The 57,671-nt window shown below is 41.2% G+C and carries 50 protein-coding genes (2 of these 50 running past the window's edge); 9 read left to right on the top strand and 41 right to left on the bottom strand.

Annotated features, from left to right (window positions below):
- From galU (ABIC15_RS04280) to ABIC15_RS04300, 5 genes are all read right to left on the bottom strand, one after another.
- Window positions 1–806, bottom strand: partial view of a UTP--glucose-1-phosphate uridylyltransferase GalU gene (gene galU, locus ABIC15_RS04280; RefSeq protein WP_354019805.1) — the 5' portion only. The gene continues 73 nt to the left of window position 1, outside the view; 806 of the gene's 879 nt are visible here — the first part of the coding sequence; its start codon is at window positions 804–806; its stop codon lies off the left edge, out of view.
- 111 nt (window positions 807–917) lie between these two features.
- The gene (locus ABIC15_RS04285) at window positions 918–1,871 is read right to left on the bottom strand and encodes an ABC transporter ATP-binding protein (RefSeq protein ID WP_012371454.1); all 954 of its coding nucleotides are present in this window, start codon (window positions 1,869–1,871) and stop codon (window positions 918–920) included.
- A 14-nt stretch (window positions 1,872–1,885) separates the two neighbouring features.
- Entirely contained in the window at window positions 1,886–2,695 is an 810-nt protein-coding gene (locus tag ABIC15_RS04290; RefSeq protein ID WP_012371455.1) for an ABC transporter permease, read from the bottom strand.
- A 2-nt stretch (window positions 2,696–2,697) separates the two neighbouring features.
- Window positions 2,698–2,835, bottom strand: a complete 138-nt coding sequence (locus ABIC15_RS04295; protein WP_354019806.1) for a hypothetical protein — start codon at window positions 2,833–2,835, stop codon at window positions 2,698–2,700.
- 96 nt (window positions 2,836–2,931) lie between these two features.
- On the bottom strand, window positions 2,932–3,147 hold the full coding sequence (locus ABIC15_RS04300; protein WP_012371456.1) for a hypothetical protein: 216 nt from the start codon (window positions 3,145–3,147) through the stop codon (window positions 2,932–2,934).
- 370 nt (window positions 3,148–3,517) lie between these two features.
- On the opposite strand from ABIC15_RS04300, the gene ABIC15_RS04305 reads away from it, so the two are divergent.
- A complete protein-coding gene (locus tag ABIC15_RS04305; RefSeq protein ID WP_354019807.1) occupies window positions 3,518–5,641 on the top strand; it encodes a 5'-nucleotidase C-terminal domain-containing protein in 2,124 nt (707 codons plus the stop codon).
- A gap of 81 nt (window positions 5,642–5,722) precedes the next feature.
- On the opposite strand, the gene ABIC15_RS04310 is transcribed toward ABIC15_RS04305, so the two are convergent.
- On the bottom strand, window positions 5,723–7,141 hold the full coding sequence (locus tag ABIC15_RS04310; protein WP_354019808.1) for an ankyrin repeat domain-containing protein: 1,419 nt from the start codon (window positions 7,139–7,141) through the stop codon (window positions 5,723–5,725).
- 378 nt (window positions 7,142–7,519) lie between these two features.
- Between ABIC15_RS04310 and ABIC15_RS04315 the strand changes: the two genes are divergently transcribed.
- Complete coding sequence (locus ABIC15_RS04315; protein ID WP_012371459.1) at window positions 7,520–7,699, top strand: hypothetical protein; 180 nt, start codon at window positions 7,520–7,522, stop codon at window positions 7,697–7,699.
- A gap of 55 nt (window positions 7,700–7,754) precedes the next feature.
- On the opposite strand, the gene ABIC15_RS04320 is transcribed toward ABIC15_RS04315, so the two are convergent.
- Both ABIC15_RS04320 and desA read right to left on the bottom strand, forming a co-directional pair.
- Window positions 7,755–8,267, bottom strand: a complete 513-nt coding sequence (locus tag ABIC15_RS04320) for a VanZ family protein (protein WP_354019809.1) — start codon at window positions 8,265–8,267, stop codon at window positions 7,755–7,757.
- A gap of 121 nt (window positions 8,268–8,388) precedes the next feature.
- On the bottom strand, window positions 8,389–9,408 hold the full coding sequence (gene desA, locus ABIC15_RS04325) for a Delta(5) desaturase DesA (protein ID WP_354019810.1): 1,020 nt from the start codon (window positions 9,406–9,408) through the stop codon (window positions 8,389–8,391).
- A 427-nt stretch (window positions 9,409–9,835) separates the two neighbouring features.
- Between desA and ABIC15_RS04330 the strand changes: the two genes are divergently transcribed.
- From ABIC15_RS04330 to ABIC15_RS04345, 4 genes are all read left to right on the top strand, one after another.
- Window positions 9,836–11,698, top strand: coding sequence for an McrB family protein (locus tag ABIC15_RS04330; protein ID WP_354019811.1), 1,863 nt, complete (start codon window positions 9,836–9,838; stop codon window positions 11,696–11,698).
- Between the two features lie 13 nt (window positions 11,699–11,711).
- Window positions 11,712–13,793, top strand: coding sequence for a nuclease domain-containing protein (locus ABIC15_RS04335; RefSeq protein ID WP_354019812.1), 2,082 nt, complete (start codon window positions 11,712–11,714; stop codon window positions 13,791–13,793).
- A gap of 79 nt (window positions 13,794–13,872) precedes the next feature.
- Window positions 13,873–14,928: a hypothetical protein gene (locus tag ABIC15_RS04340; protein ID WP_354019813.1), complete on the top strand. Its 1,056-nt coding sequence runs from the start codon at window positions 13,873–13,875 to the stop codon at window positions 14,926–14,928.
- Window positions 14,929–15,434: 506 nt separating this feature from the next.
- The gene (locus tag ABIC15_RS04345) at window positions 15,435–16,961 is read left to right on the top strand and encodes an Ig-like domain-containing protein (RefSeq protein ID WP_354019814.1); all 1,527 of its coding nucleotides are present in this window, start codon (window positions 15,435–15,437) and stop codon (window positions 16,959–16,961) included.
- A gap of 74 nt (window positions 16,962–17,035) precedes the next feature.
- Here ABIC15_RS04345 and ABIC15_RS04350 read toward each other — a convergent pair whose 3' ends face one another.
- Window positions 17,036–18,568, bottom strand: a complete 1,533-nt coding sequence (locus tag ABIC15_RS04350; RefSeq protein WP_354019815.1) for an FAD-dependent oxidoreductase — start codon at window positions 18,566–18,568, stop codon at window positions 17,036–17,038.
- A 1,023-nt stretch (window positions 18,569–19,591) separates the two neighbouring features.
- Between ABIC15_RS04350 and ABIC15_RS04355 the strand changes: the two genes are divergently transcribed.
- On the top strand, window positions 19,592–20,026 hold the full coding sequence (locus ABIC15_RS04355) for a sigma factor (protein ID WP_354019816.1): 435 nt from the start codon (window positions 19,592–19,594) through the stop codon (window positions 20,024–20,026).
- Window positions 20,023–20,859: a tyrosine-type recombinase/integrase gene (locus ABIC15_RS04360; RefSeq protein ID WP_354019817.1), complete on the top strand. Its 837-nt coding sequence runs from the start codon at window positions 20,023–20,025 to the stop codon at window positions 20,857–20,859. Before ABIC15_RS04355 ends, ABIC15_RS04360 begins: the two co-directional genes overlap by 4 nt.
- Here the strand turns inward: ABIC15_RS04360 and ABIC15_RS04365 are convergent.
- The 21 genes from ABIC15_RS04365 to ABIC15_RS04465 form a co-directional block, all read right to left on the bottom strand.
- Window positions 20,840–21,658, bottom strand: a complete 819-nt coding sequence (locus tag ABIC15_RS04365; protein ID WP_354019818.1) for a tyrosine-type recombinase/integrase — start codon at window positions 21,656–21,658, stop codon at window positions 20,840–20,842. The genes ABIC15_RS04360 and ABIC15_RS04365 overlap by 20 nt on opposite strands.
- A gap of 134 nt (window positions 21,659–21,792) precedes the next feature.
- Window positions 21,793–23,016 carry an acyltransferase family protein gene (locus ABIC15_RS04370; protein ID WP_354019819.1) on the bottom strand — a complete coding sequence of 408 codons (1,224 nt, stop codon included), beginning with the start codon at window positions 23,014–23,016 and terminating at the stop codon, window positions 21,793–21,795.
- Between the two features lie 108 nt (window positions 23,017–23,124).
- Window positions 23,125–24,291 (bottom strand): nucleotide sugar dehydrogenase, encoded by a 1,167-nt coding sequence (locus ABIC15_RS04375; protein WP_354019820.1) that lies wholly within the window; start codon window positions 24,289–24,291, stop codon window positions 23,125–23,127.
- A gap of 17 nt (window positions 24,292–24,308) precedes the next feature.
- Complete coding sequence (locus tag ABIC15_RS04380) at window positions 24,309–25,334, bottom strand: NAD-dependent epimerase (protein ID WP_354019821.1); 1,026 nt, start codon at window positions 25,332–25,334, stop codon at window positions 24,309–24,311.
- A gap of 5 nt (window positions 25,335–25,339) precedes the next feature.
- Window positions 25,340–26,203 carry a dTDP-4-dehydrorhamnose reductase gene (gene rfbD, locus ABIC15_RS04385; RefSeq protein WP_354019822.1) on the bottom strand — a complete coding sequence of 288 codons (864 nt, stop codon included), beginning with the start codon at window positions 26,201–26,203 and terminating at the stop codon, window positions 25,340–25,342.
- Window positions 26,200–27,186: a dTDP-glucose 4,6-dehydratase gene (gene rfbB / locus ABIC15_RS04390; protein WP_354019823.1), complete on the bottom strand. Its 987-nt coding sequence runs from the start codon at window positions 27,184–27,186 to the stop codon at window positions 26,200–26,202. The genes rfbD and rfbB overlap by 4 nt, the downstream gene beginning before the upstream one ends.
- On the bottom strand, window positions 27,186–27,746 hold the full coding sequence (rfbC, locus tag ABIC15_RS04395) for a dTDP-4-dehydrorhamnose 3,5-epimerase (protein WP_354019824.1): 561 nt from the start codon (window positions 27,744–27,746) through the stop codon (window positions 27,186–27,188). Before rfbC ends, rfbB begins: the two co-directional genes overlap by 1 nt.
- Complete coding sequence (rfbA, locus tag ABIC15_RS04400; protein ID WP_354019825.1) at window positions 27,743–28,648, bottom strand: glucose-1-phosphate thymidylyltransferase RfbA; 906 nt, start codon at window positions 28,646–28,648, stop codon at window positions 27,743–27,745. Before rfbA ends, rfbC begins: the two co-directional genes overlap by 4 nt.
- 3 nt (window positions 28,649–28,651) lie before the next feature.
- Window positions 28,652–30,058, bottom strand: coding sequence for an MATE family efflux transporter (locus ABIC15_RS04405; RefSeq protein WP_354019826.1), 1,407 nt, complete (start codon window positions 30,056–30,058; stop codon window positions 28,652–28,654).
- On the bottom strand, window positions 30,055–31,374 hold the full coding sequence (locus ABIC15_RS04410) for an O-antigen polymerase (protein WP_354019827.1): 1,320 nt from the start codon (window positions 31,372–31,374) through the stop codon (window positions 30,055–30,057). The genes ABIC15_RS04405 and ABIC15_RS04410 overlap by 4 nt, the downstream gene beginning before the upstream one ends.
- 1 nt (window position 31,375) lies before the next feature.
- Window positions 31,376–32,239 carry a glycosyltransferase family 2 protein gene (locus ABIC15_RS04415; RefSeq protein ID WP_354019828.1) on the bottom strand — a complete coding sequence of 288 codons (864 nt, stop codon included), beginning with the start codon at window positions 32,237–32,239 and terminating at the stop codon, window positions 31,376–31,378.
- Between the two features lie 19 nt (window positions 32,240–32,258).
- Window positions 32,259–33,188 (bottom strand): glycosyltransferase, encoded by a 930-nt coding sequence (locus ABIC15_RS04420; RefSeq protein WP_354019829.1) that lies wholly within the window; start codon window positions 33,186–33,188, stop codon window positions 32,259–32,261.
- 4 nt (window positions 33,189–33,192) lie between these two features.
- Window positions 33,193–34,092, bottom strand: coding sequence for an ATP-grasp fold amidoligase family protein (locus ABIC15_RS04425; protein WP_354019830.1), 900 nt, complete (start codon window positions 34,090–34,092; stop codon window positions 33,193–33,195).
- Between the two features lie 29 nt (window positions 34,093–34,121).
- On the bottom strand, window positions 34,122–35,237 hold the full coding sequence (locus ABIC15_RS04430) for a glycosyltransferase family 4 protein (protein WP_354019831.1): 1,116 nt from the start codon (window positions 35,235–35,237) through the stop codon (window positions 34,122–34,124).
- Between the two features lie 16 nt (window positions 35,238–35,253).
- Window positions 35,254–36,120, bottom strand: coding sequence for an NAD-dependent epimerase/dehydratase family protein (locus tag ABIC15_RS04435; protein WP_354019832.1), 867 nt, complete (start codon window positions 36,118–36,120; stop codon window positions 35,254–35,256).
- 6 nt (window positions 36,121–36,126) lie between these two features.
- On the bottom strand, window positions 36,127–36,753 hold the full coding sequence (locus tag ABIC15_RS04440; RefSeq protein ID WP_354019833.1) for a sugar transferase: 627 nt from the start codon (window positions 36,751–36,753) through the stop codon (window positions 36,127–36,129).
- Between the two features lie 30 nt (window positions 36,754–36,783).
- Complete coding sequence (locus tag ABIC15_RS04445; protein WP_354019834.1) at window positions 36,784–38,634, bottom strand: polysaccharide biosynthesis protein; 1,851 nt, start codon at window positions 38,632–38,634, stop codon at window positions 36,784–36,786.
- A 39-nt stretch (window positions 38,635–38,673) separates the two neighbouring features.
- Entirely contained in the window at window positions 38,674–39,567 is an 894-nt protein-coding gene (gene galU / locus ABIC15_RS04450) for a UTP--glucose-1-phosphate uridylyltransferase GalU (RefSeq protein ID WP_354019835.1), read from the bottom strand.
- A 188-nt stretch (window positions 39,568–39,755) separates the two neighbouring features.
- Window positions 39,756–40,520: a tyrosine-protein phosphatase gene (locus tag ABIC15_RS04455; RefSeq protein WP_354019836.1), complete on the bottom strand. Its 765-nt coding sequence runs from the start codon at window positions 40,518–40,520 to the stop codon at window positions 39,756–39,758.
- An 11-nt stretch (window positions 40,521–40,531) separates the two neighbouring features.
- Complete coding sequence (locus tag ABIC15_RS04460) at window positions 40,532–41,227, bottom strand: CpsD/CapB family tyrosine-protein kinase (protein WP_131972133.1); 696 nt, start codon at window positions 41,225–41,227, stop codon at window positions 40,532–40,534.
- Entirely contained in the window at window positions 41,220–41,951 is a 732-nt protein-coding gene (locus tag ABIC15_RS04465; protein WP_354019837.1) for a YveK family protein, read from the bottom strand. The genes ABIC15_RS04460 and ABIC15_RS04465 overlap by 8 nt, the downstream gene beginning before the upstream one ends.
- A 198-nt stretch (window positions 41,952–42,149) precedes the next feature.
- On the opposite strand from ABIC15_RS04465, the gene ABIC15_RS04470 reads away from it, so the two are divergent.
- The gene (locus ABIC15_RS04470; RefSeq protein ID WP_354019838.1) at window positions 42,150–43,307 is read left to right on the top strand and encodes a hypothetical protein; all 1,158 of its coding nucleotides are present in this window, start codon (window positions 42,150–42,152) and stop codon (window positions 43,305–43,307) included.
- Window positions 43,308–43,348: 41 nt separating this feature from the next.
- Here ABIC15_RS04470 and ABIC15_RS04475 read toward each other — a convergent pair whose 3' ends face one another.
- The 11 genes from ABIC15_RS04475 to ABIC15_RS04525 form a co-directional block, all read right to left on the bottom strand.
- On the bottom strand, window positions 43,349–44,278 hold the full coding sequence (locus ABIC15_RS04475) for an LCP family glycopolymer transferase (protein ID WP_354019839.1): 930 nt from the start codon (window positions 44,276–44,278) through the stop codon (window positions 43,349–43,351).
- A gap of 181 nt (window positions 44,279–44,459) precedes the next feature.
- On the bottom strand, window positions 44,460–45,149 hold the full coding sequence (locus tag ABIC15_RS04480; protein ID WP_354019840.1) for a hypothetical protein: 690 nt from the start codon (window positions 45,147–45,149) through the stop codon (window positions 44,460–44,462).
- Between the two features lie 27 nt (window positions 45,150–45,176).
- Window positions 45,177–45,881: a hypothetical protein gene (locus ABIC15_RS04485; protein ID WP_354019841.1), complete on the bottom strand. Its 705-nt coding sequence runs from the start codon at window positions 45,879–45,881 to the stop codon at window positions 45,177–45,179.
- Window positions 45,882–45,897: 16 nt separating this feature from the next.
- Complete coding sequence (locus tag ABIC15_RS04490) at window positions 45,898–46,290, bottom strand: hypothetical protein (protein ID WP_354019842.1); 393 nt, start codon at window positions 46,288–46,290, stop codon at window positions 45,898–45,900.
- Between the two features lie 60 nt (window positions 46,291–46,350).
- Window positions 46,351–46,599 carry a hypothetical protein gene (locus ABIC15_RS04495; protein ID WP_354019843.1) on the bottom strand — a complete coding sequence of 83 codons (249 nt, stop codon included), beginning with the start codon at window positions 46,597–46,599 and terminating at the stop codon, window positions 46,351–46,353.
- A gap of 16 nt (window positions 46,600–46,615) precedes the next feature.
- Window positions 46,616–48,184, bottom strand: coding sequence for a S8 family peptidase (locus tag ABIC15_RS04500; protein ID WP_354019844.1), 1,569 nt, complete (start codon window positions 48,182–48,184; stop codon window positions 46,616–46,618).
- A gap of 156 nt (window positions 48,185–48,340) precedes the next feature.
- Window positions 48,341–49,951 (bottom strand): S8 family peptidase, encoded by a 1,611-nt coding sequence (locus ABIC15_RS04505; RefSeq protein ID WP_354019845.1) that lies wholly within the window; start codon window positions 49,949–49,951, stop codon window positions 48,341–48,343.
- Window positions 49,952–50,094: 143 nt separating this feature from the next.
- On the bottom strand, window positions 50,095–52,773 hold the full coding sequence (locus tag ABIC15_RS04510; RefSeq protein ID WP_354019846.1) for a glycoside hydrolase family 70 protein: 2,679 nt from the start codon (window positions 52,771–52,773) through the stop codon (window positions 50,095–50,097).
- A gap of 212 nt (window positions 52,774–52,985) precedes the next feature.
- Window positions 52,986–56,285: a hypothetical protein gene (locus tag ABIC15_RS04515; protein ID WP_354019847.1), complete on the bottom strand. Its 3,300-nt coding sequence runs from the start codon at window positions 56,283–56,285 to the stop codon at window positions 52,986–52,988.
- A 534-nt stretch (window positions 56,286–56,819) separates the two neighbouring features.
- Complete coding sequence (locus tag ABIC15_RS04520) at window positions 56,820–57,233, bottom strand: hypothetical protein (protein ID WP_354019848.1); 414 nt, start codon at window positions 57,231–57,233, stop codon at window positions 56,820–56,822.
- A 63-nt stretch (window positions 57,234–57,296) separates the two neighbouring features.
- Window positions 57,297–57,671: the 3' end of a UDP-glucose dehydrogenase family protein gene (locus tag ABIC15_RS04525; protein WP_354019849.1), read on the bottom strand. 867 nt of this gene lie beyond the right edge of the window; only the last 375 of its 1,242 coding nucleotides appear in the window; its start codon lies off the right edge, out of view; its stop codon occupies window positions 57,297–57,299.

Raw genomic sequence — 57,671 nt, forward strand, 5'->3', positions numbered from 1 at the left:
GCAAAGGCTAATGTCGTCTCGACGTACCCCATCTTCTCCCCGACATCAAATCGTTTCCCTTCGAGCTCATATCCGTAGACGTCTTCTTGTCCGTTCAGCCGTTCGATGGCATCCGTCAACTGAATCTCTCCGCCTGCCCCCGCCTCCTGCGTCGCCAAGTATTCAAAAATCGCCGGCGTCAGGATATACCGTCCGATGATCGCCATATTCGACGGTGCCGTTCCCTGAACCGGTTTTTCGACAAACTGCCGGACCTGGTAACGGCGTCCCGTCTGGTTCAACGGATCAATGATCCCGTACCGGTGCGTATCTTCCGTCGGGACCTGCCGGACACCGACGACCGACGCATCGAGTTCTTCGTACTGATCCATCAATTGTTTCAGACCTGGTTCTTCCGAGACGATAATATCGTCCCCGAGCAGAACGGCAAACGGTTCGTCACCGATGAAATGCCGGGCACTCCAAATCGCATGTCCCAGTCCTTTCGGTTCCTTTTGACGGATATAATGTATCTCCGCCATCGTCGTCGAAGCATCGACCTCTTTCAACAGATCAAGTTTTCCTTTTTGCCGCAGGATATTCTCGAGTTCCGGTGCGTGGTCAAAATGATCTTCGATTGCCCGTTTGCTCCGCCCAGAGACGATGATGATCTGTTCGATTCCGGACGCCACCGCCTCTTCAACGATGTACTGGATGGTCGGTTTCGTTAAAATCGGCAACATTTCTTTTGGCATCGCTTTGGTCGCCGGTAAAAACCGGGTCCCGAGACCGGCTGCCGGAATGATGGCTTTTCTGACTTTCGACACGTCTATTCCTCCTCCGCACTGGATCGGTTATAGATAAACATTCGCTTTCTAATCTCTTGTTCCCTGTTTGAGCCAAAAAAAGACCAGAGACATCTGTCCCTGGTCTGTCACTCAGAATAATTTGGTTAAGGCTTCCGTGAATGTCGCAAATGACGGTGTCTCATCGATGACCATCAGACTGCCGGCTGCAAGTACGAGTAAGCTGATCCCTGACAAGATCCATCCCGGATGTTTGACCGTATCTTCGGCATCCATGTTTTTCTTGCCCGGTTTCGCCTGGGCACCCTGTTCCTTCAGACGATCCCGCCGGTACTGGTGCTGTTCTTCTTTCGTCAGCTTCTTGTATTCGGTCAGGAACTTCTTGTATTCCGGTACGACTTCCTTCGTCGTCCCGTCGAGCTTGACCTGTCCGTATTCGAGCCAGATGACCCGCTCACAGAAACTCCGGATCTGGTTCAACGAGTGACTGACGAAGATGATCGTCTTGCCTTCGTTCTTGAACTCGTTCATCTTATCGATACATCGGTTGTAAAACGTCTGGTCACCGACCGACAACGCTTCATCGACGATCAGGATGTCGGCATCGACATTGACGGCGATCGCAAAGCCGAGTCGTGACTTCATCCCGCTTGAATATTTTTTGATCGGTTGATCGATGAAATCTCCGATGTCCGCGAAATCGATGATTCCCGGCATCCGGCGTTCGATTTCCGCATCGTCCATCCCGAGCATCAGACATTTCAGGTGGATGTTCTCACGACCGGTCAAGACGTTTTTCAATCCTTGGGACACGGCGATGATCGCCACTTCCCCGTTGATTTCGACGTCACCTTCGTTCGCGTAGATGATGCCGGAGATCAAGTTCGATAACGTCGATTTCCCGGAACCGTTGATTCCGACAAGACCAACGACTTCACCGGATCCGATTTCGAGTGAGACATCCCGGAGCGCCGTGAACGTCTTGACGTTTTTACTTTGATTCTTAAACAGTAACTTAAATTTTTCTTTTGTCGTCGTGACCATATCAAACCGTTTCGTGACATGGTCGAGTTTTATCATAGACATGGCGATTTCCTTCCTTAAACGAGCTCGGTGAATGATTTACGGAACTTGATGTGTAAAAACGTTCCGGCTGTGAACAAGAGCAATGTCACGCTCCAGAAATAAAGTCCCGTCGGCCACTCTTGCCAGACCCAGGCACCGCCAAGCAGACTGGCACGGTATCCTTCAACAAGGTAAAAGACCGGGTTCAGACGAAGCACACCATGTAAGACGTCCGGGAACCGTTCGATGTTCCACAGAATCGGTGTCAGATAAAAGAGCATCCGCATCATTGACTGCAGGAACAATTGAATGTCTTTGACGAGCGTAATCAATGTCGAGAAACAAAGTGAGAACGCATAGACGAAAATATAAGTCGCCGCCATATAATACGGGAGCTGGAGTAACTTCCATGTAATCGGAATACCATTTAGGATGATGACGATAAAGACAATCAGAAGCATCGCGAAGTGCTGATACATCCGGGATAAGATGACGTACGAAGGAATCGCACTCATCGGGAACCGCATTTTCGTCACCATCGCCAGGCGGCTGTTGATCGAGTTCGATCCACGCAACAAGGCATCATTGATGAAGAACCAGACGACGATCCCGCACAGGAGCCAGACGATGAACGGCGTATCGCCTTCGACGTTTCTGTTCCCTTTCAGACCGACACCAAAGACGAACCAATAAATAAAGATCTGTAAGCCGGGATTGAGCAGCTCCCATAACAGTCCAAGCCGTTGTTCCGCGTGCGCCGATTTAATCTCATACCGGGCGAGACGGCGAATCAGAGGAAAATTCTCCACTTGTTCGCGGATGATACTTTTCATTTCTTTCCACATAATTAATTTCCTTCCGATCTGTAAAGGTACATGTATTTTAGTTCCGTTGCATCCACATCAAAATAAAAAACGGACTCCGTTCGCGATTCTTCAAACGAACGACCGACCGCGGACAGGCAGACGCCTGCACGTTTGTCCATTCCTCCCTTCCCTTTTCAAAACACTCTTCTCCTATTGAAAAAGCAGGCACCGGGTGCCATACACTTAATCAATTCTAGCTATCGTTAAAATTCATGTCAATCGATTGGGCAAACCGACACCAAACTGTAGCTTTCTGACCGGCAAAAAAACCAGTCGGCAGCGGTATGAAGGACGTCGCTGCTGACTGGTTCCGAATGGGACAGAAGTGGAAATTCAATTGTCGTCGGCGGGGATGACAATCCCCAAATTAATAAAATACTCATCACACATAAAATCACCAGTACCATCGTGCCTTGAATCGTCTCTTTCATCTTCTCGTTGCTCTCCTCCCGCAGTTTCCTCATTTCTCCATCATACAGAATTCATGCACTGAACTCCACCAACAGATTATCAATTAATGGAAATGTTTGACGAATTGATGTATGTTTCCGTTTCTTTTTTCATTCAGACAGATTATAATGAAAGCGTTATCATTTTGTGTGTTTAGGTCAAATTAACCAGAAAAACGGACTGAAACGGACGTCTCCTGTTAGTTGTCATGTCGTCCGACCTAAGAATTTACGAATTTTACAAAAGTTTTATCGCATCATCTGCTCGGAACAACTTATAGTAGAAGAAGAGGTCAACGATCGCATTTCGACCTTGTATTCATACACCCACTTTGAAGGAGGATTTTTACGTATGTATAAATCAAAACCGCTTTACGCGGCAGCCGTCGCTGTCGCCCTGACGACATCGGCAATCGTGCCGGTTGCACAGACTACTGTATCCGCAGCAACGCATGTCAAAGTCAAAACGGTCAAACTCAAGTCACTCGTCTTCACAAAAGGTGCCCCGATCAAGTTACCTGCTACATACAAGGGCGAGAAAATCACGTGGAAAAATTATGATCGTCACATCTTTAACCGCTATCAGACGGTCAAAGGAACGTATGGCAAGAAGAAATCACCGATCGAAGTGAAAATCCTCATTCAAAACTATGCCGTCAAGTTCGTTGAAAGTGTCAAAGAACTGACAATCTATGTCGGTGAAAAACCGGAACTTCCGAAAACATTGGCTGTCCTCTATGCGACAGGCCGTGTCTACGACAAGCCGGTTCGCTGGTCGAAAGTCGATACGAGCGAAGCCGGCGTGAAATATGCCGTCGCGAGTTACACACGTCTCGGAAAAACAATCACACTCAAAGCAAAAATCAACGTCCTCGATATCAATAAAGATGATTTCTCAATCGGTTTGATGCACACGAACGATACGCACGCAAACCTTGATAAAGCACCAAAACGCGCAACCGTCATTAAAGAACTCCGCGCTGCCTATAAAGCAGACGGTACACCATCCCTATTACTTGATGCTGGAGATGTCTTCTCAGGGTCCCTTTACTTTAACAAGTTCAAAGGACAAGCCGATCTCGAGCTCATGAACTATATGAAATACGACATGATGACGTTCGGTAACCACGAGTTCGATCTTGGGGATGCGGACAACCATCTTGCCTTACAGGAATTCGTCAAGAAAGCGAAATTCCCGTTCATTACAGCGAACGTCGATTTCAGCAAAAACGAATTACTCGGTGGTCTGCAATCGAAAACGATCACAGCCGGTCCTGAAAAAGGTAAAATCTATCAAGGCATCATCAAAGAATACAAAGGTCAAAAAATCGGTTTCTTCGGTTTGACGACGGAAGAAACAGCTGACATCTCGAGCCCGGGATCTGTTGCCTTCGCCAACTACATCGACAGCGCGAAAGCGGCCGTCAAGAAACTCCAGGACCGTGGTGTTAACAAAATCGTCGCGTTGACGCACATCGGTTTTGATGACAACCCGGCTGTCGACAACGATCAGTTGCTTGCACGTAACGTCGACGGTATCGACGTCATCGTCGGTGGTCACTCGCATACGAAACTCGAAAAATTCGATGTTAAGAACGGAACAGTCGTCGATGATACGGTCGTACCGGGTAAAACAGAACCGACAATCATCGCCCAAGCCTACCAATACGGGGATTTCCTCGGGAACCTCAACCTGACTTTTGATTACAAAGGGAAATTGACAGAGTATAAAGGATCATTGATCGACGTTTCAAAAGCAGCAGAAGATGCAACGGCCGCAACGATCCTTAAACCATACGCGGATCAAATCACAGAACTGAAAAACGAAGAAGTTGGCGCGAACATCGTCAACGAACTCGCGAACCCACGAGCCGGTGATGGTTTCGCTATCAATGTCCGCAACAGCGAAACGGCACTCGGAAACCTGATCACGGACGGCATGCTCCAAAAAGCAAAAGAATACAACAAAGATACAGTCATCGCGATGCAAAACGGTGGTGGTATCCGTGCTGCAATTAACGCCGGACCACTCACAGTCGGTGAAGTCTTAACGACACTTCCGTTCGGTAACACACTTGCAACAGCGAAATTGACAGGTCAGGAAATCAAAGACCTGCTTGAAATCAGTGTTGGCGTCGCTCCAATCGAAAACGGCGGATTCCTCCACGTTTCTGGTATGAAGTTCGAGTACAGCAGCAAACTCGCAAAAGGCGACCGTGTCACGAAAGTCGAAGTCAAAAACGGCGACACGTTTGAAGCACTTGATTTAACGAAAACGTACGTCATCGCAACAAACGCCTTTACTGCTAAAGGCGGCGACGGTCTTACACCGTTCGAAGTGGCATACAAAGACGGCCGCGTGACGGATCTTGGTCTTTCAGACTGGGAAAACCTCCGCGACTTCACGAAATCACTTGGTCAAGTCAACTACTCGATCGAAGGCCGGATCGTCGATACAAAAGCAGAAACAAAATAAGTCATCAAAAAAAGACCAGGCTTACCAGCCGGTCTTTTTTGCGTCTTCAGGAGGCGAATGAGATTCCCTCCTGTTTTGTGTTCATAACGTCTGCGTCTGATTTTGTTTCAGTAAGACGATGATTTCATCCAGTTCATATTCTTCCGCCAGCATCAACGGCGTATAACCGTCACTATTCTTGAGCGAACGGTCGGCTCCCTTTTCAATCAACAGCTTGACGGTCTGCTTGCCCTCACCTTCAACGGCATGATGGAGCGGTGTATACGCTTCGTCGTCCTGTTGGTTGATATCCTCGCCCCGTTTTAAGTACAGCTCGACCAGTTCATCGTTATTGCTGTAGACCGCGGTGATGAACGGGCGTTCGCCGAAATCATTGACGGCGTCGACGTCACTTCCGGCCGCCAGCAACGCTTTAAAGACTTCTTCCAATCCCTTACTCGACTTGCGGTATCCGAGATAATGCAGGGCTGTATCTCCGTCCGCGTCAACCGCCGTCATGTCGCTTTTTGGAATCAGCATCTTGATTTCCTCGAGCGTCCCTTTCTGAATCGCCGCCATCAGCTTCGTTTCGCCTAAGTCTTCTTCTGCACCGAGCTGTTGTTCAACACCGTCGGACCAGTCCGTCAGCCATTGCGGCCATTCAGCTTGTGTCACAAAAAATAAGAAGCCGGCAAGCGCCAGACTGCTCAGGCTGACCAAAAGCCCTCGGACGATTCGTCCACGATGACGGGGAACCGTTTCCAATCCGGCAAACGTCAACCGACGGGAAGCGGACGATTGATGCCGGAACAGCTCGCTGATCGTTGCTGCAACGGACACCGGCTGCCGCTTCTGTTCGACGTAAGCCGTCATGTTCAATCGCGACCATGACAGTGGACCGACAATCATTCTTACGAGTGACGGAACACGTTCCTCTTCCGGAAGACAGGCCAGGGCGGCACGGTCCGCCGTCTCCTCACATGCCCGAATGTAAGCACTTCGCAAAAACGGTATCCAGCTTCCGAGTACCAGCAACAGCTGTTTCTCTTTATGATTTTGTTTTAAATGGACGAGCTCGCGGATCAATTCGAAACGTGTTGTTCCATCCATCGGATTATCCGCCGGCAAAACGACGAAATATTTTTGAAACACACCGATCGTCCGGGGACGTTTGATGGTTCTGTGGTTTGTCACGAAGACTTCCGGCACTTTCCAAAACCCTAATCGTTCCGCGTCCTGTCGCAAGTGTGCATAGACAACCGACTGTTGCTGTTCGCTCAGCAGAATTCCGTCTGCCCGAATCGTCATTACCCGGACGAGCTGCCACGTCCAAAGAATGCCGAGCAGAACGAGAACTGCCAGCAACAGGACAAGACCGATGATCCCGAGCGTAAACAACGCCACAATGAGTCCGCACACCGTCACTACGGTACTGATCAATAACAGCGTAAAGAGAACACGCTCCCGTCTTCCTATACGCATGTGGATGGATTGTCTTTCCTGATTTATTTCCTCACTCATCGGTTCACCTCTTTTTCCTCACTGCTCTTATCATACCGATAATTCCATAAGAGTTCCAAGGCAATTCTTGTTAATGAATAAAAACATTATTCCAGAATATATTTTAGAGATGAAAATGAATCTTTTTAAGGGATGTCTAAAGACCTATCTCTAATATAACTTACACGTAGAAATATTATATTTTTCTGATTTTTATCGTGTTATACCAACAACTCTTGTAACATTTGAAATATTAAAGCCATCCTTCTTTTGAACCATATTCCTTTTTGTCACAGGTAAGACGAAAGTCATTTATTTAAATTGCATTCCACATTTCAATACCATATAATAACTAATAGAATGAAGAATATGGGAGTGAAGTTCTTGGGATTTCTCGGAATGTTTAACAAAGAATATACTGTTCAGTACCACGTCCTTGAACAGGAAGAAGTCGTCGATACCGACCGCTTAATCATTAAAGCCGGTGACCACACTGCTGCACGTAAAAAGGCAGACACGATGCTCCGCAAACAATTCGGTCGGACACAATACAAAATCGAATGGGTCCAACGGTTTTAATCGTTGAAATACCCGATCGCCTCACGCTTGCTGAGACGATCGGGTATTTTTGTGTTCAGCTCGATTGCTGGTATTCCGATTTAACGAGCCGGTCGGCTTTCAGAAAGAGCCGCAGGGCTGTATAGAGGACGATTCCGAAGACGGCGCCACTCCCGTCGATGAGGACATCCCCGACGAGCGGGGTCCGTCCGCCGGTCAGTTGCTGATGAAACTCATCGAAGACCCCGACGGTCACTGCTGTCGTCGCTGCGAAAAAGGCAGCCGGAACAGGACGGTAGCCGCGTAAACGCAAGACATGGACAATACTTGTGCCGAGAATGAAGAACAGACCGGCATGCATTCCTTTGCGGATGAAGAATTCAAGGAAGGCTGCTGGACCAAGCGTTGCAACGCTGATCGGCACCTCATAATGAAACGAGACGAACGATAAATGATACACCCATCCGAGTGGAATATGATTCGTCAGAAACGGAATCAGTGATTGTTGCTGATACGTCATCGAACTGAATCCGAACAATAATAGTAAAATGGCTCCTGCTGCAAGATAAGCTACGGGTATACGACGCATGTTTCATCTCTCCTTCAATACTTGCCATCTTACCATGACTTTTGAGACGGGACATACGTCAAAAGACGGAGGACATGACAAAAAAATGCCTTGCTCCCGTTTGGTAGCAAGGCATGTTCGATTATGAAGCCATCGTTTTCGGTTCACGCACCAGGTGCTTGATTTCACCGAACGTCACGAATGTTTTGTTTTTCGCATCGTACAACTTATAGCGAAGCGACTTCAGACTTGAGAACAAGCCGATTGTCGTTGCTTTTTGAAGCGGTGGTGTTGCCGTATGCGCTTTTTCTAAGTTGTAGTTCGGGACACGTGGACTTAAGTGGTGAACGTGGTGGAAACCGATATTCCCCGTCACCCACTGCAAGACTTTCGGCAATTCGTAATATGAGCTGCCTTCGATCGCGGCCTTGACGTAATCCCATTCGCTCTCATCTTCGAAATACGAGTCTTCAAACGTATGCTGGACGTAGAACAACCAAATCCCAAGCACGCCGGCCGTGAACATCGTTGTTCCCTGGATGATCAGGAACGCCTGCCATCCGACAAAGTAAATCAGGATACCGTATAAGACGATCAGTGACGCATTAATGACATGCGTGTTGATCCGTTCTTTTTTCCGGGCATCTTTTCGGTTAAAGCGGCTGACGACTAAAATCAACAGGAGTGGTCCGAGACCAAACATGACGAGCGGATTGCGGTAGAGACGGTATTTCAGACGCGTCCATTTTGACGCTTCGATATATTCTTCAATCGTCATGACCCAAATATCACCGACACCGCGTTTATCCAAGTTCCCGCTGGATGCGTGGTGAATCGAGTGTTCCCGTTTCCACTTTTCGTACGGGAACAGGGTCAGAATGCCTGTAATCGTTCCGACGATTGCGTTGGCCTTTTTGTTTTTGAAGAATGACCCGTGTGTACAGTCGTGGAAGATGATGAACATCCGGACGACGAAACCGGCTGCGACGATCGCAAGCGGAACAGCGAGCCAAACGGAAATCTGTAAGGCCTGATAGGCCAGGAACCAGGCGACGAGAAACGGCAGGATCGTATTGATCATTTGCCGGACGCTTGATTTGACGTCTGCCTTCTCAAAAGGCGAAACGGTCTTGCGAAGCTGGGCGATTTTTTCTTTACTCATGTGTTGCTTCCTCCTCGAATTCGTACAGCGTTCACGACGCTACAATGAAATGAACTTGATATGAAACCTGTAAACGGCGTTCGTGACGGTGAATTCGTAACATCCACATGAAGATCGACCCGACCGATATAGTTAAACGCTTGAATATTTTTATTACCAGGTAATTATAGCACATAAAAAATCGGATTGAATATTAAATTCTGATATCATTCGAATTATTTAAGGTCAGACGGTCGTAAAATTATTTTATAAACAGAAGTGATTTTTAAGATAATTGTATCAGTTAACAATTTTTTAAATTTGTTTATTATTTCGTAAGATATCGCTACTAAATTTCATTCAAAAACAAATCCCTTCTTTACCAATAATTACTGTATTATTATCATGATAAAGTAATTATTTCCCTTAATAAGAAAGGACGTTTTATATGACGATACCAACTAATTCATCAACTGATTTTTTCGAGAACTGGGTAGAAGACAATAGTAATTTTTTAAATGAGTTACACAACCCTACAACAGAGGATACAAAATCTTTTTATGAACGTTTTAAAAACTCCGGTGTGTTCGGTGAATCTTTAACTGTCTCTACAATTAAGGAAACAATGTTATCAAACGATCCCAAACGTAAGATTGTCAGAATGCTTGTAATGAAGCCAACTCCTAATGGCTACGTCCCCTGTCCACACCCAATTGATACAAATCGTTCATGGGAAATTTCAAGCATTTGTCCAAGTACGCTTGATGTTACCGACTCTATATACTACACATGTAGTTATACACATATGCGCAACACACGGACACTTAACGAGTTACTGACATTTATACCGAATTCACTTACTCCTGTTACTCTCAATCTCCCTGACAGACTTAGGTTAGTTGGTGGTAACACATTAGTACAAGCAGCAGAAGATGCCTTCGGCACGGATATTTCAACTGTCGTTGTAGAACAAGTTTTGCGCTTAAAGGAAGAAGAAATCGCGGCTTCACTCGAGAGCTTAGACACTGAACGTAAACAGCACGAATCGGAAAAAAAAGAGCTTGAATCGGAACTCCAACAGATTCAAGAAAAATTTAACGAAACTAAAAATCGCTTGAGCGAAAAAACTAAAGAACTTACTCGTGAAGAAAATCGACTCCTTGAACTTTTGACTGAAGTTCGTTTAAGCGAAGTTTTAGATGAAGAAAATGTACCATTGCTTCCATTCGAACAGGAGAACATTCTTCCAACACTACAGTCACTTTTTTATCATAATAATGAAAGTGCGCTTCTTTATCCTCTAGACAAGATCGAGTTATTTTTAAGAGCGATTCAGACCAATTTGTTACTCATTTTGAACGGTCCTTCTGGTACCGGTAAATCAAGCCTTGTCCATGCTTTCGCTAGTGCTTTCAAAGGAGCAAAAGCAACCATTGTACCAGTACAATCGAGCTGGACAGATAAACAAGATTTGCTTGGTTACTTCAGCCCAAGTGAGCGCCGCTATGTGGAAACACCTTTTTTACGAGCACTTCTTGATGCTAAAGAAACAGACGGACTTCATTTGATTTGCCTTGACGAAATGAACTTGTCTCATGTTGAATATTACTTTGCTGAATTTCTGAGTTTACGCGAACAAAAAAATCCAACCGTGCCACTTTATCCTTTCCATTACTTTAAAGAAGCGAAAGATTTTTGTCTCACATACGAAAGTATGAGTGAAACTACTTATGTAGAAGACATTCGATATCGAGATGCTTTGGCCTTAATTTCTTATCCTTCGAAACTTGCTATACCGGATAATGTTCGCTTCATCGGTACGCTAAATATGGATCATACTGTTAAACCACTTAGCCCGAAAGTCATCGATCGAAGTCTCTTACTTGAGCTTGATCATGTCGCTTTAGATGAAGAAACAATAGAACGAATTAAGTCGTTACCACTCACTGGTCGTTTGGACGCACCACTTTCTCTTCTCACGACTCCCTCTAATCAAGTCGAGGAAGTTGAAGAGTATGCTGACTTAATCATTGATCTATCAAAAGGACTTGATTCGATTCCTGATGCCAGAATCAACGCCCGCGGACGTCAACAAATGATTCGTTATCTACAATACAGTAATTTGAATGAGCAGACCCTTGATCTTTTATTACAAGCGAAACTTTTGCCGCGCCTGCATTTCTCAACAAGAAATGAAGCCGCAATGAATGCTTTTAATGCATTTTTGAGAACAATTTCAAAATATCCGGATACATTACGTCGTCTTGAACACATGAAAGATGACGGACGTTACATTAATTTCTTCAAGTGAGGTGAAAGATTAGATGAAATTATTTGAAATCATCGTGTCTCGTCCGCGCTTACGTTCACAAATGAGTCAAGTACAGATGACACAACTACCGTCCATCCACGAAATGTTTGATCAAATATTCATACCAGTTGAGCCAACCATCTCTGTTCAATCTGAACTTCAAAAAAAAGATGATATCTACCGTAGTCAAGAATATACTCGTAGAACTAATCGTCTCGTTCAAATCGGTATAGAAATAGATGCTGCTCGTATTTCTGTAAAAGGAATGCCAGAAATTTCTTTTGTTCAAGCCACAGGTCATAAAAATCTATGGTACGAAGCAAGTGACCTTTGGTACAATGATGGATTTTTAACATCACAGTCTGCTCGTTTCGGAATGAATGCGTGCGGCCGTTTCATTGTAGAAGCCTATGACACAAATGACGTGTTGATTGCTCAGCAAACTGTCATCATCTATCCACAAACTATGTCCTTCGAACAATATGAGACTATGCAGGCTGAAGTTCGTGAGTTGTTTCGAATTTTAGACACACGACCTGCCGAGTCTGAAAACGAACGTGAAGTGCTTCATTCACTCTTTCCTCTCGATGCAATCGAGCGACATGTCAGTGACCTACGTTTGGCACTGAATGAGATCATCGATGCACCTATGGAGGGATTGAAATCCAGTGAAGTGTTGCTTGCACCTGAACGTATCAAACGATGGACAAGCAAGACACTCATTGAGCATGAGAGAAGAAAAGGACAACCGAAAATAAGGGCAGATGTTTCCTCACGACATACTAATATACCGGAACATCATATGATCCGAACCATGTTAGAGTCTATTTCAGAGCTACTCAAACAAGCTGAGACAATTGAAACGAGTAAGATTTTTTCTCTTACACACGAAGAGTCAGAACGTCGTTCAAAACTAGGAGCTCTTCGCGAGGAGAACGGTGTTACAGAAGCTCTTGCAAGACGACATGAGCGTACAAGAAAAGAACTCGAACGGTTTTCGAAACGAACGGCTCGCTTGCGACAATTAATAACTCTTATGGATTCGTTTCTTTCCACTCAATTATTCGAGGTATTTCCAATGGAAATCGAAGAAACACATATTTTTATCCATGACGCCAGATATCGAGAGGTTTTCGAACTGTACGAGAACATACAAATGTTGTTGCCGCAGCTAAATCCGCGGAAACAAGCTTTTATACAGCAAATGACTAATTCTCCTTTGCTCTTCGAAGTTTGGACATTATTGCAACTATGTACCGCACTTCAGGAACTTCGCTTTAAGACAAAGGATTATTCCATCACCGACTTACTTTTTGACTACTATGAGCAACGGATGACATTAAGTGGTATTGAACTGAATTTTTATCACCCATACACACAAGACTTAATCTGGCTCGCTTATGAACGTGAGGTTTTTCTCCAAAACCACCAGAAGCGTAAACCTGACTTCTTATTGTCTTATGGCCATGCTGAAACACAAACACGTAATGTTCATGTGCTAGATGCAAAATACAAACCGTACGGATCATTCCCAGAAAGTGTACTCTTAGAAGATTTCAATCGTTCTGCCAGAAGGTATACCGATGATTTCATAAACGAAGGACTACCAATGAAAAGTGCAACACTTATTCACAGTGATGTGGTTTCCGGCGCTCACCATTGGAACGCACGCCTTGACGGCGGACTCCATACCTACTCTCACTTCCCTATTGCCCCTGGTCAAAAGGAACATCTAAACACCTATATCAAACGTCTGCTTCATCATCATAATAACCGTCATGAAGTATGTCCTTCTTGTGGTAATGTAACCGAAGGAGTTCCAACGTTAAAAACAAATTCGGATGAAGCCTATAAGTGGACCTATATTTGTACGTGTGATGAAGTTTGGGTCGATAACATTTGTAAGCACAGAAGACACCATACACCTTCTAGCTTACGCAATGTACGTCTACTGAAATACGCAACAGGCAATTACAATTGGCAGGTTGGAGAGTCCTGGGATGTTTACTGCCCAGTCTGCGATCACAGTCATAGTGGGCATCAGTATTATCCAGACTTGAGAGGACAAAGAGAAGGCGAATTTTACGCTTTTTAGATTGATGAAAGTCTCTCCCAAATGGGAGGACTTTTTTTAGATGTAATGAAATTTAATGGACTTACTTGGAGGAAACAAAATGATTAAACGTACAGTAAGACTTTTTCTCAGCACCTGCTTTTTTTGTCTGCTATGGTGTAGTAACGCAAATGCTGAAGCACACATGAATCCGGTCAAGCCAACTGATATGACCGTTACGGGAACAGCAAAAGCAAATCAAAAATTAATGTTATTCCATCGAGAAGCTTGGCTTAAAACACGAGCTGATGAAAAAGGAATATTTCGTTTTGACCTCTTATCTTCAGCCGGTCAACGGACAATGTATCTTGAAAGTGAAGAAGATGGGGACTTCGTGCACGAGGAATCGTTGATACCGGAACCGGATGAAATAGAACCCCCGCTCTATCTTGGTAAACGTGACGGAGAATGGATCTTCTATGGTAGCACGGGTGAATTGTCCGTTTTAATCGATGGAAAAGTGTACAGCAGCCATGAATTACTGCACGTACCGGTGACAGATGCAAAAGAAGCAAAAGCATATATCGAAAACAACGGGAAACGGAGCAAAATCACAATCCTTGATTTGACACGTGTTCCAATGGTTCCATTCACGCTAACTGAATCACCAGCAGACGGGCGGCGAATTACAGGAAAAACCCTTCCGTATCAATCCATCAAGATTACCTATACTGGGGTTAATATTCCAGATTACCAAGGACCGATAAACTTTGATCAAAGTATTATAGCAGATGAAGATGGGAATTTTGATTCTCCACTCACAGTCCCGTTACTTTATCGAAATGGTGTAAGCTATCAGCTTTCACTTCCAAATGTGGGAAGTGATGCCGTACTAACGAACATGAATGGTGAAAAACAGCCTTTAACAGTTCCTAAGGTCGATTCCTTGCATCCGGTAACAACTGTATCTGAAGATCATTTTTGGCTTACGAGTGACATCAAAGGGATGACCTATCCAAATCACAACATCTATTTAAAGAAAAAAGACGGAACGCTTAAATTGTGTACCAATTCTAATCATGAAGGATACTTCAGTTGTCTTTATGACTCTGACACTTTTCCGGTAGAACTGTTTGTTTTCTCTCCTGACGGTGAACTGGTCGTGACAAAAAAGTAGAAGTCGCAGCAAACGCTTATGATCGGTGGAGTATCAAAATCGACCCTATTACCAATGAGACAGAAAGTTTGACCGGTACAGCATTACCTCATTCCACGCTTACCATCAGTTACTATGGAGAAAATCCTTTTACTCTTAAAACACATGCTGATGAAGTTGGAAATTTCCAAGTCAATGTCCCGAGAAGAGCCGGTGGAACATATGTAGTGACTGGAAAATCTACGTATCGTGGTATCAGCTATAAGGCAATGTCTGAAAGCCGTTCCGTATATGATATCCGCCCAATTTCTACACCTACCTATACCTTTTTTGACGGCATGCTGGTCGTCTATGCCCAACACAAGAAGCTAACCACTTTGAGTGCTGAATTGTCCATTATCCGTACAGATGGATCATTCAAATCTCGAAGTATACCGATGTCCGGATCCTCAGGTCAACTATCCACACAACCGTTTATACTGAACGAAGGAGACCTTTTTACGATTTATTTGAAAGACAGCTCCGGCATGAATTCATCCAGTATTTCAGGGAAATACATTCCATTAGAGCAACCGGTACTTGAAGAACTGACAAATCGGTCGACCGAAATCACCGGAATCACTGCGCCTAACCTGTTGCTCTACTATGTCATGTACATCGACGAAAAAGAAAAACGCGTCACAACGACAAGTAATGATAAGGGAGAATTCCGTCTCCCAATCAATGCAAATTATTTTCCACGGCAGATATTTATCGAAACCCAAGATCATTTGTATATGGTGTCTGTAAACTTATTTTATAAAGATTTACCGCCACCCGATACGACTCCACCAACGTTAAATGTTAGACGCTTTAACCAGCATAGCACTTCATTTTCTTGGACGAATACGGATGCAACCTTCTTGACGTTCCGCTTCTATTACCGCAACGGTACAGTGGAAGAGGAAGTTCGACATGATGTGTCGCCAGAAGGCACTTGGATTCATAATAAAAACTTATTTGACATCGATCAAGTCGAGTTCACTGCAACAGATGAAGCAGGTAACACTTCAAAATCACTGTTCTTAAAACCGATTGACACGACTCCACCTTCATCCGCAAAAGTCAATCATGCTTATCCGGGTGAAACCTTCATCACCGGAACCGCAGAAATGGACTCGACCGTACAGGTGACCTATGGCGGAAAAATCTACAAAAATCAAACAAACAAAGATGGTAAGTTCTCCGTCCAAGTTCCTGTTCTCCGGACAGGAGATCTCGTATCCGTCAAGGTGCTTGATGAAGCAGGAAACCTTAGCAATAACCCGACTAAAATAAAAATCATCGGCGTAACAAAAATGATGTTGTCACCGGATCGAAAGACTTTGACGATGGAAACGAATGCAAGTTACTGGAATCAACTGCACTTCCGCGTGGAAGGTTCGGTCAAGGTCTCTAACACATCTGTTCGGGAACAGAAATGGAGCTACCAGTTAAAAAACCCGTTACCGAACCATGCCGTCGTCCGTGTCCATATCACGAATTTCGAGGGAACCGTGTTCAGCACATTCGAACATAAGTTTTCCGATACGATTAATCCGGCAGTACCAATACTATTACCTGTAACGACAAAGTCTGTTTCCATCACAGGAACAGCTGAACCGTTTTCGACAGTCATTCTGACGTTTAACGGCAAAGCCTATCAAACGCTAGTGGATGCCAAGGGACGTTTCTCACTCTCGCAAAAAGGATTCATCGCTGGAACGACCGTGTCGGCAATTACACGTGACACAGCCGGAAACGTGTCATCACGAATGAATACAAAAGTAAGCGGTATCTTATCACTCGGTACGACTAAGCTTACGAGCCGCTCGACTTCTCTTTCAAGTCAAACTACCCCTACAGCTACACTGATATTGTATAAGTCAGGAAAACAAATTCAACGTGTCACAGCAAACAAGACGGGCACTTTCAAGCTGAATTTACCTAAACAAAAAGCAGGAACAAAATTGATTTTAAAAGTAACAAAACCGAATTATACAACGCTTGTCAGAACAATCACTGTCTCAAAATAATCGAAAGAGCGCGAAGGCTGACTATAACTAAGCTCAGCTTTCGTGCTCTTTTTTTCATTCATTCAAAAAGGAAATCAATTCATTTTTTTCAACGGCTTCACAGCCGGACCTTCAAGCACGTTCCCCTCGTAATCAAATCGCGAACCGTGACACGGACAATCCCATGACCGTTCCCCGTTGTTCCATTTAACATCGCATCCCATATGCGTACACGTCGTCTTGACAAGATGGAGTTCACCGGCTGAATCCCGGTACCCGCCGACCGTCTTCCCGGCATGCCGGACGAGTCCCCCTTCATCGATGCCGAGGTCGTCTGCCGATTGACTGGCACGTGTCACTTTTCCTTTCAGCAATTCAATCGCGACATCGGCATTGTTCTTCGCGAATTGTTTCGCGTCCTGCTTATGCAGCTTCGACCGGTTCGGATCAAACAATCCGCGGAAACGATTTGGCGCTCCGGTCAATAAATCGGACAAGAGAAGGCCTGCCGCAATTCCGTTTGTCATCCCCCACTTGGCGAAGCCCGTCGCAATCAGGATGTTCGGATCGTCACTCGTCATCTGTCCGATATACGGCACTTTATCAAGTGAGATCAGATCCTGCGCCGACCAGAATTGGTCGATTTCAGCTACACCAAACTCACTCGCCGCGAAATGGGCCAACGCTTGATAGTTCGTTTTTGTATCCGTCTGATGGCCCGACAGATGGTTTTCCCCGCCGAAGAGTCCAAGCCGTTTCCCGTCTACCGTGTGCACATGACGGAGCGAGCGGCTTGGTTTATCGGCGCTCATGAACATACCGTCCGGGAAATCCTCCTGGACCAGTCCCGAAACGATATACGACCGGTCCACTTCGAGTTTCGAGAAATAGAGTCCCTTAAAATCGTTGAACGGAAAGTGTGTCGCGACGATGACCTTTTTCGCTTCAATCTGATGACCCGATTCAAGTAACACGGTCGGCGTCCGTTTCGACTCGACAGACGTCGCCCGTGTCTGTTCGTACAGCTTCCCGCCTCGTTCCGTGAAATGACGGGCAAGACCAAGTAAGTATTTGACCGGATGGAACTGGGCTTGCTGACGGATGACGAGTGCCTGCTCGACCGGATACGGCAACTTGGCTTTAACCTCGTCCGTCGCGTCCCCTCCATTAATACCAAGCCGGCTGTAGGCATCCGCTTCCTTGGTCAGTTGCTTGTGTTTTGGTCCGTTTGAAGCAACATAGAGATAGGCATCCTGTTCCTCGAGCTCACACTCAATCCCAAGACGTGTCGTCTGATCCCGCAGGAACCGAATCGCTTCTTCATTTGCTTCGTGATAGAGTTTCGCTTTCTCTTCGCCGAATGTCTGAATCAATTCGTCATAAATCAAGCCATGCTGTGATGAGACCTTCGCCGTCGTATAACCGGTCGTCCCGCTCGCAATCCGGTCAGCCTCGATCAACGTCACGTCATAGCCCCGTTCAATCAATTGAACGGCTGTGACGAGCCCTGCAATTCCGGCCCCTATGACGACGACATCACTCGTCAGGTTATCGTCTAGCTGTGGATAAGTTGAAGGTTCAATCGAAGTCCGCCAGTACGATGTTGGAAATCCATCCAGTTGCTTCATTTTGCCCGCCTCCGTAAATGTCAGTTTTTCTTTCCTTAGCTAACAGTTACAGTTACCCTTGTTCCGCTTAAACCATTCTTTTTTTATACTTTTTTATCTTATTTGAATCTATCACCCTTTACACTGTAATCATTTCCTTATCCATCAAATAAATTAGTAAAATTAAGGGAAATTTAATTTATACTATCCTTATATTGATAAAACAAAGGAGATTAATTATGTCATTTTTACTGGGAGTTTCTTTAATCGCTATCATTATTGTGATAATCAAGCATCATCATGAACTAATTCCTCAACTACGCGCGGGATCGTTAAACTTAAAGATAGGTGTATTTTCTTTAGTCGTCGGATGGATCATTCACATTTCGAGTAATATGACTGGATTCAATGAGCTGTTGATTGTTAATCAAATCAATTCTGCCTTTTTCCTCTTAGCATTTATTTGTCTTATTGTTGGAGTAACGAAATTTATTAATCGTTTACCATTGAACTTTAATCGAAGATTGATGATTTTTACACTGATTTTAGCGTTCGCTTATACCATAATTAATGAACAGTTTTCGTTTTTAAGTTACTTAATCCCAGCAACATTTAACTATAGTTGGATTTCATTCTTTCTGTATATTATTGTTGTTTGTTGCCTCATTATCGAAGTCTATCACTTCATCTTCACCGGGAAAGTATCCAACGATGTATCCGCTGAAGATAACCGATTTTAATTTGAGTCACACTTTATTTCTTAGTTTTTCAACCTGTCTCCCTTTCGGATTCAGGTTTTTTATTTTTTCCCGAACACCCTCTTGGATAAGTAGAGTTATCCTCTGTTTTCAAATCGTCTTTTTTGAATCATGCCAACGGTTTTCTAAACTTTCGAGACGCAAAATCCCTCTATTTCTCGCGTCCAAAACAAAAAACCACTTGAAAAACCACCTGTTTCCGCCACTCGCTTCAGGATAACTCTACTTATACTGAAACTACCGCGGAATACATAGATATGCATATCTCAGATTGGATTCTCTTATAATGAATGAAGCGTTAAAACAATGGATACCCCTCGTCAACTCTCTTCTCTCCCGTCTCTCGATTCATCCGAATGAACAGGATGAATGCCGCCAAGCCGCACTACTCCGACTCTGGAAGTCGATCGAAGAAGGCAAGGTCATGACCGTTACCTTCGCCCGGATTCGTGCGAAGGGAGCGATGCTCGATTACTTAGCAACCCGCAACCGGACGCTCGCCGGTGAAGTCGCCGTCGAGACGTTACCGGAACTCCCCCGTCAGCAGCAAGTCTCGTTCACCTACTTACTCGATCAACTGAAACAGGAACTGTCCCGGAAGGAATTCGCGATCCTGCAAGCTCTTCTTCACGGTAATGAGGACACCCTCGGTTACTCACCGGCCCGCCTCCGATCTCTTAAGTCGGAACTCAAACAGAAAGTCCAGGACATCCTACTATGATGACGTTTTACTTGGAGCGGTTACTGACGATCATCGAACAGTCACCGAGCTACAGTGCGCTGACGAAAAAGGCCTATCGTGCCGACGTCCGTCATTTCTGTACCCACGCCGAAACGATCGATATCCCTTCCATGCATCGCTACATCACGTTGTTAAAACAAACCTACGCCCCGACAACTGTCTCCCGGCGAATCAACGCGCTTGCAACACTATTTGACGCCTTAGTCGCTGAAAAATCTATTCCCTCGAACCCCTTATCCCGAATTAAGAAACCGACCCGTCCGTTACCGAAACACCGGACTGCCTTCAGCTACACCGATGCCCGGCGTGTCATCGAGACATTACACGACGAGACGATGTATACGTTCTACTTTCTGCTCTTACATACTGGTCTTCGCTTCAACGAAGCCCGACAATTACGTCGGACCGATCTCGACCTGACCGAACGGCAACTGTTTGTTCGTCATGGCAAGGGACAGAAAACACGCTACGTCCCGCTCCATGACGAGTTGGTCACTGTCCTGATGCGCTATCTCGATGTCCAACCCAATGATGGACCCTTATTTCAAAACACGACTGGCGGCTTGCTGGATCCGAATCAGACGCGAAAACAACTCCGGCTTGCTAGTCAACAGATCTTAAAACGTAGACTCCGACCACACGATTTACGGGTCACGTTCGCGACGACGATTTACCGGGAACATCGAGCGGATTTACTGACCGTCATGCGTCTGCTCGGACATAGTGATGCGAAGACAACGCAACAGTATATCTTACCGTCATCAGAAGTCGCCCGTTCTTCAATTAACCGTCTCATGCCGATAACGCATTGATGATGTGTTGGAGCTTCGTTTCCTCCGTCAGGATATAGCCTTCCGTTGTTCGAGAGCTGCCGTGACCGAGCAATCGTTGAATCTCAAGTAATTTACGGTTGCCTGTCTGATAGAGATAGGTCGCAAACGAGACACGTAAATCATGCGGATGTAACGGTCTCCCGCTCATAGCAAGCGACTGTTTAAGTAATGCATCACGAGCCGACTGTTCATTGATGGCTTTGCCTCGGACAGACTGAAAGACGAGTCCTGTCTTCCGTCCTTCTAAAAACGTTCGAAGCTTACTCACAAGTCCTTCTCCAAGCGGTATTGTTCTTAAGCGTCGCCCTTTCCCGTGTCGCACAAGTAACGTCGACTTCGCAAACTGAATATCCTCGATCGACAACAAACGGGCCTCCATAAAGCGGAGGCCCGTTTGACTGATTAACTCAAAGAAAACACGATAGGTCGGATGATTGATTTGGCGAATTGTTTGAATCGATTCTTCGAGTGGATGATGCTCACGTTGTTGGACGTGCTGATGAACGATTGGACGGACTTGTTTCATCGGATTTATTTTGATCCGTTTTGCTCGGACCAGTTCATTTCCCAGTGCCATCAACGCATGGTATCGTCGCATCGCCGTTGCTGGTTTATAGTGTTGAATCAATTGATCAAAATATGCTTGAAGAGACTTGACCGACCATCCCACACAAGAATTTTTCATCTGCCGTAGATCACTTCGATAAGCTTTGATTGTCGATTTACTGTAATTAGTTTCATTTCCCAAGTAATAATTCAAGTATATAAAGTGATTCATTAAGCAAACCTCCTTTAAAGAGTGTCCTATATAAATCCCCATTTTATTTTTAAGCTAATCGTTTTATTCTGACTAATTATTTAGTCATTTTTCTAAAAAAATCAAACTATTGAATATTTATTTTTTTGAAGAAACTAAGCAACTTTTCTTTGCCTATTCACTATTTTAATTATTTTTAGACCTAAATTAATTGTAGGAATCTCTAAATATTTTTGTAAAAAGTGAGCAAAAAAGATTGAGTTTAAAATTACGATTAATATTAAAAGTTCAATTTTCACAGTACCACGTAACATATTAACAAAAGCCATTAATACAATTGGATGAACTAAATATAAACTAAATGAAATTCTCCCTAGATATAGTAAAAAAGGATTTCCTAAAAAAACTTTTATATATTTTGAACTTAGTACTAAAATAAACAACAAAAAAACACTAAACGCTATAGTAAAATCAACTATAAAATTAAAAAATAAACTTGTACTAATTTCTTTACTATATTTCATTGAGCCAATTCTAGGAATAATCCATTCGTTTGTAATTCCTAAAAGTGTTACTAATCCGACAAATACTCTAAATTTTATAGTCATTTTTTCAAATACTTTTGATAAACACAACTTATATTTTGCTAACAATACTCCAAAGAGAAAAAAGATTGAATAATAAAATGTATATCCGATGTTGTTTATGAAAAATGAAAAGCTGCTAGGCGGCAAATATAAGTATAAACACACACAAAAAATCCAAATAAATATGAATATAAGAAAAGAGAATATACTAAATAAAATTGTTTTATTCAATTTTTTTCTATTAATAAAAATTATTATAAATGGTAAAATTATAGAAATTCTCATTTCATGAATTAAACTCCAAGTAACGGTATTTAAATTATGTATTCCTTGTCCTGACATAAGCAACATAGAAACAAATAATTTTAAACTAACTTCTTCTGACCACATCCAGTTAAACCAAATGCTCGTAACTTTAAAGTTATCATCCATTAGGGAAAAATTCGTGTAGACCTTATATATCAAAAAAGACAAAACTAAAATGGATACGTACGGGATATATATTCTACAAATCCGTTTTATTAAGTAATTTTTATAATGAAATGGTCTCCCATCAATCTGAGGTAATGACAATACAAAACCACTAAGTACAAAAAACAAAATAACCATCTCATGTCCCGCCCACAAAATATGCACCGGAGAATATGAAATAATATTAATTAATATATCTGAGTTATCGCGGTGAAGATGAGATGCATATATTGATGGAATTACTAGTAAACAATGGTGAATTAAAACAATTAATGAAGCAATACCTCTGATTGAATCGAGTTCTTCGTATCTCGTTTTCAATTCTACTCTCCTTTCTCCTTTTAACTTTTTTAAATACAATAAAACACTCAGTAATATTTTAATATTACTGAGTCACATTAAAAGAATTCTAAGTTTATATTTCCTAAATTAGTCACGACTATACAAATCACGTGTATATACTTTATCTTCAACATCGCTCAACTCAGGATGCATCCGATTCGAAAGAATGACATCCGATTCTTGCTTAAACGCTTCAAGATCACGAATGACACGAGAATTGTAGAATGTATCTTCCATCAATACAGGTTCGAAGACTGTCACTTCGATTCCTTTTGCCTTGATCCGTTTCATGATGCCTTGAATCGACGATGCCCGGAAATTGTCTGAATCAGTCTTCATTGTTAGACGATAAACCCCAACGACTTTTGGGTTTTGTTTGATGATTGTATCCGCAATATAGTCTTTCCGTGTCCGGTTTGCTTCAACGATTGCCCCGATGATGTTATTCGGTACTTCATCATAGTTCGCCAACAGCTGCTTCGTATCTTTCGGAAGACAATAACCACCATATCCAAACGATGGATTGTTGTAGTGGTTTCCGATTCGGCTATCAAGCCCGACACCTTCAATGATTTGCTTCGTATCAAGATTACGGACTTCTGCATACGTATCGAGTTCGTTAAAGAACGCGACACGCATCGCTAAATACGTATTGGAGAATAACTTGATGGCTTCAGCTTCTGTTGAATCTGTCAAAAGAATCGGCACATCCTTTTTAATGGCTCCTTGAAGTAAGAGATCAGCAAACTGTTGTGCCCGTTCTGATTGTTCACCGACGACGATACGTGATGGATAAAGATTGTCATGTAGTGCCTGTCCTTCACGCAAGAATTCCGGTGAAAAGATAATATTTGGTGTATCAAACTTCTCTTTTAATTCTTGTGTGTAGCCAACCGGTACCGTCGATTTGATGACCATCGTCGCATCCGGATTGATGGCAAGGACTGTCGCGATGACGCTCTCAACGGTTCGAGTGTTGAAGTAGTTCCGTGTTGGATCGTAATCCGTTGGAGTCGCAATAATAACAAATTCAGCATCTTTATATGCTTCGAAATTATCGGTAGTGGCATGGAGATTCAATTCTTTGTTTTGTAAAAAGTTTTCGATTTCAGCATCAACGATTGGTGATTTCCGATCATTGACGAGCTCGACACGTTCTTTAATGATATCGATCGATGTGACTTCATTATGCTGGGCGAGTAAAACCGCCATAGAAAGACCGACGTACCCTGTTCCTGCTACTGTAATTTTCATTTCAAGTCTCTCCTTTCTTATAATTTGACGTTGTAGTACTGTTTATACCAGTCAACGAATTTTCCAAGACCGTCTTCAATTGTTGTGCTTGGTTTAAAGTCAATATCACGCTCGAGTTCGGAGACATCTGCGTAAGTGCGAAGAACATCACCTGGCTGCATCTCCATATACTGTTTGTTCGCTTCTTTACCGATTTTTTCTTCCAACACATTAATGAACTTCATTAATGGGACGGGACTATTATTTCCAATGTTATAAACACGGTAAGGGGCGAAACTCGCACCCAGTTCGTCAATACTTTCATCCCAGTTCGGATTCTTTTCTGGTTCAAGTGGAATGAGTTTGACGATTCCTTCTACAATGTCATCGATGTAGGTGAAGTCACGCTCCATTTTTCCATGATTAAACACTTTAATTGGATTGCCCTCAAGGATATCTTTCGTAAAGGAGAAGTAAGCCATATCTGGACGTCCCCATGGACCATATACTGTAAAGAATCGAAGTCCTGTCGTTGGGATATTGTAGAGATGACTGTATGTATGTGCCATCAATTCATTCGATTTTTTAGTCGCGGCATAAAGACTGACTGGATGGTCAACATTATGATTGGTCGAGAACGGTGCAATCTTGTTTCCACCGTATACAGAACTAGACGAGGCATACAGTAAATGCTCGACTGGATAGTTCCGACAAGCCTCTAAGATATTAAGGAATCCCGTTAGATTTGAATCTAAATAGGCATAAGGATTCTCAATAGAATACCGGACTCCTGCTTGGGCTGCTAAATTAATGACTACTGCCGGTCGATGTTCTTCAAAAATTTTATTAATGCGCTCTCGATCCGTTAAATCACATTCAACAAACGTAAAATTTCTATTATCGTTTAGCTGAGCTAGTCGATCTTTTTTTAAATTTAAGTCGTAGTAAGTATTCATATTATCCAAACCTATTACGCTATAACCATGATTCGTTAACTGATTTGATAAATGCACACCAATAAAACCAGCGGCACCTGTGACTAAAATTTTCGCAGTGACATTCACTATTTTCACACCTTATTTTCTAGAGTTTTTTCTTTAAATCTTGCTAAAGAAGTTTTCCATGTTGGCACTGTATAATTCAACTTGCTTATAGAGAGTAAGCTGAGGATTGAATTTTGCGGACGCTCTGCTTTTTGTGGAAAAGCATCTGAATTACATGGATTTACTGTTGTAGTGGTGTCTGCTAGAATTTCTGTTGCAAATTCATACCATGAACATGATTCGTCATTAGAAAAGTGATAGACTCCACCTGGAATTTTAGAATCTCCAACAAGATATAACATAAATTGTGCCAAGTCTTCTGAAAACGTCGGCCGACCAAATTGATCAGCAACTACATTGAGTTCAGAGCGCGTTTCAGCTAGTTTCATCATTGTATAAACAAAGTTATTACCGTGAACTCCAAATACCCACGAAGTTCTGATAACGTACCCATCTTTATTTAAAATATTCTGTACAGCTTGTTCTCCAGCCAACTTAGCTTTGCCATACTCGTTCAATGGGTTAACTTGATCTGTCACTTCATACTCGGTTGTTTTTGTGCCATCGAATACATAATCCGTACTGACGTAAATCATTTTTGCTCCAGCTTGCTTCGCTGCTTTTGCAACATTTTCTGTACCTGTCGCATTGACGAGCCAATTCATTTCTTTTCCTTCATCTTCAGCTGCTTCGACATTTGTATAAGCAGCTGCATGTAGAATCCAGTCCGGTTTAATTCGTTGAATTGTTTCTTCAACAACTAGATAATCCGTAATATCTAAACCCTGCTTCGTAAAAGCTACAACTTCATATGATGAGGAGTCGACTAAATGAACTAAATCCGTACCTAATTGTCCATTGGCACCTGTAATTAAAATAATTTTCTTCATTTCACGAGTTCTGCTTTTTCTTTAAGTGGACGCCACCAAGCTTCGTTTGCTAAGTACCAGTCAATTGTTTCAACGATCCCTGTATCAAACGTATATTTTGGCTTCCATCCTAGTTCTGTCTCTAACTTGATTGGATCAATCGCATAACGGCGATCGTGCCCTAAACGATCTTCAACATATGTTACCAAGTCTTTCGAAACATCTAAGCGGTCAACAATTAAATCAACGATTTGATTATTTGTTCTCTCGTTATGTCCGCCTACATTATAAACTTCACCGGATTTACCTTTGTGGAAAACTAAATCAATTGCCGCACAATGATCGGTTACATGAAGCCAGTCACGAATATTTTCACCATCTCCATAAATCGGGAGATTCTTTTGATCCATTGCATTCGTAATCATTAAAGGAATTAATTTTTCCGGGAAATGATACGGTCCATAGTTATTTGAACAGCGCGTAATATTGACATCCATACCGTATGTTTCAAAATATGAACGGACTAACATATCTGCACCAGCTTTAGAAGCTGAATATGGACTATTTGGTGCAAGCGGTGTATCTTCCGTGAAGTATCCTTCAGCTCCAAGCGAACCGTACACTTCATCTGTTGAGACTTGAACATATTTCTTCAACTTGTGCTTACGAGCAGCATCTAACAGTGCCAATGTTCCTTGAATATTTGTTTCGACGAAGACTTCTGGATTCAAGATACTGCGATCCACGTGCGACTCAGCAGCAAAGTTAATGATGCCGTCTACTTTATAATCTGTAATCAGTTGATCTAACAAATCACGATCTGTGATGTTTCCTTCTACAAAAACATGTTTAGGATTATTGATTAAATCAGCCAAACTTTCTTTGTTTCCTGCATAGGTTAGTAAATCAAGGTTGATGATTGTATAGTCAGGATATGTATTAAGCATATGACGGACAAAGTTACTTCCAATAAATCCAGCACCACCAGTAACAATTAAATTCATTATTTTTCACTCCATTTAAAGTTATTTTCCGCATCTTTCAACATCGGGTGTTTTGTATCTTTTTCTGACAAAATTGGGCTTGATACTGGCCAATTAATTTTGAGTTCAGGATCGTCCCATTGAATACCACGATCATGTTCAGCCGAATACAATTCATCTACTTTATAAAGAACATTGACATCCTCAGTCAATGTACAAAAACCATGCGCAAAGCCTTTTGGAACAAGTAACTGACGTTTATTATGTTCACTTAAAATGAATCCTTCCCATTCTCCGTAGGTCGGTGAACCAATTCGCATATCAACCACTACATCATAGATTGCTCCTGTTCCCACTCGAACGAGTTTTGTTTGTGCCTTTGGTTCCAACTGATAATGCATACCGCGTAGCACACCGGCTTCTTTAGAAAGCGAATGATTATCTTGAATGAACTCATGTGTAATATCCAAATCGTGAAAAACTTGACGATTATAGCTTTCCATAAAAAAACCGCGATGATCGCCAAAAACGTTAGGTTCTAGTAAAAGAACGCCTTCTAATTTACTTTTTATTGCTTTCATAAAGTAAGACCTGCTTTCTTCTCAGAAGTATCTTTCACTGTTTTCGCAACATGAAGTAGGTATTGACCATAAGCATTTTTTTGTAATGGTTGCGCTAATTCAATCAACTGCTCTTTAGAAATGTATCCCATTCGATATGAGATTTCTTCAAGACAAGCGATTTTTAGTTTCTGACGTCTTTCAATAGTTTCGATAAACGTCGATGCTTCAAGCAATGATTCATGTGTTCCTGTATCAAGCCATGCAAATCCGCGACCAAGTAACTCGACACGTAAGGAGTTGTCTTCAAGGTAGCATTTGTTTAAATCTGTAATTTCAAGTTCTCCTCTTGGCGAAGGCTTTAACGATTTAGCAAAATCCACGACTCGATTATCATAAAAATAAAGTCCAGTAATAGCATAATTACTCTTAGCCATTTCAGGTTTTTCTTCAATTGAAATCACATTCTGATTCTCATCAAATTCAACGACACCAAAACGTTCAGGGTCGTGAACATGATATCCGAAAACAGTAGATCCTTCTTTTAAGGAAGCTGCTTTTTGAAGCAAGTCCGTAAACCCATGACCGTAGTAAATATTATCGCCTAATACAAGGGCTACTGAGTCATCACCAATAAATTCTTCTCCAATGATAAAGGCTTGGGCAAGACCGTCAGGTGAATCTTGGACTCTGTAAGATAACGAAAGACCCAACTCTTTTCCATCACCAAGTAGTTGTTCAAAGCGTGGTGTATCTTCTGGAGTTGAAATAATTAATATATCTTTAATTCCGGCTAACATTAAAGTCGACATGGGGTAGTAAATCATCGGTTTATCATATACCGGTAGCAATTGCTTAGAAATTGATTTAGTGAGTGGATACAATCTTGTTCCACTTCCTCCTGCTAAGATAATTCCTTTCATACATTATTCCTCCAATTTATTATTAAATTTGATAGTAAATAAATAAAATGCGTATGATACTACACCAATCAAAAAACGTTCATAGTTACTTTGATATAACATTGAAATGATAATAAACGACATGATAACTAAATTTTGTGTAAAAATACTTTTACTTTTCTTCAATCCTAGTAATTTTTCAACGATAATTTCTAATATTATGCTTCGTAAAGCAATACTTAAAATTAGTACTAATAACACATACGTAACGCTTTCTAAGTATTGAACAATGATATTAATAGAAAATATAGAAAACATTAAAACAAAAATATTGACAACTAATATCTGTTTCTCTTTTCTATAAACTTTTAAATAAGTATTGTACAAAATATTCACTTTTGATTCATATAGTACAATAGGCAAAATCAAATAAATATATTTAAAAGAATCTTTATATTGTGGCAACCACATTTCCATGATCACTATTAATGGAACATAGATCACAAAAATTATAGGAAGAAAAATATTTAATTTCCTTCTTAAATTAGTGTATATATTTTTGGAAGCATCGACATTTATTCTTCTTAAGTGTGGAAATAATATCAACCCAATTTGATTAACAAACATCAGGAAAAAGCTTACTATTATTAGTGAAAACGATATTACTCCAAATGTTTTTATTCCCCATTCACTTTCAATCACTAGCCTAGGGTATCCCATAATAAACAATCCTGACAGATTTGCAAATAACAAGGAAATACCTACAGTAACATTTCCTCTAATTAGTTTAAGCGTAAAACTAAGACTTCCAAACTTAGAAAAAACTAAATCTCGAAAATTAAATATCAAATAGACAAATGAAACAACCTTACTAAGAGTAAAAACAAAAATATATGCTTCATATTCACCGATATTATTTATAATCAAAATAAATATACAGCCAACGAAAAAAAATTTTTCTATAAAAATAGAAGTAACGTATCTTTTTATTTCGTTAGTTGCTTGTAATAAATACATTAAAAAGAAACTTCCGTTAGTTATAGGAATTAGTATAAATGTAAATAAAAATACTAAATTTTTGTCCATAGAGAATTGAAAAAAGTTAGTTATAACGAGTAAGATCAATGAAACAAATAACTGAAATAATAAAGATATTTTAAATTGAGAGGAGATATTTATTAAGTTTATTTCGCTTCTTTTTTTCCCACCCTCTTTAAGATATATTCCATCGTTCAAACCCAAGTGAAAAAAACCAATATAAGCTGTATACAGCAAAAAAAGTTGCCAATAACTAAAATCAATTACTCCCATAAATTTTGGAACAATTAATATCATTATTACGTTGACCATCAATGAAAGTATTTGTGCACTTATTGAATATAAAAAATTTGCCAATAAAGGATTTTTTATTTTCTTTAAATTTAATATCATTTTTCTAAGCCTAGTTTCTTATTTTTAATTTTTAAAGGTGATTTCTTTTCAATAATGAAATAATAAAGCATAAATACACCTAAAGCTTTTACTATTCCATTTAAAGATAGAACTAACATGAATAATCGTTCTTCAATGGCTCCCTCTGAAATTGGATAATAAAACATCGCAAATATTATTATTAAGCTACTTATTTTGGAGGTGTTTTTAATAATCATTAAGATGGTTGTGTACATCATTCCTATAAAAAACTGAATAAATATCATACCTGCTATTGAAAAATCTTGAATATATCTTCTTAAAGGTGTGTATACATTAACGCTATCATAGCCAATATAAAAATTTTCTAAAGGGGCTCTTAGTTTAGGAAAATTAAATCCTAACTGGTTTAAAGATGCATATATTCCAAACAAAGTATTACTACCAATCCATTCATTTGAATAAAATACTGGTGCTTTTAAAAAGATGTCTAGTCCTACTATAGATCCTCCAACATAGAGAGATAAAGTTCTAGAAAACCCTAAAAAACTTTTATCAGTCAAAAATCCTAAGAGGAAAAATGCTAACATAAATACAGCAACAGATATTAATGAATAGGCCAATAATTTTGTATTTTTCGAGTTCCACCCATACTTCTTTTTATATAAGATAAAAAATGTAATTAATGTCATCGTTAAAATTTGAATAAATATTTGTCTACCTGTTGTTAGTATCATTTGCAAACAAAATAAAATAATTGGTAGATATAAAAATTTATTCAATTTGTCATTAGAATAAAAAACTTTATTATATATAATATAAAATATGTAAAAATATGCAATCGAATTACTAAAGGCTAGTGAAATCGATAAAAACGTGTTAAATCCATACTCTGAAGTCTGACTTCTTGCATACTTTAACATCATCATTACGCCTTCATTGTTACCGCCTAAAATGGATAATTTATATATTTCTATAAATGTCCAAATAAATACCATTGTCATATACACAATACTAAATGTTAAAAAAAGGTTACTTAAATGAATTTTATCAGCATTATTATCAAATATTTTTTCTCTGTTTTTTTTCTTTTTAGGGTTAAATAACATTCGAATTAACAGTTCCCCAGCTCCAAGAGATATAGAAGCTAAAAAGATTATGATCACTGTTTTTTGAGAAATATCAATATTCCAATTTGTATAGTTTAACATAACTGCAAAGCTGCTTATTAGATATACAGAGTTTGATATAAACCATGGAGAGATAATATCTTTTCCTGATAAAAAGTAAGATATTAATGTTAACATCAATAACATTATTACTAGGATAAAAATCATCTTATAATCCTTTCTTCCTTTTTGTCATTTTAATACCATCTTTAATACCTTTCAAAATGTACAAAAATTTCTCTTTTTTTTCATTTTCTAATAAAATAGTTTTCAAGCTTAATTTTACAACACTGAGTATTTTCTTTATTTTTTCATTTTTATTTTTAGATTTACCAGATAAATAAATTAAGTTTCTTGAAATGTAATATTTTCTGTGCTTATTATGATTTTGAACAGTATGAGATCCGAAGAGAGTTTTTTTGACCTCACTGTTTCCGATTTCATGATTTAAAATTACATTGTTGACCTTTATTACAAAATAACCTTTCTTTAGGACACGTTCGCAATATTCAAAATCAACAAGATCAATAAACAAGTCATCATCAAACCCTTTAACTTCTTTCCAAACCATTACATTGTTTAAAGACGCAGATGTAATTGCGTTTTTTACGTAAATAAAGCTCTCTTTTTCTATTATTTTATTGTCTTGTGCCTCTATAAATCCTATATTTCTATCAAATACTTTCGGAGATATCACTGCAATTCTTTCAATCTCTAAATATTTTTCATATTCTTTTATTATATTTTCAGGTGATATAGAATCTTGATCTAAAGTTAGCACCCATTTTATTTGATTTTCAAAGGCATGATTCATTAACAAATTTAAAGCTGTCGCAATTCCTAAATTTTCGTCGTTTTTAATAATAAAAATCGCTTTTTTGTATTTTTTTATTAACAATTCTATTTCATTTATATTTTCAGAATCATTATCAATAATAACTAATTTTTCAACTTGGTTTATTATGCTATTAATATTTTGAGCTAGTGTATTTATTAAAGGATTATATGTAACTATTCCAGCCATGATTTTCATTTATTAGTCCTTTCCTTAATTAATATACCTTCAAAATAATTTTTAGCTTTGTAAGAAGGTTTAAAATTAAGCTATTTGTTTTGATTTTATTATCGAAAATAAGTTTTAAATAATTAAAATTATTTTTTTTATAATTAACAATTTTTTCTAAAATAGCTTTATTTTCTTTACTTAGAGAAGTATTTTCAATATCTAGAAAATTTTCTAATAATATTTGAGCTGTATTATAATTGTAATTTTTATTCTGTTTAATTATTTTTATCTCTTTTTTCAATCTTCCGAAAAAACCCTGATTAATACCTGTAACATTATTACCATGCTGTCTATATTTTATGTAAGAATTTTTATCTAAACTAATCTTGGCATTCAAACAAAGACAAATTTTATATAACCACGCATCATGACCACCTAGAGAATATTTTACTAATCCTTTAGAAATTATTTCACTAACTATATTTTGATTAAAGACCATTGTACATCCTGATATATTGAACCTGCTTAAAACAGAACCTAAAGTTAGACTATTTTCATCGTAACTTTTAAATCCTATTTTTTCTAAATTGCTATTTACTATTTCTAAACTTGAAAAATACAACTCATATTTACTTTGATAATTATTTTTTTTCAGTAACTTTATAGCGCTTATTAATTTTGTCTCTTCCCAATAATCATCTTGATCACAAAATGCATAATAATTAGAACTATGATTACTAAGTTCAATTAGTTTCATAAAGCTTTTTTTGTATCCTACATTTTCACCTGGGAATATATAGATATTATTATATTTTTTTTTATATTCGCTAAGAATTTGCATTGTATTATCTGTAGAACCATCATCCCTAACAAAAATTTTAAGATCTATCTGTTTTTGGTTAACTACACTATCTATTTGTTCTTTTAAAAATTTTTCTCCATTGAACGTAGACATTAACACACTTACACTTTCCATAAATTTATCCTCTCTTAACTTTAGGTAATACAAACTTTTCACCCAAAATATAATCAAATTGATCTTCCGAAAAATAAATATATCCAGTCCATGGATAGAACGTTAGCTCACCAAAATAAATTTTATTGTTAACCCAATAGAGATCAACTCGAACGTGCGGAAAATCTTGAGCTAATTTTTCTGCAATTTCAATCATTCTATCTAAGCCTTCTGGTTTCTCAACATTTTTTTCGATTTTAGGATAATCAGTACTTGTATTAATATAATCCCAATCTCTAGTATAGATATTTCTTTTATGGCTTATATCTCTATCTACGTCTACTACTATGTATTCTGCTTTACCATTAAAACAAAATATTTTATAGTCGTTTATTCCAGAAAATTCGTTTTCGTTATCTTCAATTAATTCTTCGATTATAATTTTAGATTCAATATTTTTATACGCCCATTCTCTGCTAGCAGAAAATATATTTCTATTCATCCAATGGTTTAATTTTTGTTTAACTTTTTGTAAATCAAAATCATTTTTATTTGTACATATATAATTTGTACCACTTCCATTTGTTGTTTTAACTATGAATTTATCTGGTAATTGATTTAAATTGATTGAATTTGGATCGTTGTAGACACCATAAAGTTCAACTAAGATGTCTTTTAAGCCTTTGCTCTCTATGTACTCTCGGACTGAAAATTTATCAGCACACTTTGTCATGAGCGGATCCCGATAATTTATTTTGTACCACTGGGCTTTTTCAGAATACCTTTCAGGATTTTTCAAATTTAATTTTCTATTTAACTTTATTCTGTATTGTATTTTCAACATTATTTTATCCGGTACAAATTTCACTAAATTTAACAAGGTAAATCTAGTTTCTTGATTTTTTATAATCTTTTTATAATCCACTACTTAACTCCACCTTTTCATACAATTAATCAGCTATGTTTTTTTATTGCAGATATATATTTTTTAACAACAATACTTCTATTAAACTGATTTTTAATTTTCTCTCTAGAATTTTTACTCATCTCTTGTATTGAATTACTTGTAGATGTTAGCAAAAAAGAATCAATTTTTTTAGCTAAATCTGTATAATTCTTAGCTTCAAAAGTATATCCGTTTTTATTAACTTCTATAGTTTCTTTACAACCAGGTATATCCGAAGCAATTAGTACTCTTCCCATTGCACCAGCTTCTAACAATACATTTGAAATGCCTTCTCCACCATGTGAAGGTTGAATTAAACAATGAACATCTTCGATAAATGGTTTTACGTTTGCTTGATATCCTAAATAATTTATAATACCTTGTTCATCATAAGAATTTATTTTATTAATTAATCCTTTTTCTGTAGATTCTATAAAACCAACGACATCAAACCGTACTTTTACATCATGATTTTTTTTTACTATTCTCGCAGCATTTAAATACTCTTCAATACCTTTATCTTTCATTATTCTTCCAACAAATATAAAGCGAATTTCATCTATACTCGGCAAAGGTTTTAAAGTATACTCCGTAAGGTTAACACCTGATCCAGGAATCACCTCGTAGTCACTTTTGACAATTCCATTTGTTAAAAGTATCCTTTCATCATTAGTGTTTTGGAAAAAAATCTTAGAAGATTTCTTTAAGCCTAATTTGTATAACATCACCAACATTTTTTTTAAGATATTAGGTTCTTTAAAACCACTACCTAATCCAGTAATATTAGTTAAGTACGGTATTTTCAATAAAGAACAAGCAATACCTCCATAGAGATTTGGTTTTATAGTATAAGTTAAGACTATGTCCGGCTTATGTCTCTTTAGAATTTGTAAGTAATGTTTAATTAGATTTAAATCTTTTATAGGATTCGTTCCTCTACGATCAACATTTGTTTCAATAAATTTGCAACCCCATTTTATCATTTTAGGAACTTTATCATCATCATAAGGCATAGACAAATAAACTTCGTATCCATCTTTTAATAACTTTTGAATCAATTCTTTTCTGAAATTATAAATAACAAATGCATGATTCCCAAGTAGCATGACTTTCTTTTGCTTCATATTTACTCATCCTCACCTAGCTATTAACAATACTTTTTTGTATTGACGTCTCAAAATCACAAACTTGATATTCATTAGATTTCGAAAGATTTTTATTATAGATTTTATTCCCAAATATTTTATTAATGATGTTGATTTTTTTACTGGCTAATCTTATTAAAAAGTTAAATGAAGAAGTAAAATATATTTTACGGCCATTGTATCTGGCAGCAACTTCAATGATTTGTTTTGTACTTACGTACTCTGTATTTTGAGGATAAAATACCCCTGAACTCTTGTTAATTATTATTTGTTCAATTAGACAATTTAAATTATCAATATAGATCATACTTCTCTTATTATTTAAATCGATAAAAACAGGAGTAATTTTTGCTAATTTTATTATTTTCTTAAAGTTTCCTTTGCACTCTGGTCCATATACAATTGGTGTACGAATTACTGCTGTTTTAAATTCTTTGCTATTCATTGATTGAATTTGTAAATCTGCTTGTAATTTGCTATCTCCGTAAAAGTCTGCGGGAGTTGGAATTGTATTGTTGTTGATGCTACTATAATCGCCAATTCTATTGTCTAATCCATAAACAATAATACTGCTCATAAAAATAAACTGTTTTATATTTTCTTTCTTAGCTTTTTCAGCTAACTCAATCGTCAAGTCTCTATTGATTTGGTAATATAACTCTTTAAGCTTTGGATTACGAGAAACATGGGCTATACCTGCAAGATGTAAAACAGTATCATAGGCACTAAAATCAGCTTTACGCCATTCTTCTCCTCTTACAGAAATATAATTCAACTCAATTTCTTTATTGACTAATTGGATCCATTGTTTAAACTTCTTTCCTATATAGCCATTCTCACCTGTAACAAGAACTTTTTTCATCGCTGTTTACTCCTTCGTACTTGCAACTTCTTTTACAGCAATCTTCCCGGTACCACCCTCAACCACTCCATCGCTTTTTAGAACGCTAAAGATTGTTGCAATGAAACAACGTGTATCCATCAAAATTCCCATTCGTTGAATATACTCTCCATCAAGCTTAGCTTTAATCTCAATCGGTAGTTCATCACGACCATTGATTTGTGCCCAACCAGTCAAACCCGGTAATGTGTCATTAGCTTGGTACTTATCACGTTCATCGATTAAATCGTATTGATTCCATAAAGCGGGACGTGGTCCAACGAATGCCATCTCACCTTTCAAAATGTTAAATAACTGTGGTAATTCATCGAGGCTAGTTTTACGCAAAACTTTACCAACACGCGTAATGTATACATCTGGATCTGCTAATAAATGCGTTGGAGTATCATTAGGTGTTTCAATATACATCGTTCGGAATTTTAGAATATTAAAATGTTTTTTATTTAGACCAACTCGTTTTTGTTTAAAAAATACTGGACCTCTTGATTCGATCTTAATTGCAGCCATGATCAAGATAAAAACAGGAATTAAAACGAAACAAGCAACAAGGGCAATCAAAAAACCCAGGGGACGTTTGATTTTTAAGTAATTCAAATTTCATTCCTCCTTTTTATATACGGTTTATCAAACTAAATTTTCTTCGCGTACAACCACATCATTCGCAATATCGAGTAAAACATTTCTTAACTGCAGTGGTGTTTCTTTATGTCGATCAACTAAATTTAAAATGTTCATGACCGGTTCTTTTTGTCGTGTTCGGCCAACGAAGATTTTTGGATAAATCGCTTCTGGATCCACTTCACCGTCTTTCAGAAGTTCTTCATACATTTTCTCACCCGGACGAATCCCTGAGAACACAATCGGCATTTCGTCTTCTGTAAACCCACTCAGCTCAATCATATTTTTTGCAAGATCCACGATTTTAACCGGTTCACCCATATCAAGAACAAACACTTCTCCACCATCTGCTAAGATACCAGCTTGAATGACTAAACGGCTTGCTTCTGGGATTGTCATGAAGAAACGTGTCATCTCTGGATGAGTGACAGTAACAGGTCCACCCGCTAAAATTTGTGACTTAAACAGTGGAATGACAGATCCACGACTACCTAATACATTTCCGAAACGAACAACAGCGAATTTCGTTTTACTGCGACGCCCCAGTTCTTGGACAACCATTTCTGCAATTCGTTTTGTTGAGCCCATGACGTTCGTTGGATTCACGGCTTTATCGGTTGAGATCATGACAAATCGTTCTGCTTGGAATAAGTCAGCCACTTCAGCCACATTTTTTGTTCCGTATACATTATTTTTGACTGATTCGTACGGATTTGCTTCCATTAAAGGGACATGCTTATGAGCTGCTGCATGGAAAACAACCTGTGGTTTATGTGTCGCAAACACTTCTTCCAATCGCGTTCTATCTTGAACGTCTGCAATAATTGGAACTAAGTTAATTGGAAACTGAAGTCCACGTAATTCTCGTTCGATCAGGTAAATACTGTTTTCTCCATGACCAAGTAGTACAATCGTTGTTGGATTAAATTGAATGATTTGTCGGCAAATTTCTGATCCGATCGACCCACCAGCTCCGGTGACAAGGACTGTTCGTCCTTCAATCTCTGATTTAATTCCTGAAATATCGAGTTCGACCGGCTCACGACCAAGTAAATCCTCAATTGAAACATCACGAATCGCACTGACAGAAATCTTACCTGTAATCAATTCCTCAATCATTGGCAACGTTTGGACGTTTTTACAAAGCGTTTTCGCTTCCGTGATTAGTTCAATCCGTCGTTGTTGTGTGAGTGATGGAATTGCAAGGACAATTGCTTCAATCTGGTGTTTTTCAATAACAGATTTCAAGTTTTTTGTTGTTCCAACAACTTCAATCCCTTGAATCACGAAATGCATATTTTTCGGATCATCGTCCAAAAAAGCAACAGGCTTTAACTCATGAAACGGTGACGCGTACAATTGTCGGACTAACGAACGTCCGGCTCGACCAGCTCCAATTACAAGCGTGCGTTTACGTGACTTGACCATCCGGCGAGGTAATGCATATTTGCGCCAATGTTGACCAATTCCAAGTAAGCGCAACGCGACACGAATCGCACCGAGCAATAATAAAGAAATACAAAAACTAAGAATTGTGATCCGTTCGAGCACTTGTCCAAACACAAAGTTTTGATAGACCATTAAGCCAATCGAACTTGCACCAAGTGACAACGATAACGTCAGTGCCTCCTGAATACTTGCGTACTTCCAATTGACACGGTACAGCTTCATTAAGAAAGCCAATGTGACGAACAACAAAGCAAAGACAGCAGCTGATTGCAGTAACAACTGACTATCAATGAGTTCAAATAATTCTTTAGGATATAAGAAAAAATAAGTAAATCCCATCGCAAGCCCTAAAGCGACGGCATCAATACACGCTAATGTCAGGGTTCGGTAATAATAGTAGAATTTCAAAAAGCAATCTCCTTTCTATTTATGATTGGTGAAAAGTATTTAGACAAGTGAAGATGCTTTTGCTCGTTCTGCCAGTAATTCTTCCATCATCTTGGCTACATCGTCCCCTAGATCATCCCGCTTCAACGCAAATTCGAGTGTCGTTTGAATGAAACCCAGTTTTTCCCCGACATCATAACGCTTTCCGTCGAATTCGTAGGCAAAGACACGTTGCATTTCATTGAGTCGTGTAATCGCATCGGTCAATTGAATCTCACCGCCAGATCCGACTTCTTGTGTTTCTAAGTATTTAAAAATTTCCGGTGTCAATAAATAACGACCTAAAATTGCTAAATTTGATGGTGCCGTTCCCGGAGCCGGTTTTTCAACAAACGATTTTACCTTATGTAAGTGCTCTGAGATGCTTTTGCTTGGATCAACTATTCCATAACGGTGCGTATCTTTATCCGCAACCGGTTGTACACCGATAATGGAACTATTCGTAATCTCATACTGTTCAATTAGCTGCCGTGTACATGGTACTTCTGCTTGCACAATATCATCACCGAGCATGACAACAAACGGTTCATTGCCGATGAAGGCTTTTGCTTGGAGAATCGCGTCTCCGAGACCTTTCGGCTTTGATTGACGAATAAAATGGATGTTAATGTTAGTTGTCGCTTCAACGAGATGTAACAACTCTGATTTATTTTTGGCGATCAAGTTCGCTTCCAGTTCCGGAACGGAATCAAAATGATCCTCAATCGCGCGTTTCCCCTTACCGGTAATAATTAAAATATCTTCAATCCCCGATTCAATCGCTTCTTCAATGATATATTGAATCGTCGGCTTATCGACGATCGGCAACATTTCCTTCGGCATCGCTTTGGTTGCCGGTAAAAAACGTGTGCCGAGCCCGGCAGCTGGAATCACAGCCTTTTTGACACGAGTCATGATACCCCTCCTCATCTCATTTAATTCTCCTATAATATAATTAATTTGGAATTCTTTATGTAATTTACATTAACACATCCATCAATGACACTTCTATAAAATTTTCCATATACCTAAAATGTAAACGATATCATCGAAAAAAGAGAGTGTATTTCCACTCTCTTTACAATTTCTTGACATTACACCTTTTATACCCACTGACCTTTCCAGTTTTTTTCAACCGGATTCGGAGGATTGATTGTCACGAGTTGGTTTAAAAGAACCGCTTCATTATTTTCATAAATTTCTTCATACAACCAGTCTTCTAATTCATGCTCCAAATATGTCCGGCATTGTTCCCAATAAAACGGGCGTTTTTCAGTATGGTGGGCGTCTGATGCCACAAGATGCGCCAAACCGTTTTCGAGTAACGCAACGGCAAAACGTTGGACATCTTTACCGTACTTACCGATCAGGCTGGCACATGTCACCTGACTGATTGCCCCGTTTGAAATCAAATCAAACAACAATGTCGGGTTTTGAATGATCGCTTTGTTTTTTTCCGGATGAGCGATGACGGGAACATAACCATCTGAAATCAATTCGGCAAACATTTGTCGTGCATACGACGGAATTCCGGTCGAAGGAAACTCAATCAGTAAATAACGGGAATTCGCGAGAGGTAGCGCTATGCTCTTTTGAATTTCTTCGATCAAATCCCCCGTCAAACGAATCTCATGCCCGGGGTAAACAACAATCGGAATATTTCGTTGATGGAGTAATACGTTTAGTTCATCGACGGTCAGTTTCACATCGACGTCTTCCGTCTCAAACTGCGGATGGAACAGGTGAGGTGTCGCAATGATTCGTGTGACACCTTCACTCGCGGCCTGCTCTGCCAGCTGTAACATTTGCTCGACACTCGCCGGACCATCGTCGACCAGCGGTAATAGATGACAATGAAGATCAACCATAATGGCACCCCTTATTCATAGGAATAATAGTATTGATACGCTGAATCATCCGTCAGCTCCCGGCGGTTCAAGACGACACCGAGAATCTTCGCTTCTGCCAGTTCGAGTTGTTCTTTGGCCTTTAAGACCCGTTGACGATCTGACGTCATACAGCTGACGACCAGGACGACTCCGTCCGTCAATTTAGACGTAATCCGGCTGTCCGCGACTTGAAGTAGCGGGGGTGCGTCCAAGATGATGACATGGTACTCTTCCCGTAATTTTAAAATGAGGTTTTCCATTGATTTGGATGATAACAATTCAGCCGGGTTCGGTGGGATTGGTCCTGCCGTCAGGATCGATAAATTTTCGATTTTTGTCGGCATGATTGCTTTTTCAAGTTCCGCTTGCCGCGTTAATAAACTGGATAGACCAAGACCGTTTGCGACACGGAACGTATAATGCACGGTCGGACGGCGCATATCCGTATCGATAATCAATACCTTTTTCCCTTGTTGCGCATATGCGACGGCAAGATTAGAAGACGTTGTCGATTTCCCTTCGCTTTGTGTGGCTGATGTTACGAGTATGACTTGAATCTCTTTATCCACTGCCATGAATTCAATATTTGTCCGGATGGTCCGGTATTGTTCTGCAATTGGCGACTTCGGTTGAGTGACCGTAATTAAATTACGGGCATCTTTGTTCATCTTATTTTTCTTAGCCATATTGTTTTGCCGCCTCCCGTTTTGCTGCTTTCGCTGATGACTTAAAGACTTTGCTGTCGATATCCGGAATACTTCCTAAAACAGGCAGATCAAGAATTTGCTGAACCTGCTCCTCTGTCCGGATCCGGCGGTCAAGCACTTCACGTAAGAAGGCAAGGCCTACTCCCAATAAGAAGCCCACCACTGCAGCGATGGCTGTATTTAAAATAATGTTTGGACTGACCGGAGCTGTCGGAATGCCTGAAACAGATAACACTTTGACGTTATCGACATTCATCAGATCCGTAATGTCTTCACTGAACACGCTCGCAACCGAGTTTGCGACGTTCGACGCAAGAGCGGCATCCGTATTCTGAACGGAGACGTTGATGACTTGCGAATTTTGTTCACTTTCGACAGTAATCATATTGTTCAAAGTACCAATATTGTCAGGTGCGTTTTCGACTTCTGCCTGAACTTTTTCCAGAATGGCCGGACTCTTGATGATGACGCGGTATGTATTAACAAGTGTGACGGACGATTGGACTTGCGCAGCATCAATCACATCGTTTTCCTGTTTTTTCGGTGTGACTAAAATTTGCGTACCGGCTTGATATGTGGGTTTGATCAAAAAGGTACTGACGGCAAATGAGATGACGGCTGCGACGATGGTCAATGCGAGAATCCGCCAAAGCGATTTTCTCAAAATTGAAAATAATTCCTGTAAGCTGATCGTTTCATTCATAGTTTAATTATTCTCCTTTATTTGTCTAATACGGTGTCTTTTTTCATCAACTAGAACTCAGTATAACAAAAAATTGGGAAATGGTTGATTAAATTTAAGGAAATAACATACGTTTTTTGAAATTTGTTGCGTATAATAAAGAATGACATGTTTCGTTTTACATGAATTTCCGGATATCAACATAGGAGGAAGATCTTCATGCATCGCTCTCTACAAGCCCTTCAATACTATACATCGCACTCGGAAGAAGACATCCGTCGCCTTCATGAGCGGATTCGTTTAAGCCTTGCTTCGACAGAATCGTTAACGGATACGATGATTCGTTTGACCGGCCAAACACCACTTGTTCCATTCAAGCAGGATACAGTGACCGCCGAAGAATGGTCAGCTTTTTTAGCCGGCAAACATCACCATGAATTGGCGGATTTTTATGGGACACTCGTGGCTCGTCCGATTCTTGAGGAAGATGGCCCTGTCGAACCTAAAGAGGACATCGAAATTGCTCCATCCCTATCGCGGACGCACCGTGAACCAGAAGCCATCCGTCGAAACAAAGTGAAAACCCGACCAGAACAACGCATTAAAAGAAAATTCCCTTGGGGTTGGGTTGCTCTACTGATTTTATGTTTCCTTCTTGGTGCCGGTGGAACATATGTCTATTCCAATTACATCGCGAGTCCATCTTCCAGCAAACCGAAGTCAACAATCGAACAACCGGTCACTGTTGAAAAAGAAAAGGAAAAAACAAAAGAACCAACGCCGGAGGTCAAAGAAGAATCAAATGTCCTTTACGTCAAAAGCAGAAACAGCAACATCTATAGTGACTCTGCCTTGACCGATCTACTTTTTGAAGCTGACTTTGGTGACGGTTACCGGGTTCTTGAAACGACCGACTCTATCAGTAAGATTGAATTGACGGATGAATTGACAGGTTATATCAAAAATAACGATACGACGAAGTCTTTAAAAGGAGACGCGATTGCTGACGAATCCCTATTGACGTGGGTCAATGACAATCTCGATACAAGCTTCGTCACCGAGATGCTCATTGACCTTATCGGCAAAAAAGCCGAAGATTTAAATAGTACTTATGGTCCACCGGAACGGACGTTTTCCGATGAAGTCAACACGTATCTGTTTTACGGAACTCATTTTTTTACCCTTCAAAATAACAAGGTCATTGCGATTGACTGGGCTGAAACAGCCATCACCAATGCTGAACTAGCGACACTCGCTCCTCTCCAACTCGAAACAGAGACGACTGGTCTTGTGACTAGTAATTCTTATCGCCTGCAACGGTTTGAACAAACAGAAACAAGTACCAGCCGGGTGCGATTGGCTGAACAAAATCTATAACAGTAAAAGGGACAATCCATTTTTCGGATTGTCCCTTTTGTTTACTCCAGACCAAGCGAGTAACGTAATGCGGTTTTCGTTTGGGCCAGTGAATCATCAGTCGGATGCCAGTAATAAATGCCATCCGCTTCTTTTCCACCTGTTCCTTCAAGCTTTAAATTCTTTTGATTTTTAAACGCATCCATGTAATCAAAGGCAAGTGTCCGCATCGGTTTGAATGATACATTTGTCTGAGCATTTTTACCTACGACATCCATGATCGCATTGAACTTACTGACGGAAACATCCGATGATAATTTAGCGACAACTTGTTCGATGACTTGGCGTTGACGCATTTGACGACCGAAGTCACCACGCGGATCTTCATAACGCATCCGTGTATACTTTAAGGCTTCATCACCGTTTAAGTTAATTTTTCCGACCGTGAACTGTTTATCGCCGACTTTGAAATCTAGATCGTTATTAACAGTCACTCCACCAACCGCATCAACGAGTGAGGTGAATCCTTCCATATTGATTTCTGCATAGTAGTTGATTGGAATATCGAGAAACTTCTCGACGGTTTTAATCGCCATTTCCGGTCCACCAAACGAATAGGCATGGTTGATTTTATCATTTTTCCCCTTACCGACGATCTCAACTTTCGTATCGCGTGGGATACTGATCAAACGACTTTCGTTTTGTGTCGGGTTGAGCGTCATGATCATAATCGAGTCGCTTCGTCCGTTTGTTTCGCCTTTACGACGATCGACACCCAGCAATAAAACAGACACCGGTTTTTGTTTCTCGACGACTTCGTCACCCGTATTTTTAATTGGCGACTGGATCTTTTTGACGGTTTGATCAACCTGATAATACGTGTAGCCGATAAACCCTCCGATTCCGATGACCAGCACTAGAGCGATTAACAGCATAACCTTTAACGGCGTCCAGCGCTTTTTGACTTTCCTTCTTTTTTTGACACGTTCCACTTTCCCACGTTCCCTTCTATTATACGTTGCTTGTTTCCTATGTAACTTCATGAGTTCTCGTTACTATCGGTCAAATAAAAACGATCTTACAGTCGAGTATACTGAAAATCGACCGGGAATTGTAAAAAACGGGAAAAGATGAAAAAAAGAGTCTACCGGTTGGCAGACTCTTTCGTCCTTATTAATATGACATTTGACTTGAGACAGTGTACGTTTTCTTTTTTACATTGTATTCGAGCATGACAAATTTTTTCTGTTTTGTCGAAGTCGGGAAGACATATGTTTTAAACTCTGATTTAATCGCAAGTCCTAAATCGATCTCCTGCTTAGTTTGGACAGATGTCATATCAATTGAATCCAGTCCTGTCCATTCGCCCAATCCTTTTCCTGACAATACACCATCCAATTGTTTTTCAGTCATTCCTGTTTTAATTTTCGCGCCTTTTGCAAGTTTCATCTTACTTTCACGCGCGCCTGTCGAAGAGTCACGGAACAGATCAAGCGACTTCGATGTCAAACGATAAACCGAACTATTTTTCTTCGTCATGAACATCAGCGTCGTAATATCAGAAGGCACGATTTCCTTTTTGTCATAAAAACTATAAATCGTCGTCTTTTGACCTTGTGTCGTGCTCGTCGCCTCTGCTTTTTGCTTGAGGACGGTCATTCCGTTCTTTTTAGTTAATTGTTTTTTATAGTCTTTTCCGTAAAGAACTTTTGCTGCCTGTTCAATCGTCATCCCATTCTTCAACGTCTTGAATTGTGTCGTTACCTTTGTTTCTTGTTTCGTTGCCGCTTCTGCTGTTCCGGCGATCAGTGTTGATCCGGCGATTAATGCCGCGATTGTGAGTTTACCAAATGTTGTTTTCATGTGTAGTCGCTCTTTTCTGTTTTAGGATTAGTAGAGTTCTTGCGTACTCGATATATTTTCCATCCAATCGACACGATAGGCTTTTTTCTTTGAATCAAATGTCATATGGACTTGTAATCGTTTGTTCGGATGATTTGTCCGAAAAATATAGATTTTTGTTTCGCCTTCACCAAGACCCATTTTTTTCAGCTCTTGTTTGGAAAAGCTATGACTGAAGTCTGTTGTCGACCATGTCATCCAGTCACCCAGACCTTTTCCTGTCAATACGTTGTCGAGCTGCTGCTCCGTCATATCGTACTGGACCTGTTTGCCTCGTTTGAGTTGTCGATCACTTTGCCGGACGCCCATAGGATTTTCCCCACTGAAATCAAGGGACCTTAATGCCAAACGGTAGACTTTATCTTTCGGCTTAGCTGCAAACAAAAAGGTCATATAGTTTTTTTCCTCTTTGCCGGGAACGAAGTACACTGTGAAGTCTAAATCCTTAGACGTCTCTTCTTTTGGTGACTTTTCCTTTAAAATCGTCCGTCCATTCTTTTTCGTCAGGTGTTTTTTATATGTCTTTCCATATCGTTGTTTCGCAAACTCGGCGATCGTCATGCCTGTCTTATACTTTGTAAAATCCGTCGTGACTTGTTTTTCCTGTTTCGTGGCCGCGTCGACCGGGATACTCACTACAGTCGAAGTCATGAACGACACCAAGACCGCATATTTCAAAATTTCTCTTAGCATGAAAGACTGCTCCTTTTTACTTCGTTTTAATCGGGAGAATTGTATAGTTATTCAATTTATACTGTTTACTCGAATTATCAAACTTCATCGTCGTTTCAATCTGCTTTTTCGGATTTGAACTTTTGAACGTATAGATTTTGATCTGACCGCGGTACTTATATTCTTTTCGTTCCTGTTTGGTCTGGACGGATGTAAAGTCCCAGGACCATCGCATCGCGACCTGACCAAGACCTTTACCGGATAACAGCTCGTCGAGTTCAGTTTCCGTTTCATCTCCCCGAATGTAGGTTACGTGTTTGAGCGTTCGGTTACTTTCACGTAATCCGCTATTCGTGTCCGCTGCAAACTGTAATATTTTTTGGACCAGGAAATACGTCTTCTGATTCTTTTTCGTGTGGAATTCAAACATTATCAGTCGTGGTAACGTCTTCGATTGATCATAAAATGAATACTCCCGCGACCGGTATCCTTATTTATTCTGAGTCCAATCGGCTTTTTTCTTAAAAACTGTCGTGCCATTCGTCTGTTTCAAATGTTGTTTGTATGATGGACCGTACATGACTTTGGCGACCTGCGTCAGCGTCAGACCAAATTTAAACGACCGATAGTCTTTTAATGCACGTTGTTCTTCCTTCGATACTGCTTGTCCGTTGAGTGTCCCGCTTAAGCAGAGAACACCGATGACCAGCATCAACACCAGTTGTTTCAAAACTTTCATACTGTCCCTACTCTCTTCATTTCAGTAACCGCACAGCTTTATCCGCATCGAGTCGCCCGTATCCGTATGACGGATCATATCCTTTGGCACCAAGATCCTGTGCTGATTTTTTAAGGATTGCTTCCACTTCCGACGCTTTGATCGTCGACTTCAGACTGTAGAGGAGACTCGCGACACCGACGACGTGTGGGGCTGCCATCGAAGTTCCGCTCCAAAAGGCAGAGACTCCGTCACTGAGGTAGCTCGGGATATCTTGTCCCGGAGCGACTAAATCCAGTCCCTTGCCATAGTTTGAGAACGACGACCGTTTATCGAACCGGTTCGTCGATCCGACTGAAAACGCATACTGGGACCGGGCCGGATACGACAATTTACTTTGTCCTTCGTTTCCGGAAGCGACGATGACGAGAACCCCTTTTCGCTTCGCATATGCGAGAGCGTCTTCGATAGCCCGGGATGAAAATCCACCGCCGATGCTGATATTGATGACTTTGGAACCTTTTTTAACAGCATGTAAAATCCCTTTCGCGATATCCGAGTTCGACCCGTAGTTGTCTTCGCCGAGCACTTTGATCGGAATGATCGAAGCCTTGGCATTGATGCCGGACATGCCGTACGTGTTATTGCTGTTCGCAGCGATGATACCAGCGACATGCGAGCCATGCCCGTGATCATCGATTGCCTGTTGCCGGCGGTTGACGAAATCGTAGCCGAGGTCCATCCGGACACGTCCGGCAAAGTCCGCGTACGTCGGATTGATACCGGTATCGATGACCGCGACGAGCACCGTCGATTGTTTCTTCCCGGCAATCCGTTTCTTCATCGCATCGAAGTTGATATCGGCGCCTTTGACGCCACCGCGTTGCCCTGTATTGTTTAGTGACCACTGATACGATTTGAAGACGTCGCCTCCGAGTCCATGCATGGAGCTGTCGAGCTCGACATACGCAACACTGTTCGATTTTGCGAGTTGCTGTTTCGCCGCCAATGCCTGCATGACCGTCCGGTACGTGAACTTGACGAGGCCGAGGCCGGCATCAATTGTTTCGTGCTTGACGGCTGCCGTTTTCACGGACAGTTGTTGTTTCTGGCTGTTCTCTCCTGTCATCTTGACTACGAGGCTGCTTGACTTCGCAACCGTACCCGATTGACCAATCGATTCCCGAAGTGGTTGCAACCGTTCGAGCTTAAACGGCACGACAAACGACGCATTTTTCTTTCCTTCGATTTCTATGTATTGACGATCGCTCCAACTGAGCGGGAAGACGAGTGACTGATCCGTGACTTGATCGTACCGGCCGTAGACGAGTTGCCGTTTGTAGTCGGATTGTGATTCATAGACGGTGACCGCTTCCGTGTCGTCGGCAGCGAATTTCAAATGCGTGCCACCTGTCAGGTAGGTTTTCGTGTCAAAGTAGAACAACGCTTTTCCTTTACTGTCAAACTTGCCTTTGATATAGGCTTTCTTTGTTTTCGTGTCCAGCGTCGGTAATTTTTGTGCGCCGGTTCCTGCCGCTTCTATTTGAGTCGGGATCATCGTCCCAAGGAGACCTGCTACTGTTAATCCTGCGATCCATTTCTTCATTTCTCCACTCCTTCATCCACCTTTTGACCTACAGAACCAGTATAATGGAAAATTTTACGCTAAACACCTAATTTTTACGTTCGAAGCAATTTTTTCTGTTTTTTAGCTGCGCAACAAAAAAAGCGAACCCAGCATCAACTGGATTCACTTTCGGCTTCATTTAATGTAACTCGTCGCCCGGTCAGCATTCAGACGACCGGAACCATAGGTCGTATCATATCCTTTCGAACCGAGGTCCTTCGCTGATTTTTTGAGGATACTTTCGACGTCCGCTGACTTGATCGTCGGCTTGAAACTGTACAAGACACTGGCGACAGCGGCGACATGCGGCGCGGCCATCGATGTTCCGCTCGCAAAGGCAAGTTCTCCGTCTGCGAGATAACTCGGAATCGCGACACCTGGTGCGACAAGATCGAGTCCCGTTCCGTAGTTCGAGAAGGACGCTTTTTTATCCGTCCGGTCGGTCGCACCGACTGACAGTACATATTTCGAACGAGCCGGATAAGACAATGCCTTTTTTCCAGCATTGCCGGAAGCGGCGACAATCAACACGTTTTTACTTTTCGCATAAGCCAGTGCCGACTCGACCGCCTTGGAAGAGGTATCGCCACCGAGACTGAGGTTAATGACTTTGGCACCTTTTTTCACCGCATGATTGATTCCACTGACCAAGTCCGACGTATAGCCGGCACCGTTCTCATCGAGGACCTTGATCGGAATAATCGAGGCTTTGGCATTAATCCCTGTCATCCCATACGTATTGTCACTTCCGGCTGCAATGATACCGGCGACATGCGACCCATGCCCGTAATCATCCCACGCCGTCTTCGAACGGTTGACGAAATCATAACCAAGATCCATCCGGACTTTCCCGGCGAAATCGGCATAACTCGGATTGATACCGGAATCGATGACCGCAACGAGCGTTGTCGACTGTTTTTTCTTCGCAATCCGTTTCTGCATCGCCGTCAGACCGATATCCGCTCCTTTCAACCCTTTTTTCTGACCGGTGTTCAGGAGCGACCATTGATGATGCTTGAAAGCGTCCGTTCCGAACGCTTGAATCGGCGTATCATATTCGACGTAGGCCGTCGCACTCGACTGCTCAAACTTTTGTTTCGCTAATTTCGTTTCCGCCGCTGAACGATACGTCAATTTTTCTAAACGCAATTCCGGAGCAAAAGCTTCGACAGACTTGGCACCAAGACTGCTGCTGCGTACCATACCCGCTTTTGTCTGGATGATAAGAGCCGTTGTCGTACTCGCTTTCGTTTTAACAGAGGAACTGCTCGTCGCATCAATCGGTTCGTAACGCGAGACACTGAACGGGACGGAATATGTATCGCCCGGGTAACCTTCTAAAATCAAGTACTGCCGTCCACTCCAGCTGAGCGGGAAATACATCGTCTCGTCGTTACGCTGGAAATAACGATTGTAGACGCGTCCCGCATCAATGTCTGCCTTACTCGTAAACATCGTGCCGTAGACATCCCAATCCAGTTCAAATTCAAGATGCGTTCCGTCCTGAACAAAGTCTTTGGCGTCCATGTACCAGATAGCAAATCCGTCTTCATCAAATCGTCCTCTCATCGGTGTTCCGGCATAACTGCCATGGAATGTCGGTAAAGCTTTCGCTTGATTGATTTTTTTTGCACTGACGGTTTTTTGTGTTGTACCAGCAATTTTTTGTTGCCCGACGGCTTCCCCGTTTACGCTGAGTCCCATGAACAAACTCGCAGCAAGACTTCCTGCGACGATTTTTTTCATTCCTTCACCCTCCAATTGTCTTAGGTCCTTACATCTATATACCCGTAAATTTTGGAATAATGTGGGATATTAAAAATCATTTACCTAATTTATTTATTTTTAAATAAAAAATCCACCACCTCAACAGGTGATGGATTTTTGTTTTACTTCACGATGACTTTGAAGGTTTTAACGACCTTATAATTTCCAACAGTCGTATAGGTAACGCGAATTGATGTTGTTCCTTTAGTGACTGCTTTAACTTGTCCTTTTGTGCTCACCGTCGCGATTTTTTTATTGAGCGAAGCATAGCTGACAGATTTGATTTTATCGGTTGTTGACGCATAACCGATTGTCGTTGTTTGACCTTTTTTCAATGTTTTTTGCGTAGCTTTCAGCTTCACTTCATTGACTTTCGTTTCGATCGGCAATGTAGTTGTCAGGACGAATCCGTCTTTTAATGTCACGGTTGCCGTCACAGTCGTTTTGCCTGATGCTTTACCAACGAGACGTCCCGTAGTATCCACTGTTGCTTTTGACGTGTCCGCTACTTGATAACGAATCGATGATACAGTTGATGACGTATTCAAGACTTTTGTTTTCAGGTTGATACCTTTTCCTTGATAGACACTTGCTTTCTCGATTGTTGCCGTCGGTGCTTTTGTTGTTTGTGGAACGAAGACACCGAGGTATCCATTTACTTCTGCCGTTCTCATCCCTTTAACCGGAACTGTCAAGATTCCGTTTTTGTCTGTGACAAGTTTCGTTTGGGTTACACCACTCGCATCGACAAAGACTTGGTTCGTATGTTGTTTGCCCATATCGACTTTGATTGTCGTGTTAAGTGTTGACTTCTTCCCGATGACTGTCGCAACACCCGTGTTACGGTCTTTACCGAGTCGGACACTTGAAATCAAATGACTGCCGGCGACTTTTGAAGTGTTCGTCGTATGATACGCCACTTTCTGAGCACCGTATGCATATTGCTTACGGACTTTCAGTAAGTTCGTGATTTCGTCATAGTATGGCGTTTGCTTAGACATATATGAAGCATCCGTCTGATACAAGTCACCGTAGTAAACAGTCGGAACCGTATCTTTGTTCGTCAGCAAGAACGCATATTGTGAGACGACGTTATCCACTGAATACTTTTTCTTTGTGCTTGCGAGTTCTGCATTGTAGATTGCGAGTGCTTTCTTTTCTGTATCTTTATCGTACATTTTTTCAAAGGATTTCGGCTCTTCGCCTGCTTTGTACTGAATACCTGTTTTGATGCCGTACAGATCGAGCATGATCTGGTTGACGCGGTTCTTCTCTTGATCGTGGTTATTAACGAATGACCAGTTAGCTGATACATCTGTTGAAGTCGCTGCACGATTAACAGTTGAACCTGTCACGATGGCACTTAAGGGACGTTTTGACGCTTCATTTCCAAGGGCATTCCGCATCGTGAAGTAAAGTGGTGAGTCCATGATCAGCTGCTCATCGTTATTTGCCTTCATGTATGCTTTTTGCTCTGACTTATAGCTCTCGATGTAGCTTAAATGCTCTTTTTTACCAAAGTGTTCTTTTGCGACTTCTGCTTCCGCTTTTAAAATCGCCGTATCGTAGTGTGACGCTGCATCGATCCGGAAGCCGTCGAACTTGTATGTTTCAAGCATCCACTTCATCCAGTTCTTTTGTTCTTTGATGACTTCTGTGTTCGAGTTGGCTAAGTCTACGCCAAGTAAGAACTCATCGTTATTCGTCATCGTCTTGTTATAGGCTTGAAGCGGGAATCCTGTTTCATCTACGAAGAGGAACTGATCCTCGATATCGATGCCCGAGTTATCGTTTTGATACGAACGTTCTTCTGTTCCGTATCCGTAAGTTGCTTGTGTCTTCATGTATTCTTCCGTCAACTTCGCAATCGTTCCATTGTCCGCTGACGCGAGGAGTGCTTCTTTTGTCTCGAAACCATTTTCTTTCATATAAGCAAGGTAACCCGGATCCTTCGCGTATTGCGATAACATCGGTTTCCAGTTCTGCGGTGAAACTTCATACCAACCGTCAGCCGCGAGATAAGTATCGACGACATTCAAGTTTTGAGTTTTAGACGCTTCAATCAACCATTCAGGTAAATAGTTTTTCTCATTCTCCGGTCCAAAGTAACGGTACGGTTTACCGTCTTTGTCCGTCATGACACGTCCTGTACCTTGACCTTGAAGCGATGTTCCATTTAAGAAGGTTTTGTTCCACTCTTTGAGGTACCCGTATTTTTCTTGTCCCTGTCCGCCGCCTTTTGTATAGGCGAGGTAAGGTGTCGCGAGCGTTTTTGTTGTCTGTCCGCCCGTGTATGGATTCGTGAATAACTCACCTGAGCTTGTCGCACGACGTACGAAAACAGCTTCCCGCTTGTTTAATCCAAGCATCTGGTTTGGAACCAAGTCCATTTGAACTTTGATGTTATCATCATGCAACATGTCGACCATCATCTCGAGATGACTGGCTTTACCGTATTTCGTTGCCGTTGTCCCGCCTGGTCCTTGTGGGAATTCACCTAAGTCATACCGATCGGCAATAGCATACCCTTCCATGTAGCGCGCCATATCAAACGAACGATACGCAGGCGGCATCCATACATCTGTTACTCCCCATGAGTTTAACAGGTCACCTTTTTTAGCAAGAGTCCGGTACATATTGCTGTCATATGGTTGGTAGAGGCTGAAGCTCTGGAAGATGACATGGTTATCCAATTTCTCACCTGACGTATAAGCTGCTGCTTGTTTTGGTGCTACACCGAAGCTACTTGTTGCTACGAGGGTAGCAAGCAGTCCAGCCGATACTTTTTTGTTATTCTTCATCAATATAAGTCTCCTTTACTATCTGTATTTAATTGATTATTTTTTCCTTTAATTACTAAACAACATCACATAATTTAACATCTTTCTTTCAAGATAACACCTTCTATTTTTAAAAAAAAGTCAATAGATTCAACAAAATGCAATCGATTGCACTAATTGTCATAAAAAAGAACACCTTCCATCCATTTCCGGACGAAAGGTGTTCGAGGGAATTAGTTTAATCCAAGAAGAACTGCTTTCTCGTAACCGCCAGTCAAGACTGAGTTGTCGTATGACTGAAGATCTTTGTTGACGACAATGACGTTCGACAACGTTTTGAGTGTACCAGCCGGGACTTTGATTTTAACGATATCAAGTCCGTTCGATACGATGTCATCTGAGTCAGCAAGCGAGATACTTGTTCCGACCGGAAGTGATTTTCCGTTCAGGATGTAGTTCGCTGTGCTTGTCGCATCGTACATACCAGAGTATTGAACGCCCTCTGTGAACTTGATGCGGATGACGTCTTTCTCGTTTTTCTCGTTCGCTGATACTTTAACGATTTCGAACGGCGTCAAGACTGGTTTAACAGGCGTTTTCATGAGTTTGAAGTCATGTGTCGCTGTTGCAACCGTGTTACCGACATCATCAGACAATGATTTGACGACGACTTTCCAGTCTTCGCCGTACCCTTCCATGTCGACGAGTTTTTGCAGGCTCTCGTTTGCTTTGACTTGGAAGTTTTTGTCCGTTGTATCCGTGTACTTGACGACAGATCCGTCGATTGTAACGATTTTTCCATCTTTGTTCTTACCGATGAATTCAACTGTCGTTTTCGGAGGCAAGACGATACCGTCCGCATTGATGAGTGGCGTGTTGTACTCATCGAGGTCACGGATTTTCACCGGCTCGCTCATCATGACAACGAAGTCGTTTGTCATTGGTACGCGGTCGATCGTGTTGATTTCAGCACTCTTCAGGTCCGGCGTGTTGAGCGGCGATCCTTCATAGCTGAGGTCAAGGATTAACGCGTCGTTCTTCTCACCGTTCGCTTCGGCCTGGATGGCACCTTTTTCGAGCGTGATGCGGAACTTATCGTTGTAGTAGTTTTCTTTCGTGTTGACTGTATCGTAGATTTCCGTCCAGTCTTTCATTAACTCGATGACAGCTTCGCCCGTCTCTTTGTTGTAAGACGTGACATTGACATACTTGCTGAAGTCTTCGTATTTCTTCGTGTTCGAGTTGTAACGCTCAAACTTCAGTTCGTTATCAAGCAATGCCAGGATATTCGCATTTTTGAGGCCTTTGCTGAACAACACGCGGAATTGCTCAGGTGACTCAACAACGACGCCAGCTGTCGGTTTGACTGTGTCAGCCGCAACCGTGAAGTCGAGGTTTTGTGTCGTTCCGATGTTGCTTTCATCTGAAAGTGCTGCGAAGTCCATTGTATCCCAGACTTGAAGCGAGTGTTTACCTGCAGCGAAGTAACCTTCTTTGACACCTGGATAGTTGTCATCGAGCATGATACGGACTGTATCGCGGCGATCGACACCAGTTTTGTTGTCAAATCCGTAATGGATGACTTTGAAGTACTTCTCTCCGTATTGACCGTCGATTTTGAATTTCGCAGAATCGACCGCTTCAGAGAATTTCACTTCGAGTTGGTTCAGACCGACTGCTTTAACAGATGTTACTTCAGCAGGACGAGCATCCGTCAACTTGAAGCTTGCTTTTGATTTCACTTCTGTATCCGTGCTGCTCGTGATTTTTGCGACGAGCTTAACGACTGCATTGTCTTGGAGTGGTGTTTCTTTGTCCAGGATCAATTCGAATGCTTTCGGATTCGAAGGAATCGCTTTAACACCGATGACACGTTTCATACCATCAAATTGTTCGATTTGGATGTTGTCGTTTGCAAGGTAATCTTCTTCGTGAAGACCTTGCATGACTTTATCAAGTCCGAATGATTTGAGTAAGAGTTCACGTGAAACGGCTTTATCGAGGAAGACCGTCACGCGATCTGCCTGGTTTGATTCAGCTGCAAGAACATTGATCATCTCGATCGGAGCCGGAGTAACAGCGATTGTGCTGAACTTGACTTTCGTCTCTCCTGAAATCTTACCGATGAGGTTTTTGTAATCGCCTGCTGCCGTTTCGATGATTTCTGCACGGATCATAGCTTCGAGGTCCGTATTGCTGAACTCTGAAGTGAGGATGACCGTTGCTTTTCCGTCTTGAATTGTCACGCGGTCTTTTGCAAGCGCACCGAATGATGTGGATAATTTCAAGACGATATCGTCTGCGTTTTTGTCGACTTCACCCGTTGCTTTGTCCTTGAGCAAGAACGTCACTTCTGTGTTGTCAGCTCCGTTTGCGACGATTGTCGAGGCTTTCGGTGAAACTTCCAGCATCCAGAGGTTTTCAACGCCTTGTGTCATGAAGCTGATTGAACCAAGGTCACGAGCGACGCCGCCGATCTTGATGCCTTTCGCTTCCACTGTGTAGTCTTTATCGTAATCAAGACCTGACACGTCGAGGAGTGCTGATTTTTTGTCCGGGCTGAGGGTAACAGCTGTAACTGTTCCGCCTGCGATTTTGAAGTTATCGACTGATGCGCTGTCAACGGCGCGTGAGAATGAAACTTCGACTTTTTTGTTGCCGATTGCTTTTGCTGATGTCAGCATCGTGTTCGCTACTGTGAAGTCCATTGCTGCTGATTTCACATCGCCGACTTTGACAACATAGCTGTGTGTGCCTTCAGGGATTCCGCCTTTCGAAGCCATGAATTTCCCGTTCGAAAGCGATCCTTTGACGACGATCGGTGCTTTTGACATATCTTTACCCGGGTAGATTAAGAGTTCTGCCATTGCGCCTGCCGCTGCGTACATGACGTCCGCTTTAACAGAAAGTGTCTGATCGTCGACGCTTCCCATGACGTTCATGATGTTCGCTGCTTTGACTTCATATTTGATTGAACCTGTCATGACAGAGTTCGCACCTTTGTATGAATAAGCAAGTTTATATTTGCCGGCTTTTGAAGTATCCGGTGTTTTCAGGTTAAATTTGCTGATCGGACGTTTGACGATGATACCCGATTTATAACGAATGCTGATTGTGCTTGGAAGAACAACTTTCCCTCCGACTGCAACTGGTTCGAGGACTGGTTCGAGGACATCAACCGGATAGTTCTGAAGTTCTACTTTGAGGACTGCTTTTTTCGAAGTACCGGCAACTGTGCCGTACAAGACTTGGAACTTGTTGATGTATTTCTTCTCAAACTTCACGGTACCGTTCCACTTCACTGAACGCATTTCGTACTTGCCGTTTGTGAGCTTGACTTTGACCTTTTTAGGCAATGTCAATTTCTTAACAGCGTACTTGTCACCGCCTGCATGTTTCATCAAAATTGGAGCGATGTATTTAACAGAGACCTTCGAAGCCGCGTCAGCAGCAACCGGTGCGACGACAGATGCAGTGACTGCGAGTGCAGCTGCAGCAGCGTACAATTTGTTTGATTTTTTCGTGTAAGCCATGTTTACAATTCCTCCTCTTGTCTTTCAAAACTAAATGCGACAATCCCAACCAGATAACCTACACTTAAAGTAAATATTTACAAATATTTTACTTTAATCCATTCAACAAAGTCCCTGCCTTCTTCGGAGGAATACGTTCTGTTTCACACGCCGATCCATCGCCTATTCAGTAGACGATCGTCAGTGATCCATTATGTATCCAGTTTGGGATGAACAGGAACATGCTGTCGAACGCCTTACAGGTAAGGAATTCGGTATGTCGTAGGTTCGTACCAAGCCTCACTTTGAAATCAGTGAATCACTCAGCTACAGCTCAAATATACAAAATTCAGAAACTAACGACAATAGGTTTTTTGTAAAAATTAGGTGAATAGTAGTAACTATTAAAATATATTTACAGGTCGTATATGGAAATTGAAAAACTGGTCATACCTTTTTAAGAAAACGCTTACATTTTACGTTATTTCAATAAAATTAATGTTTTCCTGAAATATAATAAAGCTGTCACGTTTCTCTGCGTGACAGCTTCAACAATTAAGACAGGCTTCGATTGGCTTGCTCCACGGCTTCTAAAAACGTTTCCCGCTGAAACCGGTGATCCGCGTCCGCCGTCAGTTCGATCATGTCCCCGAGCCGACGCAACTGAATCGGCAGCCCCCGCCCGATCCATTCGAGCTGTTGCTGGAGATGCCGTCTCGCCCGGTCGACCGTATGCCGTTCTGCTGCCGTGAACTGCCGTAAGTATTGCAGGACATAACCGAGTCCGAATTCAATCGGAATCCGTAGTTCGGCCCCTTTGTCCTTGATCCGGATCAGACCCGCTCCGTAATGAATCGCCCGTTCCCACTCCTCACTGATTCGTTCGTACCAGTTTCCGTTTGTCAGACAATGTGTTTCCAGTGCGCCTTTCGGACCACTCGGCATGACGCTGAAATAATCGATTTTCATCCTTCTTCTCCTTTTCCGTAAAAAATAGGATGAATCCTTGATGGACTCACCCTATATGACAGGTCAGGAAGTTGGATTGTTCGAAAATGTTTTACTCGGTCGACCGATTCCTTCATATTGGACATCACCCGGCTCATCAACGAATGCCCAACAGTTACGTCCGTCAATCAAACGGGCGGTCTTCATGTTCGCTGTCAGTTGTTTTGGCGTGACATGCTTGATGTCGTCCCACTCCGTCATGATGACAGCGACTTCTGCCCCTTTAACGGCCTCTTCGAGCGTATTTTTTTGATCGAGCAGAGTTTTCGCAGCCGGATCGTATCCGGTGACGATGGCACCCATTTTCGTCAGACGCTCTGCCAGACGTAATGCCGGAGCATCACGTAAGTCATCCGTTCCCGGCTTAAACGACAAACCTAACAGAGCAATCCGGAGACC

The organism is Exiguobacterium sp. PvP048, from assembly GCF_040549175.1.
Lineage (GTDB): Bacteria > Bacillota > Bacilli > Exiguobacteriales > Exiguobacteriaceae > Exiguobacterium_A > Exiguobacterium_A artemiae.

Bases quoted from the DNA above. Each gene is read 5' to 3' on its own strand.
- ABIC15_RS04285 (WP_012371454.1), bottom strand. From the start codon at position 1,871: ATGTCTATGATAAAACTCGACCATGTCACGAAACGGTTTGATATGGTC.
- ABIC15_RS04290 (WP_012371455.1), bottom strand. From the start codon at position 2,695: ATGTGGAAAGAAATGAAAAGTATCATCCGCGAACAAGTGGAGAATTTT.
- ABIC15_RS04295 (WP_354019806.1), bottom strand. From the start codon at position 2,835: ATGGACAAACGTGCAGGCGTCTGCCTGTCCGCGGTCGGTCGTTCGTTT.
- ABIC15_RS04300 (WP_012371456.1), bottom strand. From the start codon at position 3,147: ATGAAAGAGACGATTCAAGGCACGATGGTACTGGTGATTTTATGTGTG.
- ABIC15_RS04305 (WP_354019807.1), top strand. From the start codon at position 3,518: ATGTATAAATCAAAACCGCTTTACGCGGCAGCCGTCGCTGTCGCCCTG.
- ABIC15_RS04310 (WP_354019808.1), bottom strand. From the start codon at position 7,141: ATGAGTGAGGAAATAAATCAGGAAAGACAATCCATCCACATGCGTATA.
- ABIC15_RS04315 (WP_012371459.1), top strand. From the start codon at position 7,520: ATGTTTAACAAAGAATATACTGTTCAGTACCACGTCCTTGAACAGGAA.
- ABIC15_RS04320 (WP_354019809.1), bottom strand. From the start codon at position 8,267: ATGCGTCGTATACCCGTAGCTTATCTTGCAGCAGGAGCCATTTTACTA.
- desA (WP_354019810.1), bottom strand. From the start codon at position 9,408: ATGAGTAAAGAAAAAATCGCCCAGCTTCGCAAGACCGTTTCGCCTTTT.
- ABIC15_RS04330 (WP_354019811.1), top strand. From the start codon at position 9,836: ATGACGATACCAACTAATTCATCAACTGATTTTTTCGAGAACTGGGTA.
- ABIC15_RS04335 (WP_354019812.1), top strand. From the start codon at position 11,712: ATGAAATTATTTGAAATCATCGTGTCTCGTCCGCGCTTACGTTCACAA.
- ABIC15_RS04340 (WP_354019813.1), top strand. From the start codon at position 13,873: ATGATTAAACGTACAGTAAGACTTTTTCTCAGCACCTGCTTTTTTTGT.
- ABIC15_RS04345 (WP_354019814.1), top strand. From the start codon at position 15,435: ATGAATTCATCCAGTATTTCAGGGAAATACATTCCATTAGAGCAACCG.
- ABIC15_RS04350 (WP_354019815.1), bottom strand. From the start codon at position 18,568: ATGAAGCAACTGGATGGATTTCCAACATCGTACTGGCGGACTTCGATT.
- ABIC15_RS04355 (WP_354019816.1), top strand. From the start codon at position 19,592: ATGAATGAAGCGTTAAAACAATGGATACCCCTCGTCAACTCTCTTCTC.
- ABIC15_RS04360 (WP_354019817.1), top strand. From the start codon at position 20,023: ATGATGACGTTTTACTTGGAGCGGTTACTGACGATCATCGAACAGTCA.
- ABIC15_RS04365 (WP_354019818.1), bottom strand. From the start codon at position 21,658: ATGAATCACTTTATATACTTGAATTATTACTTGGGAAATGAAACTAAT.
- ABIC15_RS04375 (WP_354019820.1), bottom strand. From the start codon at position 24,291: ATGAAAATTACAGTAGCAGGAACAGGGTACGTCGGTCTTTCTATGGCG.
- rfbD (WP_354019822.1), bottom strand. From the start codon at position 26,203: ATGAAGAAAATTATTTTAATTACAGGTGCCAATGGACAATTAGGTACG.
- rfbB (WP_354019823.1), bottom strand. From the start codon at position 27,186: ATGAATTTAATTGTTACTGGTGGTGCTGGATTTATTGGAAGTAACTTT.
- rfbC (WP_354019824.1), bottom strand. From the start codon at position 27,746: ATGAAAGCAATAAAAAGTAAATTAGAAGGCGTTCTTTTACTAGAACCT.
- rfbA (WP_354019825.1), bottom strand. From the start codon at position 28,648: ATGAAAGGAATTATCTTAGCAGGAGGAAGTGGAACAAGATTGTATCCA.
- ABIC15_RS04405 (WP_354019826.1), bottom strand. From the start codon at position 30,058: ATGATATTAAATTTAAAGAAAATAAAAAATCCTTTATTGGCAAATTTT.
- ABIC15_RS04410 (WP_354019827.1), bottom strand. From the start codon at position 31,374: ATGATTTTTATCCTAGTAATAATGTTATTGATGTTAACATTAATATCT.
- ABIC15_RS04415 (WP_354019828.1), bottom strand. From the start codon at position 32,239: ATGAAAATCATGGCTGGAATAGTTACATATAATCCTTTAATAAATACA.
- ABIC15_RS04420 (WP_354019829.1), bottom strand. From the start codon at position 33,188: ATGGAAAGTGTAAGTGTGTTAATGTCTACGTTCAATGGAGAAAAATTT.
- ABIC15_RS04430 (WP_354019831.1), bottom strand. From the start codon at position 35,237: ATGAAGCAAAAGAAAGTCATGCTACTTGGGAATCATGCATTTGTTATT.
- ABIC15_RS04435 (WP_354019832.1), bottom strand. From the start codon at position 36,120: ATGAAAAAAGTTCTTGTTACAGGTGAGAATGGCTATATAGGAAAGAAG.
- galU (WP_354019835.1), bottom strand. From the start codon at position 39,567: ATGACTCGTGTCAAAAAGGCTGTGATTCCAGCTGCCGGGCTCGGCACA.
- ABIC15_RS04455 (WP_354019836.1), bottom strand. From the start codon at position 40,520: ATGGTTGATCTTCATTGTCATCTATTACCGCTGGTCGACGATGGTCCG.
- ABIC15_RS04460 (WP_131972133.1), bottom strand. From the start codon at position 41,227: ATGGCTAAGAAAAATAAGATGAACAAAGATGCCCGTAATTTAATTACG.
- ABIC15_RS04465 (WP_354019837.1), bottom strand. From the start codon at position 41,951: ATGAATGAAACGATCAGCTTACAGGAATTATTTTCAATTTTGAGAAAA.
- ABIC15_RS04470 (WP_354019838.1), top strand. From the start codon at position 42,150: ATGCATCGCTCTCTACAAGCCCTTCAATACTATACATCGCACTCGGAA.
- ABIC15_RS04480 (WP_354019840.1), bottom strand. From the start codon at position 45,149: ATGAAAACAACATTTGGTAAACTCACAATCGCGGCATTAATCGCCGGA.
- ABIC15_RS04485 (WP_354019841.1), bottom strand. From the start codon at position 45,881: ATGCTAAGAGAAATTTTGAAATATGCGGTCTTGGTGTCGTTCATGACT.
- ABIC15_RS04490 (WP_354019842.1), bottom strand. From the start codon at position 46,290: ATGTTTGAATTCCACACGAAAAAGAATCAGAAGACGTATTTCCTGGTC.
- ABIC15_RS04495 (WP_354019843.1), bottom strand. From the start codon at position 46,599: ATGAAAGTTTTGAAACAACTGGTGTTGATGCTGGTCATCGGTGTTCTC.
- ABIC15_RS04500 (WP_354019844.1), bottom strand. From the start codon at position 48,184: ATGAAGAAATGGATCGCAGGATTAACAGTAGCAGGTCTCCTTGGGACG.
- ABIC15_RS04505 (WP_354019845.1), bottom strand. From the start codon at position 49,951: ATGAAAAAAATCGTCGCAGGAAGTCTTGCTGCGAGTTTGTTCATGGGA.
- ABIC15_RS04510 (WP_354019846.1), bottom strand. From the start codon at position 52,773: ATGAAGAATAACAAAAAAGTATCGGCTGGACTGCTTGCTACCCTCGTA.
- ABIC15_RS04515 (WP_354019847.1), bottom strand. From the start codon at position 56,285: ATGGCTTACACGAAAAAATCAAACAAATTGTACGCTGCTGCAGCTGCA.
- ABIC15_RS04520 (WP_354019848.1), bottom strand. From the start codon at position 57,233: ATGAAAATCGATTATTTCAGCGTCATGCCGAGTGGTCCGAAAGGCGCA.